The organism is Aminobacter sp. DSM 101952, assembly GCF_001424795.1.
Taxonomy (GTDB): domain Bacteria; phylum Pseudomonadota; class Alphaproteobacteria; order Rhizobiales; family Rhizobiaceae; genus Aminobacter; species Aminobacter aganoensis.
In genome coordinates this window covers 1-54,491 of the sequence record NZ_LMCL01000007.1, presented here as the reverse complement: position 1 = coordinate 54,491, position 54,491 = coordinate 1, and the positions used below count along the sequence as shown (strand labels likewise).

General features: G+C 65.9%; 58 protein-coding genes and 1 tRNA gene (1 of these 59 running past the window's edge). 23 read left to right on the top strand and 36 right to left on the bottom strand.

The window, feature by feature from the left end:
• Positions 1-156, bottom strand: the beginning of a protein-coding gene (gene trxA / locus ASC75_RS08155; RefSeq protein WP_055972886.1) for a thioredoxin. The gene continues 813 nt to the left of window position 1, outside the view; only the first 156 of its 969 coding nucleotides appear in the window; it begins with the start codon at positions 154-156; its stop codon lies beyond the left edge, outside the window.
• Between the two features lie 70 nt (positions 157-226).
• Positions 227-739 (bottom strand): prolyl-tRNA synthetase associated domain-containing protein, encoded by a 513-nt coding sequence (locus ASC75_RS08150; RefSeq protein ID WP_055972884.1) that lies wholly within the window; start codon positions 737-739, stop codon positions 227-229.
• Between the two features lie 212 nt (positions 740-951).
• Here ASC75_RS08150 and ASC75_RS08145 point away from each other — a divergent pair.
• Positions 952-1,026 (top strand) — tRNA-Gly (locus tag ASC75_RS08145).
• Positions 1,027-1,216: 190 nt separating this feature from the next.
• Here ASC75_RS08145 and ASC75_RS08140 read toward each other — a convergent pair.
• The 8 genes from ASC75_RS08140 to ASC75_RS08105 all read right to left on the bottom strand — a co-directional run bounded on the left by ASC75_RS08140 (position 1,217) and on the right by ASC75_RS08105 (position 9,536).
• Positions 1,217-1,993 (bottom strand): SDR family oxidoreductase, encoded by a 777-nt coding sequence (locus tag ASC75_RS08140; RefSeq protein ID WP_055972881.1) that lies wholly within the window; start codon positions 1,991-1,993, stop codon positions 1,217-1,219.
• Positions 1,994-2,082: 89 nt separating this feature from the next.
• A complete protein-coding gene (locus ASC75_RS08135) occupies positions 2,083-3,360 on the bottom strand; it encodes an L-fuconate dehydratase (RefSeq protein ID WP_055972878.1) in 1,278 nt (425 codons plus the stop codon).
• A gap of 20 nt (positions 3,361-3,380) precedes the next feature.
• A complete protein-coding gene (locus ASC75_RS08130; RefSeq protein ID WP_055972875.1) occupies positions 3,381-4,235 on the bottom strand; it encodes a fumarylacetoacetate hydrolase family protein in 855 nt (284 codons plus the stop codon).
• 62 nt (positions 4,236-4,297) lie between these two features.
• The gene (locus tag ASC75_RS08125; RefSeq protein WP_055972872.1) at positions 4,298-5,245 is read right to left on the bottom strand and encodes an ABC transporter substrate-binding protein; all 948 of its coding nucleotides are present in this window, start codon (positions 5,243-5,245) and stop codon (positions 4,298-4,300) included.
• Positions 5,246-5,360: 115 nt separating this feature from the next.
• Positions 5,361-6,356, bottom strand: coding sequence for an ABC transporter permease (locus tag ASC75_RS08120; protein WP_055972868.1), 996 nt, complete (start codon positions 6,354-6,356; stop codon positions 5,361-5,363).
• Positions 6,353-7,891, bottom strand: a complete 1,539-nt coding sequence (locus ASC75_RS08115) for a sugar ABC transporter ATP-binding protein (RefSeq protein WP_055972866.1) — start codon at positions 7,889-7,891, stop codon at positions 6,353-6,355. The genes ASC75_RS08120 and ASC75_RS08115 overlap by 4 nt, the downstream gene beginning before the upstream one ends.
• Positions 7,888-8,772, bottom strand: a complete 885-nt coding sequence (locus ASC75_RS08110; protein ID WP_055972863.1) for an amidohydrolase family protein — start codon at positions 8,770-8,772, stop codon at positions 7,888-7,890. Before ASC75_RS08110 ends, ASC75_RS08115 begins: the two co-directional genes overlap by 4 nt.
• A 14-nt stretch (positions 8,773-8,786) precedes the next feature.
• Positions 8,787-9,536 carry an SDR family oxidoreductase gene (locus tag ASC75_RS08105; RefSeq protein WP_055972860.1) on the bottom strand — a complete coding sequence of 250 codons (750 nt, stop codon included), beginning with the start codon at positions 9,534-9,536 and terminating at the stop codon, positions 8,787-8,789.
• Positions 9,537-9,670: 134 nt separating this feature from the next.
• On the opposite strand from ASC75_RS08105, the gene ASC75_RS08100 reads away from it, so the two are divergent.
• A complete protein-coding gene (locus ASC75_RS08100; RefSeq protein WP_082496470.1) occupies positions 9,671-10,453 on the top strand; it encodes an IclR family transcriptional regulator in 783 nt (260 codons plus the stop codon).
• A 227-nt stretch (positions 10,454-10,680) separates the two neighbouring features.
• On the opposite strand, the gene ASC75_RS08095 is transcribed toward ASC75_RS08100, so the two are convergent.
• The 7 genes from ASC75_RS08095 to ASC75_RS08065 form a co-directional block, all read right to left on the bottom strand.
• Complete coding sequence (locus ASC75_RS08095; RefSeq protein WP_055972857.1) at positions 10,681-11,121, bottom strand: RbsD/FucU domain-containing protein; 441 nt, start codon at positions 11,119-11,121, stop codon at positions 10,681-10,683.
• A 147-nt stretch (positions 11,122-11,268) separates the two neighbouring features.
• The gene (locus ASC75_RS08090; RefSeq protein ID WP_055972854.1) at positions 11,269-12,018 is read right to left on the bottom strand and encodes an ABC transporter ATP-binding protein; all 750 of its coding nucleotides are present in this window, start codon (positions 12,016-12,018) and stop codon (positions 11,269-11,271) included.
• Positions 12,015-12,848, bottom strand: a complete 834-nt coding sequence (locus ASC75_RS08085; RefSeq protein ID WP_055972850.1) for an ABC transporter ATP-binding protein — start codon at positions 12,846-12,848, stop codon at positions 12,015-12,017. Before ASC75_RS08085 ends, ASC75_RS08090 begins: the two co-directional genes overlap by 4 nt.
• Positions 12,845-13,747 carry a nickel transporter permease gene (nikC, locus tag ASC75_RS08080; RefSeq protein WP_055973080.1) on the bottom strand — a complete coding sequence of 301 codons (903 nt, stop codon included), beginning with the start codon at positions 13,745-13,747 and terminating at the stop codon, positions 12,845-12,847. Before nikC ends, ASC75_RS08085 begins: the two co-directional genes overlap by 4 nt.
• 11 nt (positions 13,748-13,758) lie before the next feature.
• The gene (locus ASC75_RS08075; RefSeq protein WP_055973077.1) at positions 13,759-14,826 is read right to left on the bottom strand and encodes an ABC transporter permease; all 1,068 of its coding nucleotides are present in this window, start codon (positions 14,824-14,826) and stop codon (positions 13,759-13,761) included.
• 116 nt (positions 14,827-14,942) lie between these two features.
• Complete coding sequence (locus ASC75_RS08070; RefSeq protein WP_055973074.1) at positions 14,943-16,580, bottom strand: ABC transporter substrate-binding protein; 1,638 nt, start codon at positions 16,578-16,580, stop codon at positions 14,943-14,945.
• Positions 16,581-16,617: 37 nt separating this feature from the next.
• Positions 16,618-17,676: a dipeptidase gene (locus ASC75_RS08065; protein WP_055972846.1), complete on the bottom strand. Its 1,059-nt coding sequence runs from the start codon at positions 17,674-17,676 to the stop codon at positions 16,618-16,620.
• Positions 17,677-18,022: 346 nt separating this feature from the next.
• Between ASC75_RS08065 and ASC75_RS08060 the strand changes: the two genes are divergently transcribed.
• Both ASC75_RS08060 and ASC75_RS08055 read left to right on the top strand, forming a co-directional pair.
• On the top strand, positions 18,023-19,288 hold the full coding sequence (locus ASC75_RS08060) for a Glu/Leu/Phe/Val dehydrogenase (RefSeq protein ID WP_055972843.1): 1,266 nt from the start codon (positions 18,023-18,025) through the stop codon (positions 19,286-19,288).
• A gap of 199 nt (positions 19,289-19,487) precedes the next feature.
• Positions 19,488-20,129 (top strand): LysE family translocator, encoded by a 642-nt coding sequence (locus ASC75_RS08055; RefSeq protein WP_055972839.1) that lies wholly within the window; start codon positions 19,488-19,490, stop codon positions 20,127-20,129.
• On the opposite strand, the gene ASC75_RS08050 is transcribed toward ASC75_RS08055, so the two are convergent.
• Together ASC75_RS08050 and rlmN are read right to left on the bottom strand one after the other, a co-directional pair.
• Positions 20,110-20,571 carry a hypothetical protein gene (locus ASC75_RS08050; RefSeq protein ID WP_055972836.1) on the bottom strand — a complete coding sequence of 154 codons (462 nt, stop codon included), beginning with the start codon at positions 20,569-20,571 and terminating at the stop codon, positions 20,110-20,112. The genes ASC75_RS08055 and ASC75_RS08050 overlap by 20 nt on opposite strands.
• Positions 20,568-21,803 (bottom strand): 23S rRNA (adenine(2503)-C(2))-methyltransferase RlmN, encoded by a 1,236-nt coding sequence (rlmN, locus tag ASC75_RS08045; protein ID WP_055972833.1) that lies wholly within the window; start codon positions 21,801-21,803, stop codon positions 20,568-20,570. The genes ASC75_RS08050 and rlmN overlap by 4 nt, the downstream gene beginning before the upstream one ends.
• A 144-nt stretch (positions 21,804-21,947) precedes the next feature.
• Between rlmN and ASC75_RS08040 the strand changes: the two genes are divergently transcribed.
• Complete coding sequence (locus ASC75_RS08040) at positions 21,948-22,280, top strand: DUF1294 domain-containing protein (protein ID WP_055972829.1); 333 nt, start codon at positions 21,948-21,950, stop codon at positions 22,278-22,280.
• Between the two features lie 65 nt (positions 22,281-22,345).
• Here ASC75_RS08040 and ASC75_RS08035 read toward each other — a convergent pair whose 3' ends face one another.
• The 3 genes from ASC75_RS08035 to ASC75_RS08025 all read right to left on the bottom strand — a co-directional run bounded on the left by ASC75_RS08035 (position 22,346) and on the right by ASC75_RS08025 (position 23,825).
• Positions 22,346-22,849 (bottom strand): invasion associated locus B family protein, encoded by a 504-nt coding sequence (locus tag ASC75_RS08035; RefSeq protein ID WP_055972826.1) that lies wholly within the window; start codon positions 22,847-22,849, stop codon positions 22,346-22,348.
• 240 nt (positions 22,850-23,089) lie between these two features.
• Entirely contained in the window at positions 23,090-23,452 is a 363-nt protein-coding gene (locus tag ASC75_RS08030) for a YkvA family protein (protein WP_055972823.1), read from the bottom strand.
• Between the two features lie 76 nt (positions 23,453-23,528).
• A complete protein-coding gene (locus tag ASC75_RS08025) occupies positions 23,529-23,825 on the bottom strand; it encodes a 4a-hydroxytetrahydrobiopterin dehydratase (RefSeq protein WP_055972820.1) in 297 nt (98 codons plus the stop codon).
• 50 nt (positions 23,826-23,875) lie between these two features.
• Here ASC75_RS08025 and ASC75_RS25355 point away from each other — a divergent pair, with 50 nt between their 5' ends.
• On the top strand, positions 23,876-24,394 hold the full coding sequence (locus ASC75_RS25355) for a low molecular weight protein-tyrosine-phosphatase (RefSeq protein WP_082496469.1): 519 nt from the start codon (positions 23,876-23,878) through the stop codon (positions 24,392-24,394).
• Here the strand turns inward: ASC75_RS25355 and thpR are convergent.
• Positions 24,298-24,894 (bottom strand): RNA 2',3'-cyclic phosphodiesterase, encoded by a 597-nt coding sequence (gene thpR / locus ASC75_RS08015; protein WP_055972815.1) that lies wholly within the window; start codon positions 24,892-24,894, stop codon positions 24,298-24,300. The genes ASC75_RS25355 and thpR overlap by 97 nt on opposite strands.
• Before the next feature lie 139 nt (positions 24,895-25,033).
• Entirely contained in the window at positions 25,034-25,654 is a 621-nt protein-coding gene (locus ASC75_RS08010; RefSeq protein ID WP_055972813.1) for an arylesterase, read from the bottom strand.
• A 65-nt stretch (positions 25,655-25,719) separates the two neighbouring features.
• On the opposite strand from ASC75_RS08010, the gene ASC75_RS08005 reads away from it, so the two are divergent.
• From ASC75_RS08005 to ASC75_RS07990, 4 genes are all read left to right on the top strand, one after another.
• Positions 25,720-26,427: an ABC transporter ATP-binding protein gene (locus ASC75_RS08005; RefSeq protein ID WP_055972811.1), complete on the top strand. Its 708-nt coding sequence runs from the start codon at positions 25,720-25,722 to the stop codon at positions 26,425-26,427.
• A 6-nt stretch (positions 26,428-26,433) separates the two neighbouring features.
• The gene (locus tag ASC75_RS08000; RefSeq protein ID WP_055972808.1) at positions 26,434-28,977 is read left to right on the top strand and encodes an ABC transporter permease; all 2,544 of its coding nucleotides are present in this window, start codon (positions 26,434-26,436) and stop codon (positions 28,975-28,977) included.
• Positions 28,978-29,171: 194 nt separating this feature from the next.
• A complete protein-coding gene (locus ASC75_RS07995; protein WP_055973072.1) occupies positions 29,172-29,951 on the top strand; it encodes a Bax inhibitor-1/YccA family protein in 780 nt (259 codons plus the stop codon).
• A 109-nt stretch (positions 29,952-30,060) separates the two neighbouring features.
• A complete protein-coding gene (locus ASC75_RS07990) occupies positions 30,061-30,636 on the top strand; it encodes a GNAT family N-acetyltransferase (protein ID WP_156381156.1) in 576 nt (191 codons plus the stop codon).
• Between the two features lies 1 nt (position 30,637).
• On the opposite strand, the gene ASC75_RS07985 is transcribed toward ASC75_RS07990, so the two are convergent.
• The gene (locus ASC75_RS07985) at positions 30,638-31,276 is read right to left on the bottom strand and encodes a protein-L-isoaspartate(D-aspartate) O-methyltransferase (protein ID WP_055972803.1); all 639 of its coding nucleotides are present in this window, start codon (positions 31,274-31,276) and stop codon (positions 30,638-30,640) included.
• Positions 31,277-31,864: 588 nt separating this feature from the next.
• On the opposite strand from ASC75_RS07985, the gene ASC75_RS07980 reads away from it, so the two are divergent.
• From ASC75_RS07980 to ASC75_RS07960, 5 genes are all read left to right on the top strand, one after another.
• The gene (locus ASC75_RS07980; RefSeq protein ID WP_055972800.1) at positions 31,865-33,379 is read left to right on the top strand and encodes an aldehyde dehydrogenase family protein; all 1,515 of its coding nucleotides are present in this window, start codon (positions 31,865-31,867) and stop codon (positions 33,377-33,379) included.
• A gap of 134 nt (positions 33,380-33,513) precedes the next feature.
• Positions 33,514-34,560: a proline racemase family protein gene (locus ASC75_RS07975; protein WP_055972797.1), complete on the top strand. Its 1,047-nt coding sequence runs from the start codon at positions 33,514-33,516 to the stop codon at positions 34,558-34,560.
• 95 nt (positions 34,561-34,655) lie between these two features.
• On the top strand, positions 34,656-35,036 hold the full coding sequence (locus tag ASC75_RS07970) for a hypothetical protein (RefSeq protein WP_055972794.1): 381 nt from the start codon (positions 34,656-34,658) through the stop codon (positions 35,034-35,036).
• Positions 35,037-35,127: 91 nt separating this feature from the next.
• Complete coding sequence (locus ASC75_RS07965) at positions 35,128-35,658, top strand: copper chaperone PCu(A)C (protein ID WP_055972791.1); 531 nt, start codon at positions 35,128-35,130, stop codon at positions 35,656-35,658.
• A gap of 5 nt (positions 35,659-35,663) precedes the next feature.
• On the top strand, positions 35,664-37,304 hold the full coding sequence (locus ASC75_RS07960; protein WP_055972788.1) for a CopD family protein: 1,641 nt from the start codon (positions 35,664-35,666) through the stop codon (positions 37,302-37,304).
• 47 nt (positions 37,305-37,351) lie between these two features.
• Here ASC75_RS07960 and ASC75_RS07955 read toward each other — a convergent pair whose 3' ends face one another.
• Positions 37,352-39,463, bottom strand: a complete 2,112-nt coding sequence (locus ASC75_RS07955; RefSeq protein ID WP_055972784.1) for an EAL domain-containing protein — start codon at positions 39,461-39,463, stop codon at positions 37,352-37,354.
• A 249-nt stretch (positions 39,464-39,712) separates the two neighbouring features.
• Here ASC75_RS07955 and ASC75_RS07950 point away from each other — a divergent pair, with 249 nt between their 5' ends.
• A complete protein-coding gene (locus ASC75_RS07950) occupies positions 39,713-40,261 on the top strand; it encodes a DUF308 domain-containing protein (RefSeq protein ID WP_055972780.1) in 549 nt (182 codons plus the stop codon).
• A 5-nt stretch (positions 40,262-40,266) separates the two neighbouring features.
• Here ASC75_RS07950 and ASC75_RS07945 read toward each other — a convergent pair whose 3' ends face one another.
• From ASC75_RS07945 to ASC75_RS07930, 4 genes are all read right to left on the bottom strand, one after another.
• The gene (locus ASC75_RS07945; RefSeq protein WP_055972778.1) at positions 40,267-41,292 is read right to left on the bottom strand and encodes a histone deacetylase family protein; all 1,026 of its coding nucleotides are present in this window, start codon (positions 41,290-41,292) and stop codon (positions 40,267-40,269) included.
• Complete coding sequence (locus ASC75_RS07940; protein ID WP_055972776.1) at positions 41,289-41,810, bottom strand: GNAT family N-acetyltransferase; 522 nt, start codon at positions 41,808-41,810, stop codon at positions 41,289-41,291. Before ASC75_RS07940 ends, ASC75_RS07945 begins: the two co-directional genes overlap by 4 nt.
• Before the next feature lie 106 nt (positions 41,811-41,916).
• The gene (locus tag ASC75_RS07935) at positions 41,917-42,300 is read right to left on the bottom strand and encodes a DUF2794 domain-containing protein (RefSeq protein WP_055972773.1); all 384 of its coding nucleotides are present in this window, start codon (positions 42,298-42,300) and stop codon (positions 41,917-41,919) included.
• 409 nt (positions 42,301-42,709) lie between these two features.
• A complete protein-coding gene (locus tag ASC75_RS07930) occupies positions 42,710-43,465 on the bottom strand; it encodes a thioredoxin family protein (protein WP_055972770.1) in 756 nt (251 codons plus the stop codon).
• 204 nt (positions 43,466-43,669) lie between these two features.
• On the opposite strand from ASC75_RS07930, the gene ASC75_RS07925 reads away from it, so the two are divergent.
• Positions 43,670-44,374: a ceramidase domain-containing protein gene (locus tag ASC75_RS07925; RefSeq protein WP_055972767.1), complete on the top strand. Its 705-nt coding sequence runs from the start codon at positions 43,670-43,672 to the stop codon at positions 44,372-44,374.
• A gap of 27 nt (positions 44,375-44,401) precedes the next feature.
• Here ASC75_RS07925 and zapE read toward each other — a convergent pair whose 3' ends face one another.
• A complete protein-coding gene (gene zapE, locus ASC75_RS07920) occupies positions 44,402-45,583 on the bottom strand; it encodes a cell division protein ZapE (protein WP_055972766.1) in 1,182 nt (393 codons plus the stop codon).
• 129 nt (positions 45,584-45,712) lie between these two features.
• A complete protein-coding gene (locus tag ASC75_RS07915; protein WP_055972763.1) occupies positions 45,713-46,258 on the bottom strand; it encodes a protease inhibitor Inh/omp19 family protein in 546 nt (181 codons plus the stop codon).
• Between the two features lie 221 nt (positions 46,259-46,479).
• On the opposite strand from ASC75_RS07915, the gene dapF reads away from it, so the two are divergent.
• The 6 genes from dapF (at position 46,480) to ASC75_RS07885 (ending at position 52,038) form a co-directional block, all read left to right on the top strand.
• Positions 46,480-47,364 (top strand): diaminopimelate epimerase, encoded by an 885-nt coding sequence (dapF, locus tag ASC75_RS07910; RefSeq protein WP_055972759.1) that lies wholly within the window; start codon positions 46,480-46,482, stop codon positions 47,362-47,364.
• Positions 47,364-48,647, top strand: a complete 1,284-nt coding sequence (gene mtaB / locus ASC75_RS07905; protein WP_055972756.1) for a tRNA (N(6)-L-threonylcarbamoyladenosine(37)-C(2))-methylthiotransferase MtaB — start codon at positions 47,364-47,366, stop codon at positions 48,645-48,647. The genes dapF and mtaB overlap by 1 nt, the downstream gene beginning before the upstream one ends.
• A 13-nt stretch (positions 48,648-48,660) precedes the next feature.
• On the top strand, positions 48,661-50,415 hold the full coding sequence (gene ftsY, locus ASC75_RS07900; RefSeq protein WP_055972754.1) for a signal recognition particle-docking protein FtsY: 1,755 nt from the start codon (positions 48,661-48,663) through the stop codon (positions 50,413-50,415).
• A gap of 3 nt (positions 50,416-50,418) precedes the next feature.
• Positions 50,419-51,072, top strand: a complete 654-nt coding sequence (locus tag ASC75_RS07895; protein ID WP_055972752.1) for a septation protein A — start codon at positions 50,419-50,421, stop codon at positions 51,070-51,072.
• A gap of 10 nt (positions 51,073-51,082) precedes the next feature.
• Positions 51,083-51,697 (top strand): pyridoxamine 5'-phosphate oxidase family protein, encoded by a 615-nt coding sequence (locus ASC75_RS07890; protein ID WP_055972749.1) that lies wholly within the window; start codon positions 51,083-51,085, stop codon positions 51,695-51,697.
• A 173-nt stretch (positions 51,698-51,870) separates the two neighbouring features.
• On the top strand, positions 51,871-52,038 hold the full coding sequence (locus ASC75_RS07885) for a hypothetical protein (protein ID WP_108609643.1): 168 nt from the start codon (positions 51,871-51,873) through the stop codon (positions 52,036-52,038).
• A gap of 54 nt (positions 52,039-52,092) precedes the next feature.
• Here ASC75_RS07885 and ASC75_RS07880 read toward each other — a convergent pair whose 3' ends face one another.
• From ASC75_RS07880 to ccmA, 4 genes are all read right to left on the bottom strand, one after another.
• Positions 52,093-52,671, bottom strand: a complete 579-nt coding sequence (locus ASC75_RS07880) for a DsbE family thiol:disulfide interchange protein (RefSeq protein ID WP_055972743.1) — start codon at positions 52,669-52,671, stop codon at positions 52,093-52,095.
• The gene (ccmD, locus tag ASC75_RS07875) at positions 52,668-52,838 is read right to left on the bottom strand and encodes a heme exporter protein CcmD (RefSeq protein ID WP_055972740.1); all 171 of its coding nucleotides are present in this window, start codon (positions 52,836-52,838) and stop codon (positions 52,668-52,670) included. The genes ASC75_RS07880 and ccmD overlap by 4 nt, the downstream gene beginning before the upstream one ends.
• 127 nt (positions 52,839-52,965) lie before the next feature.
• Positions 52,966-53,631, bottom strand: coding sequence for a heme exporter protein CcmB (ccmB, locus tag ASC75_RS07870; protein ID WP_055972738.1), 666 nt, complete (start codon positions 53,629-53,631; stop codon positions 52,966-52,968).
• A gap of 60 nt (positions 53,632-53,691) precedes the next feature.
• The gene (gene ccmA / locus ASC75_RS07865; protein ID WP_055972735.1) at positions 53,692-54,303 is read right to left on the bottom strand and encodes a heme ABC exporter ATP-binding protein CcmA; all 612 of its coding nucleotides are present in this window, start codon (positions 54,301-54,303) and stop codon (positions 53,692-53,694) included.
• Positions 54,304-54,491: the final 188 nt, after the last annotated feature.

Here is a 54,491-nt window from a genome sequence, read left to right as displayed (position 1 = left end):
CGATTCCTGGATGACGTCGGCGCTGAAGGCCGCGGTGGTGGTGTCCTTGATGAGATCGGCCGCCGGCGCGGCATCGCCGGCAGGCGCGCCGCCAAACTGCACATTCGCGGCATACTGGCTGCTCATGCCGCCGAAGGGGTTGTTCTCGTTGCTCATACTGGCTCTTCCGGTGTGTATTCAGGGCCCGCCGGCCATCGGCCGCGGCTGTCAGCCCACCATGTGGCGATCAGCCGGTGACTTTCAAGATAACAGGATCGTGGCCGGTTGCCTTGACGAATTGCAACAGGTCGGCGGCCGCGATCGAGGTCGTCGCCTCGTTGGTCAGCGGGTGGGCGTTGATGACGGCGTTTTCCATCAGCGTGCTGTCGAGCACCAGCCTGACCCTGCCCGAGGTGTCGTTGATCAGCCCGAAGACCGTCACCGCGCCCGGCGCGACGCCGAGCAGCTCCATCAGCGCTTCCGGCTTGCCGAAGGAGACGCGGCTCGCCGCGCCGATCAGGTGATGGATCTGCTTGAGGTCGACATCGGCGTCCTCGTCGACGGTCACGAGGAAGAAGCTGTCCTTCTTGTCCTTGAGGAACAGGTTCTTGGTGTGGCCGCCGGGAATGGTTCCGCGCAGCGCCTGCGAATCGGCGACGGTGTAGAGCGGCGGGTGCTCGTGCGTCTGGACGGCGATGCCGAGGCCGTCGAGGAAGGCGAGCAGCTCGGCCTTGGTCCTGGGATTCGGTGCGCCGATCATGGCCGCCTTCGTCAAAATTGTTCGATTTCAGGGTTTATGGGCAAAGCCCGGCGCCAAGACAAGCCCGGCCGGCACATCAGAAGGCTCCGTTTGCACGGAAATCCGGGGTTTGCCAGGGTGTGGACGAAGAGCCGAAAAAAGATCGCGCTTCCCTGTTGCATTCGCCGCGAGCTTCGGCCATATAGGCGCCGTTGCGGCGACGAGCCGCGCGAGCGGGTGTAGCTCAGGGGTAGAGCACAACCTTGCCAAGGTTGGGGTCGAGCGTTCGAATCGCTTCACCCGCTCCAATATATCCCACGAAAAAGGCCGCGGCTTACCGCGGCCTTCGTCGTTTCTGGCGGGCTGAAGCGGCAGCCGACCACAGATGCGATGGCGTCGAGCCTCAACGCAATGTCGGCGCGCGAAGCTTGCAGGCGAAGGCGCTGCCAAGTGATCCGGCCCCGAATCGCCCGAAGATGGCCGAGCCGGGTGCAAAACTCAGTCCAGGGCGCGGTCGAGGTGGGTGTAGCCGCCGTCGACGAACAGCCATTGGCCGGTGGTGTGGCTGGCCTTGTCGGAGAGCAGGAAGATGACCGTGTCGGCGATCTCCTCCGACGTCGTCATGCGCTGGCCGAGCGGGATGCGGCGGGTGATTTCTTCCAGGCGCGCTTCGGGATCGTCGAAGGTCTTCAGCCATTTTTCGTAGAGCGGCGTCATCACCTCGGCGGGGATGACCGCGTTGACGCGGACGCCGTCGCCGCGCAGGGCGGCAGCCCATTCGCGGGTCAGCGACAGCTGCGCGCCCTTGGCGGCGGTGTAGCCGCTGGTGTTGCCCTGGCCGGTGAGGGCGGTCTTGGACGAGACGTTGACGATCGAACCGCGCGCCGTCTTCAGCCACGGCAGGCAGTGATGGGCGGTCGTGTAATAGTGGATCAGGTTGCGCTCCAGCGATTCGCGGAAGGCGTCGGGGCCGGCATCGAGGCCAATGCCGTCATTGATGCCGGCATTGTTGACCAGCCCGTCGATGCGGCCGAACGCCTCCGCCACGGTCTTCACCGCAGCTGCGATCTCGGGGTCGTGCATCAGCTCGAGCTGGATGAATTTCGAGCGCGGCGAGGCGGCCTTGAGCTTCGCCGCGAAGTCGTCGGCCAGAGGGCTGCGTCCGAAGACGACGGGGACGGCGCCCTCCGCCGCGAGGCCGAGCGTGACCGCGCCGCCGATGCCGGCGCCGCCGCCTGTGACGATGACCACCTTGTCTTTCAGGCCGAGGTCCATTGTCGTCTCCGTCGAAGCATGGTCCCGAAAGTCGCAGACTTTTGGGGCAAGGTCATTGGCCGGGAACAAACTGCCGGAGCAAGTAGTCCCTAGCCGCGGAACTGGAAGTCCTCGAGCGTCGCCGGCTTCATCTCAATGGAGAAACCGGGCGCGCTCGGGGGCATGTAGGCGGCATTGCGGACCACGCAGGGTTCCTTGAAGTGCTCGTGCAGGTGGTCGACATATTCGACGACGCGGCCCTCGCGGGTGCCGGCGATGCAGACATAGTCGATCATCGACAGGTGCTGGACATATTCGCACAGGCCGACGCCGCCGGCATGCGGGCAGACGAGCAGGTCATACTTCGCCGCCATCAGGAGCACGGCGAGGATCTCGTTGACGCCGCCGAGGCGGCAGGAATCGATCTGCACCACGTCGATGGCGCCGCGCATGATGAACTGCTTGAACATGATGCGGTTCTGGCACATCTCGCCGGTGGCGACCTGAACGGGAGCCACGCCCTCGCGGATCTTGCGGTGGCCCTCGACGTCGTCGGGATTGGTCGGCTCCTCGATGAACCACGGCTTGGCGAAGGCGAGGTCGCGCACCCAGTCGATGGCCTGGTCGACCTCCCAGACCTGGTTGGCGTCGATCATCAGCTGGCGGTCGGGGCCGAGCACGTCGCGGGCGATGCGCAGGCGGCGGATGTCGTCGGCCTTGTCGCGGCCGACCTTGAGCTTGACGTGGTTGAAGCCGGCATCGACCGCTTCCTGGCAGAGCCGGCGCAGCTTCTCGTCGCCATAGCCGAGCCAGCCGGCCGAAGTGGTGTAGCAGGGGTAGCCCTCGCGCTCGAGCGTGGCGATGCGCTCGGCCTTGCCGGGCGCCTTGTCGCGCAGCATGGCAAGCGCTTCGTCGGGCGTGATGCAGTCGGTGATGTAGCGGAAGTCGATGCAGCGCACGAGCTCTTCCGGCGACATGTCGGCGACGAGCTTCCACACTGGCTTGCCCGACATCTTGGCCCAGATGTCCCAGACGGCGTTGACGACGGCACCCGTGGCGAGGTGGATGGCGCCCTTGTCGGGCCCGATCCAGCGCAGCTGGCTGTCGGAGGTGACATGGCGCCAGAAGGCGCCCATGTCTGATGTGACCTTGTCCATGTCCAGGCCGACGACGAGGTGGCGCATCGCCTCGACCGCCGCGCAGCAGATCTCGTTGCCGCGGCCGATGGTGAAGGTCAGGCCGTGACCCTCGATGCCGGGTGCGTCGGTTTTCAGGATGACGTAGGCCGCCGAATAATCGGGGTCCGGGTTCATCGCGTCGGAACCGTCGAGATGCTGCGAGGTCGGGAAGCGCAGGTCGAGCACCCGCATGTCGATGATGCTGGTCATGGTCGGGGGTCCCTAAGGTTTCAGGCGGCGACGGCGCGCTGCTTCTGGGTGCCGAGGCCCTCGATGCCGAGGGTCATCGTCTGGCCGGGCTTGAGATAGACGGGTGGCTTCTGGCCGAGGCCGACTCCGGGCGGGGTGCCGGTCGAGATGACGTCGCCGGACTGAAGGCTCATGAAGCGGCTGAGATAGGCAACGACCTGCCGGACCGAGAAGATCATGGTCGTGGTCGAGCCGTCCTGGTAGCGCCTGCCGTCGACATCCAGCCACATCTTGAGGTTCTGCGGGTCGGCGATCTCGTCGGATGTGACCATCCATGGACCGGTCGGGCCGAAGGTGTCGCAGCCCTTACCCTTGTCCCAGGTGCCGCCGCGCTCGATCTGGTATTCGCGCTCGGAAACGTCGTTGATGACGCAGTAGCCGGCGACGTGGTCCATGGCGTCGGCCTCGTCGATGTAGCGTCCGGGCTTGCCGATGACGACGCCGAGTTCGACCTCCCAGTCGGTCTTGAGAGAGCCGCGCGGGATCTCGACGTCGTCGTCGGGACCGACGATGGCCGAGGTCCACTTGTTGAAGACGATGGGTTCGGCAGGGATGGCAGCACCCGTCTCGGCGGCATGATCGGCATAGTTGAGGCCGATGCAAATGAACTTGCCGATGCGGCCGACGCAGGCACCGAGGCGCAGGTCCTGCTGCGGGGTGCCAGCAACCAGCGGCAGGGTCTCGGGGTCGATGCCGCGCAGGCGGGCGAGGCCTTCGGGAGCCAGCACGTCGCCGGCGATGTCGTCGACGATGCCGGACAGGTCGCGGACGCGGCCGGAGGCGTCGAGCAGGCCGGGCTTTTCATTGCCCATGGGGCCGTAACGGAGCAGTTTCATTAGGTGTCACCTTGCCTGGAAAGAAGCCGGAGGCGGCGGGCCGCCTCCGGGGATGATCGTGATCAGTCGTACAGCACGGCTGCGATGTCGGGCTGATCGATGTTGGTCTTGTCGTAGTAGTAGAAGCCGGTGTCGATGTTCTTCTCGACCGCTTCGCCCTTGGCTGCCTTGACCGCTGCCTCGACCGTCTTGTAGCCGATGCCGACCGGGTTCTGGGTGATGGCGCCGGCCATCTGGCCGTCGCGGATCGCCTGCTTCTGCTGGGCACCCGAATCGTAGCCGATGATCACCAACTGGCGGCCGAGTTCCTTGGCGCCGTTGACGACGCCGATGGCCGAGCCTTCGTTGGCGCCGAACATGCCCTTGAGATCGGGGTTGGCCTGCAGGATCGCCTTGGTGATTTCGGTCGACTTGAGGTGATCGCCCTCGCCATATTCGATGGCGACGATCTCGACCTTCGGATGGGCCTCCTTCATGCGGTTGACGAAGCCGTCGCGGCGATCGATGCCGGTGCGGCTGGTCTGGTCGTGCACGACCAACGCCACCTTGCCTTCGTCGCCAATCAGTTCGGCCATCTTGTCGGCGGCAAGGGCTGCGGCGGCGATGTTGTTGGTCGAGGCGGTGGCGACCGGGATGTCGCCTTCGACGCCGGAGTCGAAGGCGACGACCGGGATTTTGGCGTCCTTGGCCTGCTGCAGCAGCGGCAGCGCCGCCTGGCTGTCGAGGGCGGCGAAGCCGATCGCCGCCGGCTTCTTGGCGAGGGCCGCGGCCAGCATGTCGATCTGGCGGTCGACCTGGGTTTCCGAATCCGGGCCTTCGAAGGTGACTTCGACGCCGAGGTCGGCGGCGGCCTTGTCGGCGCCCGCCTTCACGGCCTGCCAGAACTGATGCTGGAAGCCCTTGGAGATCAGCGGGATGTACATCTTGTCCTGGGCCAGTGCGAAGCTCGAGCCGTAACCCAGGATCGCTGCGGCGCTGATGGCGCCGAGCACGGTGCGTCTAGTGAACATGGTTCCTCCTGATGTTCATTTTCCGATCCGAATTTGCATTCCGAATTTTTCCTGGAGCGTGTTCGCTCTCTTCTTGGTGTTGGCGCAGCAACGGGCTGCGCGAAGCAGGCCTTCCTCAAAGCCTGCGGCGCCGCAGAATGTCGGTGTAGACGGCGAGAATGATGATCGAGCCGGTGACCACGGTCTGCCATTCCTGGGCGACCGAAAGGATGCGCAGGCCATTGGCGAGCACGGAGATGATGAGCGCGCCGATGAGCGTGCCGATGATGGTGCCGCGGCCGCCGGAGAGCGAGGTGCCGCCGATGACCACCGCGGCGATGGCGTCGAGCTCGTACCCCTGGCCGAGCGCGGGCTGGGCCGAATTGAGCCGCGAGGAGATCAGTAGCCCGGCGATGCCGCAGATCGAGCCGGCAAGCGCGTAGACGGCGATCTTCCAGCGGTCGGTGTTGACACCGGACAGCCGGACCGCCTCCTCGTTGGAGCCGAGCGCGAAGGTGAAGCGGCCGAGAATGGTGCGCTCGAGGATGAAGCTGGTGGCGATCGCGACCAGGAACAGGATCAGCACGCCATTGGGGATCGGCAGAGCTGGGAAGACGGAACCGATCAGCGAGCCTTGCGAGATCTGGGTGAAGCCCGGCGTGCCGTTGAAATAGATAGGCCGGGTGCCGGAGATGACCAGCGACAGGCCCTTGAGGATCAGCATCATGCCGAGCGTGGCGATGAAGGGCGGAATCTTGAGCTTGGCGACGAAGGTGCCCGACAGCGTGCCGCTGGCGGCACCGGCGAGGATGGCGGCCAGCACGCCGAGGCCGAGCGGCATGCCCCAGAAGGTCAGCACCACGCCGGCGATGACCGCGCAGAAGGTCATCAGCGTGCCGACCGACAGGTCGATGCCGCCGGTGATGATGACAAGCGTCGCCGCGATCGCCAGCACGCCATTGACCGACGTCGCCTGCAGGATGGCGATGATGTTGGAGGTCTGCATGAAATTGGGCGAGGCGAGGCTGAACACCAGGATCAGCGCGATCAGGCTGGCGAAGGCGAGGAGCCTGTGGGCGCCGGAGAATTTCGAACCCATCGAGACAATTCCGGTGGATGCGGTCGCACTCATTTGGCATCTCCCTTAGCCGGCTGGTTGTTCTGGTTGGCGCCTTCGCCGCGCAGGGTGGCGAGGTGCATGATCTCTTCCTGGCTGGCGCCGCCAGGCAAGATGCCGGTCAGGCGGCCCTCGCACATGACGGCGATGCGGTGGCTGAGCCGCAGCACTTCGGGCAGTTCGGACGAGATGACGATGATGGCGCGGCCCTGCCGGGCGAGCGCGTTCAACAGCTTGTAGATCTCGTTCTTGGCTCCGACATCGATGCCGCGTGTCGGCTCGTCGAAGATCAGCACCTCGCAGTCGCGCAGCAGCCACTTGGCGATGACGATCTTCTGCTGGTTGCCGCCGGAGAGCAGGCGCACTTCCTGGCGGTCGGACGGGGTCTTGATCGCCAGCTGGTCGATGTAGCGGCTTGCTGCATCGTGCATGGCGGCTTCCCGGAGCAGGCCGCCGGGGCCGGCGAAGCGGCGCAGGCTCGCCAGCACGACGTTGTTGCGCACGTCCATGCCGGTGGCGAGGCCGAAATGCTTGCGGTCCTCGGAGAGGTAGCCGATGCCGGCGCGCACCGCGTCCTGCGGCATGCGAATATCGACCTTCCTGCCGTGCATGAAGATGTCGCCGCTGTCGCGGCGGTCGGCGCCGAAGATGGCGCGGGCGACCTCGGTGCGGCCGGCACCCATCAGGCCGGCGAAGCCGAGGATCTCGCCCTTGCGTACGGAAAAGCCGACGTTGCGAATGGCCGCGCCGCGGTTGAGGTTCTTGACCTCCAGCACGACGTCCGAATTGGCATGGTCGGGCAAGTCGGGGCGCTCCTCTGTGAGCGCGCGCCCGACCATCATCGAGATGATCTTTTCGACCGGCGTGTCGGCAGCAGGCACGGTGCCGATATATTCGCCGTCGCGCATGACCGTGACGCGGTCGGCGATGCGCTTCAACTCGTCCATCTTGTGCGAGATGTAGACGATGCCGACGCCCTCGGCCTTGAGGCGGGCGATGATGGCGAAAAGCTCGTTGATCTCGGCGTCGTTGAGGGCGGCGGTCGGCTCGTCCATGATCAGCACGCGCGACCGGTAGGACAGCGCCTTGGCGATCTCGACCATCTGCTGGCGAGCGATGGTCAACCCGTCGACCAGCGTACGCGGATCGAGCTTCAGGTGCATGCTGGCGAAGATTTCCGCCGCATCGGCATTGAGCCTGGCTTCGTCGAGCAGCAGGCCCGCGGCCTTGCGCGGCTCGCGGCCAATGAACATGTTCTGTGCCGCCGTCAGGTGCGGCATCAGGTTGAGTTCCTGATGGATGATGCCGATGCCGAGGTCCTGGGCCTGGCGCGGCGAGTTGATCTCGACCGGCTTGCCGTCGAGCAGGATCTCGCCGCCGTCGCGGCGGTAGATGCCGGCGAGGATCTTCATCATCGTCGACTTGCCGGCGCCGTTCTCGCCCATCAGGGCATGAACCTCGCCGGCGCGCAGGTCGAGCTGGGCGTTGTGCAGCGCGCGCACGCCGGGGAACGATTTCTCGATGTCCTTCATCGCAACGAGGGCGGTCATGCGCGGCCTCCGTCGATGCCATAGAAGCGTGCCGCGGTGCCGCCGAGGATCGCTGCGCGCTGCGACTGGCCGAAATGGTCGAGCAGGCGGGCGGTGACCTCGTCCCAGAAGGCAAAGGGGGCGGCCAAGGTGAGCACCGGCCAATCCGAGCCCCAGATCAGGCGATCCGGTCCGAACCAGGTGAGCAGGCTGTCGACGGTCGGACGCAGGGCTTGCGCCGCCGCCTTCGGCGTCGCGCGGCGGTCGGCAGGCAGCTCGGTGAGCAGGCCGGAGAGCTTGCAGCACAGATGCGGGTGGCCGGAGAGCTCGGCCATGCCGAACTTCCACATGGCATGGCGCGGGTCGTCGGCCGGCGCGGCGAAGGCAGGCTTGGCGGCATGGTCGATGACGACGGGCAGGTCGGGGTGTTTCTCGACGAAGCGGCGCAGCGCTTGAAGGTGCTGCGGCATGACCAGCGCGTCGAAGCGCAGGCCGAGCCGCTTCAGCGCGGCGATGGCTCCGGCGTCCGGGCGGGTGGCGATCCAGTCGATGTCGTCGAGATCCTGCAGCATCGGCCGGACGCCCTTGAACAGCGGGTTTTTCGCGAGCAGTTCCAGCGACTGAACGCTTTCCGGCGAAGACAGATCGACCCAGCCGACGACGCCGGCGACGGCACTGTCGCTATGGCCCTGGTCGAGCAGGAACAGCGTCTCGGCTTCGGTGGGCGCGGCCTGGACGAGGACGCGCCTGACGATGCCGGCGGCTTCCGCCAGCGGGCGCATCTCGGCTGCGCCGAAATCGCGGTAGATCGGCTGGAGATGGGCGGCGTCAGGCGTCAGCCAGCCATAGTCGCCACGCCGGAGCGCCCAGTAGTGGCAGTGGCCGTCGATCCTTTCGATCATGGCCGCGGCCCCGCCTAGATGGTGACGCCGCCGTCGACCAGGACAGCCTGGCCGGTGACGAAGCGCGACTCGTCGGACAACAGGTAGACGACGAGTGGGGCGATGTCGTCGACGGTGGCGAGCCGGCCGATGGGCTGGCGGGCGATGAAATCCTTCTCGGCCTGCACGGGATCGGCAGCAGCGGCGATGCGGCCGCGCAGCGACGGCGTGTCGACCGTACCGGGGCACAGCGCGTTGCAGCGGACACCGCGGCGGACATAGTCGGCGGCCATGCCCTTGGTGAAGCCGATGACGGCCGCCTTGGTGGCGCCGTAGAGCAGGCGGTTGGGGAAGCCTTTGATCGACGAAGCCATCGAGGCCATGTTGAGGATCGACACGCCGCCGGTCTTTTCGGCGCGCTGGAGCATGCCGGGCAGGAACGCCCTGGTGGTGCGGTACATGCTCTTGACGTTGAGGTCGAAGCTGAAATCCCAGTCTTCGTCGCTGCAGTCCATGATGGTGCCGTTGTGGACGAAGCCGGCGCAGTTGAAGAGGCCGTCGAGCGGCGCCTGGCCTGCGCCGAAGGCGGCGACCGCCTTGGCGTCGCGGACGTCGAGACGATGGGTCTCGATGTTCTCGTGCTCGCCCGAAAGCGCCTTGAGCGCCTCGTCATTGATGTCGGTGGCGATGACGTGCGCGCCTTCCCTGACGCAGGCCAGCACGCTGGCGCGGCCGATGCCCTGGGCAGCGGCGGAAATGAAAATGCGTTTCCCGCGTAGTCGCATAACCGTCGCTCCTCCCAGCAAACTGCTTGCGCTTCTGTCTATATACGAACATACTATTCATAAATGAACCAACCTTGCAATGGGGAATTGTGAGGAGGGAATTGTGAGGCGGTCGACCGGGAGGATTTCGCGTCATGCCAAAAGGGCCGGCAAAGACCGCCAACAGCACAGACAAGGACGAGCGCTACCGCGCGCCCGCGCTCGACAAGGGACTCGATATCCTGGAACTGCTGTCGGAGCAGCCGGGCGGACTGACCCGGGCGGAGATCGTCAAGGCGATGGGGCGCGGCCCGAGCGAGGTCTACCGGATGCTCGAACGGCTGGTAGCGCGCGATTTCGTCAGCCGCTCGCCCGAGGGCGACCGCTACGCGCTGACGATGAAGCTGTTCATCCTTGCCCACCGGCACCCGCCGGTGCGCCGCCTGGTGGCGCGGGCGCAGCTGCTGATGGACGCGTTCTCGATCGCCGCCGGGCAGTCCTGCCACCTGGTGGCGCCGGATCGTGACGCGGCGCTGGTGGTGGCGCATGCCAGCCCGCCCGGAAACTGGGAGTTCGGCATCCGCATCGGCGCGCATATCGATCTCCTGACCACCAGCTCGGGCCATATCCTGCTTGCCTTCCAGGACGAGCATTCGCAAGCCGAGGCCGCGGCGCGCTGGGACGGCACCGACATGGCGGGGGCGCGGGAGAAGCTGGAACCGGTGCTGACCGCCTATCGCGACACCGGCCACCGCGTCGGCCCGAGCCAGCAGATGCGCGCCATCGACGACATCTCGGTGCCGATCCTGTCGCCCGACGGGTTTGCCATTGCCGTTTTGACCTGCCCCTACATCCAGAGGCTGGACGACAAGCAGGCCGACATCGACCAGACGCTGATCCTGCTCAAGGACGTCGCTGCGAAGCTGTCGCTGTCTTAGGCACGCTCCAACTGTATGTCGGGGAGGTCAGTGCCGCCCCTCACCCTTACCCTCTCCCCGTGCTTACGGGGAGAGGGGGGCGTCGGCGTTGAGGCTTCGTCCTTCTCCCCGTCATTACGAGGAGAAGGTGCCGGCAGGCGGATGAGGGGCGGCTGTGTCCTTGCAGGAAAAATACCGCTCCCTCGACAAGCTTCGGAGTGGGATGGGAGCAGCCTAGTCGAAGGGCTTCAAGCCCCCGGCGGCACCACGCCCTTGCGGACGGCGAAGTCGGCGTAGAAGCGGCGTTCCTGGGTCTGGATGACGGCGTAGGCCTGCTTGGCGCGTTCGTAGAAGGCGAAGCGCTCGATCCCGACCATTTTGGTTCCCGTACCTTCGATCAGCTTGCCGACCTCGCGCTGGACGTCGGGGATCTCGTCGGGCTTGCCGACCACCTCCATGCGGCCGAAGGCATCGTCGACGAAGGTGTCGACCGGCATCACCGACAGCACCGCCTTCATGACGCTGACGATGTCGCCGTCGATGCGCAGCGGCCGGCCGAAGACGGTCTGCCGCGCCATCGCATCGGCCGGGAAGTTGGCGTCGGCAATGATCAGGTCGTCGCCGTGTCCCATGGCGCGGAGCACGTAGAGCACGTCGGGGCCGAGCAGCGGGTCGATGCCGAGGAGCATTTTTGTCACCTGAGATGCGGGTTGCGGATGAGGGCAGCTGCCCGTTCGCTCCAGAATTGCAAGCGGTCCGCTTCGAAGCAAGGCGTCCGTCAGTGCATTTCAGCGGCTCTTCGGAGTGTGCAACGGCTTCCGCACTCCCGGACTGCCCTAAGCGTCGCGGACGAAACCTTCGGAGGCAACCAGAAGGTTGCGGGTGTAGTCCTGCGCCACGTTGCGGGTGGCGAGGTCGCCGGCCTCCAGCCGCTCGACCTCCTCGCCGCCCTGCATCACCATCAGCCGCTCGCACATGTGGGTGATGACGCCGAGGTCGTGGCTGACCATGACGAAGGTCAGCTTGCGGTCGCGGCGGACCTGTTCGAGCAGGTTGAGCACTTCGGCCTGCACCGAGGCATCGAGCGCCGAGGTCGGCTCGTCGAGCAAGAGGATCGAGGGCTCGAGGATCAGCGCGCGGGCGATCGCCACGCGCTGGCGCTGGCCGCCCGAAAGCTGGTGCGAATAGCGGAAGCGGAAGCCGGAGCCGAGGCCGACCTCGTCGAGCGCGCGCTGGATGCGTTTTTCGGTGTCGGCAAAGCCATGGATGTCGAGCGGCTCCAGCAACAGCCGGTCGACGGTCTGGCGCGGGTGCAGCGAGCCGTAGGGGTCCTGGAACACCATCTGGACCTGGCGGTAGAATTCCTTGTCGCGGCTCTTGCCAAGGCGCTGGCCGGAAACGTCGATGGTCCCGCCGGAGACGGGCGCGAGGCCGGCGACGGCGCGCAGCAGCGTCGATTTTCCTGAACCGGATTCGCCGACGAGGCCAAAGGACTCACCTTGCGCGACCGTGAGGCTGACGTCCTTGAGCGCGATGAAGTCGTCGTAGACGACGCGCAGTTTGTCGATCGAGAGAGCAGGGGTCACAGCAGCCACTCCGGCTGGCGGTCGAGCACGGGCAGCGGGTGCCGGTCAGCGCCGATCTTGGGCATGCAGTTGAGCAGGCCTTGCGTGTAGGGGTGTTTTGCCTGCGACAGTTCGGAGGCCTTGAGCTCCTCGATGACCTTGCCGGCATACATGACGATGACTCGGTCGCAGAAGGTCGAGACAAGGCGCAGGTCGTGCGAGATGAAGACCAGTCCCATGCCGCGGTCGATGACGAGACGATCGAGAATGCGCAGGATGTCGAGCTGGACGGTCACATCAAGCGCCGAGGTCGGCTCGTCGGCGATCAGCAGTTCCGGCCCGGCGATCAGCATCATCGCGATCATGGCGCGCTGGCCCATGCCGCCGGAGACCTCATGCGGGTAAAGGTCGTAGACGCGCTTGGGGTCACGGATCTGGACGGCGGCCAGCATGTCGAGCGCGCGTTCGCGCGCCTCCGCCTTGCCGACCTTCTCATGCGTGCGCAGGGTCTCGACGATCTGGCGGCCGATGGTCATGACCGGATCGAGCGAATATTTGGGATCCTGCAGGATCATGGCGATGCGGTTGCCGCGCAGCGCCCGGCGTTCGGCCGGCGAGGCCTTCAAGAGGTCGATGCCGCTGAATTCGAGCCGCCTCGCCTTGATCTCCGCCTGCTGCGGCGTCAGCCCCATGATGGCGCGGCCGGTCTGAGACTTGCCCGAACCGCTCTCGCCGACGATGCCGAGCCTCTCCTGCCCGAGCGCGAAGGAAACGCCGCGCACCGCTTCGACCACGCCGGTGCGGGTGGGGAAGGAGACGCGGAGGTCTTCGACATGCAATAGCGTGTTCATTGGCCACCGCTGCGCGTGTCGAGCGCGTCGCGCAGGCCGTCGCCGAGCAGGTTGAAGCCGAGGCTGACGATGAGGATGGCAGCACCGGGTGCGGCTGCCACCCACCACTGGTCGAGGATGAAGCGGCGGCCCGAGGCGATCATCGCGCCCCATTCGGGCAGCGGCGGCTGAGCGCCGAGGCCGAGGAAGCCGAGGCCGGCGGCGGTGAGAATGATGCCGGCCATGTCGAGCGTCACGCGCACGATCAGCGAGGAGATGCAGAGCGGCATGATGTGGCGCAGCACGATGCGCATCGGCGACGCGCCCATCAGCTTGACCGCCGAGATGTAGTCGGAGTTGCGCACCGTCAGCGTTTCGGCACGGGCGATGCGGGCATAGGGCGGCCACGATGTCAGGGCGATGGCGATGATGGCGTTTTCGATGCCGGGCCCCAGTGCCGCGACGAAGGCCAGCGCCAGCACCAGCTTGGGGAAGGCGAGGAAGATGTCGGTAATACGCATCAGCACCGCATCGATCCAGCCGCCGGCATAGCCCGCGGCGGTGCCGACCAGCAGGCCGATGGGGGCGGCGATGATCGCCACCAGCACGATGACCTGCAAGGTCAGGCGCGAGCCGTAGATCAGGCGCGAGAGGATGTCGCGGCCCTGGTCGTCGGTGCCGAGCCAATAGGTGGAACTGGGCGGCAGCAGGCGGGCGTTCCTGAGGTCGCCGACATAGGGCGAATGGGGCGCGAGCAGGGGGGCTGCAGCGGCGACGAACAGCAGCAGCAGGATGATGCCGAGGCCGATGACGGCGAGCCTGTTGGCGGTGAAGCGGCGCCAGGTCACGTAGGCGCGGCCGAGCCGGGCCTGGGTGCGCGACTGCGGGCGGTCGGTGAGAAGCCATTCGCGGCGAGTCATTGTCGTGTCGCTCATCGGATCCGCGTCCTTGGGTCGAGCATGCGGTAGAGCAGGTCGGACAACAGGTTGATGCCGATGAAGACCGAACCGATGATGATGGTGCCGCCGAGCACCGCGTTCATGTCGGCGTTCTGCAGCGAATTGGTGATGTAGAGGCCGAGCCCCGGCCAGGCGAAGACCGTCTCGGTCAGCACCGAGCCTTCGAGCAGGCCGGCGTAGGACAGCGCGATCACGGTGACCAGCGGCACGGCGGCGTTGCGCAGCGCGTGGCCCCAGATGATGCGGGTTTCCGACAGGCCCTTGGCACGCGCCGCGACGATGTATTCCTGGCTCAATTCGTTGAGCATGAAGGAGCGCGTCATGCGGCTGATGTAGGCGAGCGAGAAATAGCCGAGCAGCGAGGCCGGCAGGATGATGTGGGCGAAGATGTCCTTGAAGGCGGCCCAGTCGCGATTGAGGATCGCGTCGAGCAGGAAGAAACCGGTGATCGGCGTGAAGGTGTATTCGAACACCACGTCGATGCGGCCCGGGCCGGCGGTCCAGCCGAGGCGGGCGTAGAACACCAGGAGCGCCAAAAGGCCGAGCCAGAAGATCGGCACCGAATAGCCGATCAGGCCGATGATGCGGACGATCTGGTCGGCGAGGCTGCCGCGCTTGACGGCGGCGAGCACGCCGAGCGGGATGCCGAAGGCGGCGCCGATGACGGTGCCGACGGTGGCGAGTTCCATCGTTGCCGGGAAGACGCGGCGGATGTCGGCCATGACCGGATTGGTGGTCAGCACCGAAGTGCCAAAATCGCCCGACAGGACGCCTTTCACATAGAGATAGAACTGCTGGTAGTAGGGCAGGTTGAAGCCCATCTCGATGCGCGTGCGCTCGACGACATGGGCCGGGGCGCGGTCGCCGACGATGGCCAGCACCGGGTCGATGGGCACGATGCGGCCGATGAAGAAGGTGACGGCCAGAAGGCCGAGATAGGTGGTGCCCACGATCACCACGAAACTGGCGACCGCCTTGAGAATGGCGGAGGCGCGCTTGTTTGCGCGCCTCGCCGGTGCCTGGGTTTCCATGCTGCTCAATGGACTGATCCTTTCGTGCATGACCCCGAAAACCGGAACCGATTTTCGGGGGATCATGCACAGACTTACTTGTTACAGCGTCCTTCGCGTCCAAGGACGCGCGGCGCTGCAGGGGATCAGTCCTTGGTCACGGGAGCGACGAAGTTCGAATCGAAGTTCGGCCCGAGCTTGTAGTTCTTGACGTTGCCGCGCAGGCCGGCAACCTCGGTCTGCTGGAAGATCAGCACGAACGGGCTGGTATCCAGTGCGGCCTGCTGCAGTTCCTTGTACATCGCCGCGCGCTTGTCGTTGACGCGCTCCAGCAGGGCAGCCTTGGTCTTCTCGGTCAGTTCCGGAACGTCCCAGGCATTGCGCCAGGCCAGCGTCTTCACCGTGCCGTCGTCGGCATTGTTGGGGTTGGATGTGAAGGTCTCGGCGTTGGAGTTCGGATCCCAGTAGTCCATGCCCCACTGGCCGATATACATGTCGTGGTTGCGGGCGCGGTACTTGGTCAGCGTCTGCTTGCCGTCGCCGGGAATGATCTCGACCTTGACGCCGGCCTGGCCGACGGTCTGCTGGAAGGATTCGGCGATGCCGGTGACCGGCTGGGTGTTGCGCACGTCCATGGTGACGGAGAAGCCGTCCTTCAGGCCCGCCTTCTCCAGCAGTTCCTTGGCCTTGGCGACGTCGAAGGTGAACGGATTGGAGTCGAGCGCGCCGAGCACGCCCTTGGCCTGGTAGGTCTGGCGGATCTCGCCGATGCCCTTGATCAGCGTGGCGCCGATGGCGTCGTAGTCGACCAGGTATTTCAGCGCCTGGCGCACTTCGGGCTTGGCCAGGTTCGGGTTCTTCTGGTTGAGGCTGATGTAATAGACCGTGCCCTTGGGCGCGCTGGTGGTGGCGAGCTCGGCGTTCTTCGAGACGGCTTCAAGGTCGCCCGGTTCGAGATTGCGGGCGACGTCGATGTCGCCGGCTTCGAGCATCAGGCGCTGGGTCGCGCTTTCCTTGACGTGGCGATAGATGACGCGGGCAAGTGCGGGCTTGTCACCATAGTAGTTGTCGTTGCGCTCGAGCACGAGGATCTCGTTGGCGCGCCAGTCGCGGATCTTGAACGGTCCGGAGCCGGCATAGCCGGTCTTGAGCCAGCCATTGCCGAAGTCGTTGTCGAACTTGTAGTCGTCGGTCGGCGTGACCGGGGCGACATGCTCGAGCACCAGCTTGCTGTCCATGACGGCGCCGACCGTGGCGGTGAGGCAGTTGAGCACGAAGGACGGCGCGTAGGACTTGTCGACGGTGAAGACGAAGGTGGTGTCATCGGCGGCCTTGGCCTTCTCGGTGACGTTGTCCTTGGTCAGGCCGAACTGGGTGAGGATGAAGGCCGGGCTCTTGTCGAGCTTGACGACGCGCTCGAACGACCAGGCGACGTCCTTGGCGGTGATCGGGTTGCCCGAGGCGAACTTGAGGCCCGGCTTGAGCTTGAAGGTGTAGGTCAGGCCGTCGTCGGAGACGGTCCAGCTTTCGGCGACGCCCGGGCGTACCTTGGTGGTGTCGTCGATGTCGAGGCGCACCAGCATGTCATAGGCGTTGCCGAGGAATTCGGCCGGGCTGAGCTCGAAGGATTCTGCCGGGTCGAGGGTGATGGTGTCGTCGATGGCCCAGGCCTGGACCAGCGTGTCGGCCGGCGTCACCGCAAGCGCGGGTGCCGCGACAACCATCGCCGACAGCGCGGCGCCTGCAAGCAGAAGACGGAATTGTCCGTTGATTTTACCAAGCATCATTTTTCAGTTCCCCAAGTTGACGAATTATTTGTTGTTAGGCTGCCGTTTCGTGCCAGGCCGAGCGCAAGACCCTCAACCAGTTGTCGCGGCAGATTTTCGCCAGATCGGCGTCACCATATCCAGCGTTCCGGAGGGCCGCAACGAGCTTCTGGAGGCCGGCGGCGTCGCCGATCTCGGCCGGGATGGTGGCGCCGTCGAAGTCGGACCCGAGTGCGATGCCGTCGATGCCGACATGCTCGACCATGTAGTCGATGTGACGGACCATGTCCGAGAGCGGGGTGTCGGCGCGCTTGGCGCCATCCTCGCGCAGCATGGTGACGGCGAAGTTCAGCCCGACGAGGCCGTTGCTTTCCCGGACGGCAGCAAGCTGCTTGTCTGTCAGGTTGCGGCTGATCGGGGTGAGGGCATGGGCGTTGGAATGGCTGACGATCAGCGGCTTGTCGGACAGCCGGGCGACGTCCCAGAAACCCTTTTCGGTGATGTGCGCGAGGTCGATGGCGATGCCGATGCGGTTGCACTCGCGGATCAATCTTTTGCCGGCTTCGGTCAGGCCCGGACCGGTGTCTGGGCTCGACGGGAAGGCGAAGGGCACGCCGTGGCCGAAGATGGTGTTGCGGCTCCATACCGGGCCGAGCGAGCGCAGGCCGGCGGCGTAGAAGACGTCGAGCGCGGCGAGATCGGCGTCGATCGGCTCGCAGCCTTCCATGTGAAGGACGGCGGCAAACTTGCCTTGCGCCCGCGCCGCATCGATGTCGGCGCCGTTGCGGCAGATCTTCCAGCCGCCGGCGCGCTCGATCCGGAAGGCGATCGACGCCATGTCGAGGGCGATGTCGAGCGACGGCGCGCGTTCGAGCGGGGCGGAGAGCGGAATGGCATAGTGGCCGCTGTCGTCGCGGTCGTCGTCGCCAATGTCGCCGGAGGTGATGTAGATGGCGCAGAGGCCGCCGGCGAGGCCGCCCTTGCGGGCGCGTGGCATGTCGATATGACCCTGCCCGGTGCCTTCGACGAATTCGGCCACCGGGTCCGCGCCCTTGGCGGCGTTGGTCCACAACCGGAACAGCACATCGTTGTGACCGTCGAAAACTGCCTGCATCACGCACTCCTGTCAGGCAGGCAGTTGAAGGACGCACGGCAGGCCAAGTCAATCTGCCGACGGCAAGCCGTTTGGCGCCCATGCCGCAGTTCCGCTTCGTAAGGTGCCGCCAGGACCAAAAGGAAGTTCGCGCTGGACCATTCGACGCAGGCTTATGTTTTTCAGCGCTAAAACGAGGCAATTTGCCGCCATATCAGGCACAGGCGAAGTCCTGGCGTGACCTTGCGGCAGGTCTGCGACCTTGTTCGGCATTGAAATCTGATCAAAATTTGGGCAGTCGGGCTGCCAGCGGCTATCCGCCGCTCTTCGCACTGCAAATCCATTCATCACGACAGGAAATCTACATATGTCAGAAGGCAGTCTTCTCGATCATGCTCTCGTGCGCCTCGACGAGGCGGCAAAACACCTGACCGTCGACGCCGACGTGATCGAGAAACTGAAATTTGCCCGCGAGACCACCAAAGCCCGTCTGATGATCCGCATGGACGACGGCTCGCGCAAATCCTTCCTGGCATGGCGCTGCCGCTACGACGACACGCGCGGGCCGACCAAGGGCGGCATCCGCTTCCATCCCGAATCGACGGCCGACGAAGTCGAGATGCTGGCCTTCTGGATGACGTTCAAATGCGCCGTGATGAACCTGCCCTATGGCGGCGGCAAGGGTGCCGTCCAGGTCGATCCGCGCAAGCTGTCCAAGGCCGAGCTGGAGCGCCTGTCGCGCGCCTACATCCAGGCCTTCGCCAGCATCATCGGGCCTGACCGCGACATTCCCGCCCCCGATGTCTACACCAACTCGATGATCATGGGCTGGATGGCCGATGAGTATTCGCAGATCGTCGGCCAGGCGTCGCCGGCCGTCATCACCGGCAAGCCGCTGGCGCTGGGCGGTTCGCTCGGCCGCGGCGACGCCACAGCACGCGGCGGCTTCTACCTTGTCCGCCATCTCGCCGACGAACTTGGCCTGAAGGGCAATCTGCGCGTCGCGATCCAGGGATTTGGCAATGCCGGCCAGCATATCGCCCGCCTGCTTGCCTCCGATGGCCACACGATCGTTGCCGTGTCCGACTCGGAAGGTGCGGTCCAGTCCGCCAAGGGCCTCGACCTCGGCCGCCTGCTGGCCGCCAAGGACAGCGGCCGCTCGGTCACCTCGACCGCCGGAGAGGGCGGCTATGAGCTGCTCGACGGCAATGCGCTGGTGGGTGTCGAATGCGATATCCTGGTGCCGTCGGCGCTGGAGAATATGATCCGCATCGACAACGCCCACAGCGTCAAGGCCCGCATCGTGCTCGAACTGGCCAACGGCCCGGTCACGTCGGAAGCCGACGAAGTGCTGGAGAAGAAGGGCATCGTCGTTCTGCCCGACATCCTGGCCAATGCCGGTGGCGTCACCGTTTCCTATTTCGAGTGGGTGCAGAACCGGCAGGGCTATTACTGGCCGATCGAAGAGATCCATGAGCGCCTGCGCATCATCATGGAGCGCGAGGGCCGCGCCATCTGGGATGTCGCCAAGGCCAAGGACGTCTCGGTGCGCACGGCGGCCTATGTCCATGCGCTGGCTCGCCTCGCCGAGGCGATCGAGGCGCACGGCACGCAGAACTACTTCGCGAGCTGATCCAACCCGCAACGCCGCCGGATCGAACGGTCCGGCGGCGTTGCCATGGCCTGGTGCGTCCCTTGTGCATCCATCCGGATGCAGCGACGCCTGGCCCGCCATTTTCGGGTTGAAGCGCCAAGTCGGCGGGCGTAGGTCTCTGGGTGAAATCCCGACCTATCTTCACCACGCCTCCAATGCAAAACCCGGCAGCGCGACCATGTCCTTCATTCCCGATTGGGCGACCATCCTCCAGTTTGCGATCGCCACCTTCATCATCGCGATCACGCCCGGCCCCGACATGACGCTGTTCGTCGGTCGCGCCCTGTCTGAAGGCCGCAAGGCGGGTTTTGCCTGCATGGCCGGCGCAATGACCGGGATCGTCATCCACACCACGCTGGTGGCGCTCGGTCTGTCGGCGCTGATCGTCGCCTCGCCTCAGGCCTTCATGGTGCTCAAGATCGCGGGCGCCGGCTACCTGGTCTGGCTCGCGTTCCAGGCGGTGACCAAGGGTTCGGCGTTCTCGCCCGACACCGCCAAGCGCGCGCCGCGCTCGGTGTTCCAGAACTGGGCGACCGGTCTCGGCATCAACCTGCTCAACCCGAAGATCATCCTGTTCTTCATGACCTTCCTGCCGCAGTTCGTGTCGGTCCACGACACCAATGCGCCGGGCAAGCTGTTCTTCCTCGGCGCCATGTTCATCGTGCTGTCGCTGCCGGTGACGGCGCCGATGGTGATCGCCGCCGACAAGTTCGCCGGCCTGCTGAAGAAGAGCCCGAAGGTGACGCGGATCGTCGACTACCTGTTTGCGGGCGTGTTTTCGGCCTTCGCGCTGAAGATCCTCACGGCGCAGGCGAAGTAGGCCGCAGCGCACCGGCGAAACGGCCGGTGACGAACCAGTAGGCGATGCCGCCGACCAGGCCGCTGCCGATGATCGACACCGGCAGCAGGGGATCGCGGTAGGCGAAGCCCTGGTCGCCGCTCTGGTAGGCGAAGCCGAGAAACACCAAGGCGACGAAGCCGCCCGACAGCGCGTAGAACAGCCAGTCGCGCTTGCCGAGCAATTCGGCGAGCAGCATGACGACGAGCGCCGGCACGAAGGCAAAATAGGCGACGAACAGCGCGGTGAAGGGGATGGTGAAGACCATCGACCCAGTTGCCACGTCCGGCGGCATGTCGGCGGCCATGAGGCCGGCCGCGCCAAGGAAGACCAGGTTGAGGAAAGCGCCGGCGGCGAGCGACGCCGCGAGATAGCCCAGCACCATGTGGGCGAACTTGCCGAGATAGAGCAGGAAGCGGCTCACGCCTCGCCGTGTCCGGCGATCATCATCGCTTCCAGCGCCAGGCGCTCGGTCTTCTTCATGCGTTCGGATTCCGACTTGAGCTGGCCGCAGGCGGCGAGGATGTCACGGCCGCGGGGTGTGCGGATCGGCGAGGCATAACCGGCATTGTTGATGTAGTCGGCGAACTTCTCGATCGTCTCCCAGTCCGAGCACTGGTAGTTGGTGCCGGGCCAGGGGTTGAACGGGATCAGGTTGATCTTTGCCGGCACGCCCCTGAGCAGCTTGACCAGCGCCTTGGCGTCCTCGAGGCTGTCGTTGACGTCCTTCAGCATCACGTATTCGAAGGTGATGCGGCGCGCATTCGACAGGCCGGGATAGGCGCGGCAGGCGTCGATCAGGTCCTTAAGCGGGTACTTCTTGTTGATCGGGACCAAAAGGTCGCGCAGATCGTCATTGGTGGCGTGCAGCGAGATCGCCAGCATGACGCCGATCTCTTCGCCGGTGCGGAAGATTTCTGGCACGACGCCCGAGGTCGACAGTGTGATGCGGCGCCTGGACAGTGCCAGGCCGTCGCCGTCGGAGGCGATCAGCAGCGCCTTCTTCACCGCCTCGAAATTGTAGAGCGGCTCGCCCATGCCCATCATGACGATGTTGGAGATCTTGCGGCCTTCGGCCGGCACGATGGCGCCGGCGGGCGTGTCGCGCTCGGGGAAATCGCCCAGCCGGTCGCGCGCCGTCATCAGCTGCGCCAGGATCTCTTCCGCCGTCAGGTTGCGCACCAGCTTCTGCGTGCCGGTGTGGCAGAACGAGCAGGTCAGCGTGCAGCCGACCTGGGACGAGATGCACAGCGTGCCGCGGCCTTCCTCGGGAATGTAGACGGTCTCGATCTCGACGGGGCGGCCGGCGCCGCGCGGCGGAAAGCGGAACAGCCACTTGCGCGTGCCGTCCGAGGAAATCTGCTCCTCGACGATCTCGGGCCGCGCGATGGTGAAGTGCTTGGCAAGCTCGGCGCGAAGATCCTTGGAGATGTTGAACATGTCGGCGAAGTCGGAGACGCCGCGGACATAGAGCCAGTGCCAGAGCTGCTGGACGCGCATCTTGGCCTGGCGTTCGGGGACGATGCCCGAGGAGACCAGCGCTTCGGCGAGTTCCTCGCGGGAGAGGCCGATCAGCTCGCCCTTGACGGGCGCGGCCGCGCGGGCGCGCAACGCATCGCGGGTGGCATCGGTGGTGAGGTCGAGCGAAAGGGTCATTCGGGCTCAGCTAGGTTGATATAGCGGCAAATGTAGGATTTTGCCGCGACATATCACAGGTCTGGCGCTGCGTCACGTTTTGGCGGCCATGCATTTGTGCCGCAGCTTTGCAGTCTGTTAGGCAATGGCTGCGATGCTGGCTCGATGAGCAACATCCTTCACATCGTCCTGGTGGTGCTCGCCGTCAATGTTGCGGCGTTCGTTGCCTTCTGGCGCGACAAGCGCCTGGCCCGGTCCGGAGCGCGCCGAATTCCCGAGAAAACCCTGCTCTGGCTCGCCTTCGCCGGCGGCAGCCTGGGTGCGCTTTCGGCCCAGCATCTGTTCCGGCACAAGACGCGCAAGGAGCCGTTCCGGTCGCGCCTGTATGGCATCGTCCTGCTCCAGGCGGTCGCCCTCACCGCGCTGGTCATCTGGCTGATCGCGCCGCAATGGGTATCGGGCCTGCTCAACGTCGTGGGCGGCCGGGCGGTTTCGTAGATTTTCGCAACAAAAAACCGGGCGATGTGATCGCCCGGCTTTTTCGGAAATGCACTCAAAAAGGCTTACTTGCAGGTGGCGATCGAGCTGAGCGCCGCCGAAATGCCCTTGAGCGAGAAGACGTAGTTGGTCGGGTTGCCGCGGCCCGACTTGGCCGACACCTTCATGTCGGCGCCGCCGCGCATGGCCGCGATCAGTGCCGGCTCCTCGGCGGCATTCTCGACCCAGGCAGACTTGCCCTTGGTGAACATCGAGAACGACTTGTCGCCGATGGTGACCGAGACCTTGGAGTTTGCCTGGAAATCGTAGCCGGCAATGAATTGCGGTTCGAAGGAAACTTTCTGGCCCGGGCGCTGGCTGACGAAGAAGAACATGTCGCCGTGGTTGAGCGTCGGCGGCTGCTTGTCGGTGGGCACGGTCAGGACGTAGCAGACCTTGCCGTTCTGCGCCTGGTAGCTGTAGGTGCCCCAGGCGTTGTGCTGGCCGATCTTGGTCGCCGACTGGGCGAGTGCCGGCATCGCCGACGCTGCAAGCACCAGACCAGAAATTGTAGCTATCAAACCGCGCATCGTTTTTCCTGTAGTTCATATGGAGCGGGGGCAGGCCGACTGCGCGCCCGCCCGTTGGCTTCATTTTGATTTAATCTGGGTTACCAAAGGGTGAATGGCCTTGCAGAAAGACATTTGCCGCCCTGGAACCCCGCCGTTCGGCCTGTCATGCACAGGCATCGTGTCCCTGTCGCGGTTGAAAACCACGAAAACGGCAAGAGTTTGACTTTTGATGTCAGGCTGAAACAAGGCAGCCGCGCGTCAGGGCTCGCGCGACAGGGTTTCCTTGGCGGCAAGCCGGTGGGCCGGCGTCATGTGGGCGCGCACAGCGGTGATGGCGGCCGTCAGCACGGCGATGTCGTCGGTGAAGCCGAGGCCGAGAATGACGTCGGGAATGGTGTCTGCCGGCAGGATGAAATAGCCCAGGGCGGCTAGAAGTATGCCCTTGGCGCGCAGCGGGGTGTTGTTGTCCATGGCGCAATAATAGGCCGCCACCACTTCCTCCATGAAGGGGACGTGGCGGGCGGCGGTCCTGGCTTTGCGCCAGAATTTATCGCGCACCTCGCTCTCGCTCGCCGGCGCATCGCCGCCGCGGAAGCCGTCAAAGCCGGGGATTTTCACCATCCAGACAGTCTCCTTTGCCCGAATTCCTTTGCCGGAAATGTGGGAAGGAGCGAGCCCCGCTGCAAGATGCCGTCCCTCAGGAACCGAAATAGGCGTTCATTCGCTTCGCCAGCTTCAAGTCGAGTTCGGTCAGCCCGCCGGCGTCATGCGTGTTCAGCTTCACGTCGACGGTCTTGTAGACGTTCGACCAGTCGGGATGATGGTCCAGCTTCTCCGCCGCCAGGGCGACGCGGGTCATGAAGGCGAAGGCCTCGCTGAAGTTCTTGAAGACGAAACTGCGCGTCATCGACAAGCCGTCGGCGGCCAGGGTCCAGCCGCCGAGCTCGGCAATGGCTTGCGCTGCTGCGGCAGGTTCAAGTTTCTCTCTGGCCATTTCATGCTCCCGTGCTATCGAGTTCTTTCCTCCAGCATAGCGCGGGAACGATGGTCGAGAAGCCGGTAAAATCCATCCTCTTTGTCTGTCTTGGCAATATCTGCCGTTCGCCGCTGGCAGAAGGCGTGTTTCGCGCCGTTCTTGCCGAGCGCGGACTGGATGGCGAATTCACAATCGACTCCGCAGGCACCGGCGGCTGGCATGCCGGATCGGCACCGGACCCGCGCTCCATCGCCGTGGCGGCGCTGCACGGCATCGACATCGCGCCCCAGCAGGCCCGCAAGGTCGTGCCTGCCGATTTCGAGCGTTTCGACCTGATCCTCGGCATGGACCGCTCCAATGTCGACGACCTCATGGCGCTTGCGCCGCAGCAGGCGCGCGAGCGCGTCGAGCTTTTCCTCGGCCATGCCACCGGCCGGCCGCAGGAGGTGCCCGATCCCTATTATGGTGGCGAAGACGGCTTCCTGGCCGTCTACCGCATGATTCGCGAGGCTTCTGAAGCGCTTGCCGACCGGATCAGCGAACCGGCGTCGGTGCCATTGAGCGGCCAGGCTTCCTCGACGATGTAGGGGCCGCCGCCGACCGAATCGCGCGACGACATCAGCACGAAGCGGCTGACGCGGAAGGGCAGGGTGGCGAAGTTGCCGCGCGCCGAGAGGTAATGCGCGACGTCGAGCGGGCTGGTGTTGCGCAGCCGCGCCAGCGTGACATGCGGCGTGAACTTGCGCGGATCGGAGGGGACGCCGAGCCGCTTGCAGATGCGCTCGATCTCGGCCTGCAGCGTGTTGAGCTCGGGCGAGGGCGTGACGCCGGCCCAGACCGCGTGCGGCTTCTTCTGGCCGAAGGCGCCGACACCCGTCAGGGTGAGCGGGAAGCCCGGCTTGTCGACACGGTCGAGAGCCTCGACGATCTCGTCGGCGACGTGGCCTTCGACATCGCCGATGAAGCGCAAGGTGAGATGATAGTTTTCGACGTCGATCCACCGGGCGCCCGACAGGCCGCCCCTGAGCAGGGACAGCGACAAGGCGGCATCACGCGGAATTTCGAGGGCGGTGAAAAGTCGCGGCATGGCCAGGCTCCCTTCCTCGAATCGCAATCCGTAACGTCAGCGAATCATCGATCGCAGCGCCGGGCAAGAGGTTTGTTCCGCAGTGCCCGGTTGGACAACGCCGCCGGGGCCAAAGTGTTGCAACGTTGCAAGGCGCGGTTCATTTGCCGGCAATGGCCTTCTCCACCGTCGGCAGGGCGTTCTCGACCATGCGGTCGATGCCCTGGGCATTGGGGTGCATGCCGTCCTCGAGCAGCAGCTTCGGATCGCCGGCGACACCGTCGAGGAAGAAAGGGTAGAGCGTGGCGCCGTATTTTTCGGCGAGCCTGGGATAGATCGTGCCGAACTGCTCGCCATAGGAATGGCCGAGATTGGGCGCCGCAATCATGCCGGCAAGCAGCACCGGAATGCTGCGCTCCTTGAGCCGGGCCAGCATCTTGTCGAGGTTCTGTTCGACCAGCGCTGGATCGATGCCGCGCAGCATGTCGTTGGCGCCGAGCTCGAGGATGACCAGTTGGGTCCCGTCGGGGATCGACCAGTCGAGGCGCGACAGGCCGCCGCTGGTCGTGTCGCCCGAGACACCGGCATTAGCGATCACCACATCGTGACCGCGGGCGCGTAGCGCGGCCTCCAGTTTTTCGGGAAAACCCTCGCCGGGCCCGAGCCCGAAGCCGGCCATCAGGCTGTCGCCGAAGCCGACGATGCGGAAAGGCTCGGCCCAGCCGGGGGCTGCGGCCGCAAGCACCAGGAAGGCTGCGGCAAAGAGTTGTTTGAAAGCCATAAAGTCAGACCCGATATGACGAAGACGATCCCCGCCCTTCAATTTCCATATAGGACGAATTTGCCGTGACAGAAGCCGTCATCGAACTGAGGGATGTATCGCTGACGCTGGGCCAGGGGGCTTCCTCGGTGCATGTGCTGAAGGGCGTGAGCCTCGATGTCGCGGCGGGCGAGGCGACCGGCATCGTCGGCCCCTCGGGTTCCGGCAAGTCGACGTTGCTGATGGTACTGGCGGGCCTGGAACGGGTCGACGGCGGCACGGTGAAGATTGCCGGCGAACTGCTCAACGGCCGCAGCGAGGACCAGATCGCCGCTTTCCGCGGCCGCAACATCGGCATCGTGTTCCAGTCCTTCCACCTGATCCCCAACATGACGGCGCTGGAAAACGTTGCCGTGCCGCTGGAGCTTGCCGGCAAGCGCGATGCCTTTGCGATTGCCGAGCGCGAACTCGCCGCCGTCGGTCTCGCCGACCGCGTCACGCATTATCCGGGCGAGCTTTCGGGCGGCGAACAGCAGCGCGTGGCGATCGCGCGGGCGCTGGCGCCGGAGCCGCGCATCCTGATCGCCGACGAGCCGACCGGCAATCTCGACCAGGCGACCGGCCGCCAGATCGCCGATCTGCTGTTTGCCAAGGCTGCCGAACGGGCGATGACGCTGGTGCTGGTGACGCACGATCCGGCACTTGCGGCGCGCTGCGACCGGCAGGTGGCGATGCGCTCGGGGCGCATCGAGGTGCCTGCCGTCGCGGACATTGCCGAAAAAGTGCGGGCGTAGGCGCCGATGCTGAAGGACTTGCCACTCGCCTTCCGCTTTGCCGCGCGCGAGATGCGCGGCGGCCTGCGCGGCTTCATGATCTTCCTGACCTGCATCGCGCTTGGCGTCGCTGCCATCGGCGGGGTCAATTCGGTCGCGCGCGCGATCACCGCGGGCGTCGCCAGCGAAGGCCAGGCGCTGCTTGGAGGCGACATCCGCTTCCAGCTGATCCAGCGCGAGGCGACGGACACCGAAAAGACCTTCCTCGAAGGCCTCGGCACCGTCTCCCACAATGCCGGCATGCGCTCGATGGCGCGGCTGGAGGACGGTTCCGACCAGTCGCTGGTCGAGGCAAAGGCGGTCGACGATGCCTATCCGCTCTATGGGACGCTGGTCACCGAGCCGGCGCTGGCGCGCGATGAACTGTTTGCCGAGCGGTCGGGCGCCTATGGAGCCGCCGCGCCGGACCTTTTGTTCGAACGGCTCAATCTCAAGCTCGGCGACAGGATCAGGCTCGGCGGCTCGACCTTCGAGCTGAGGGCTAAGCTGGTCAATGAACCGGATGCGGTTTCCGACGGTTTCGGATTTGCCCCGCGCCTGCTGGTGTCGATGGAGGGCCTGAGCGCTTCCGGCCTGGTCCAGCCGGGCAGCCTGGTCGAACACGCCTACAAGATCCGCATGCCGGTCGGCACCAGCGAGGCCGAGGTGACCGCCGTCCGCGAACGGGCGAACGCGGAGCTGCCCGAGGCCGGCTGGAGCATCCGCACCCGCAGCAATGCGGCGCCGGCGCTCTCGGCCAACATCGAGCGCTTCACACAGTTCCTGACGCTGGTCGGGCTGACCTCGCTGGTGGTAGGCGGCGTCGGCGTGGCCAATGCCGTGCGCGCCTATCTCGACGGCAAGCGCGGCGTCATCGCCACCTTCAAGAGCCTCGGCGCCTCCGGCGGCTTCGTTCTGTCGGTTTATCTCATCCAGATCCTGCTGATCGCCGGCTTCGGCATCGCCGTCGGTCTGGTTCTCGGCGCGCTGATGCCGTTTGCGGCGAGCGCAGCACTGCAGTCGGTCATCCCGGTGCCGGCGGAAGCCGGCGTCTATCCCGCCGCATTGGGCATGGCCGCGCTGTTCGGCGTGCTGGTGACGCTGGCCTTTGCCATCCTGCCGCTGGGCCGCGCCCGCGACGTACCGGCAACGGCGCTATTCCGCGAGATGGGCTTCGAGGGCCGCGGCCTGCCACGGCTGGTCTACATCGGCACCGCGGTTGGCATCGCGGCGGCGCTGGCATTGCTTGCGATCTGGTTCGCCGGCGATCGCCGCATCGCCACCATCTTCGTCGGCGCGACGGTGTTTTCATTCCTGGTGCTGCGCGTGGTGGCGGTCGCGGTGCAATGGCTGGCGCGCAAGAGCCCGCGCGTGCGCTCGACGGCGCTCCGGCTCGCCGTCGGTAACATCCACCGGCCCGGCGCGCTGACGCCGTCGGTGGTGCTGTCGCTCGGCCTCGGGCTGACGCTGCTGGTGACGCTGGCGCTGATCGACGGCAATCTGCGCCGCCAGATCGCCGGCAGCCTGCCGGAGCGAGCGCCGAACTTCTTCTTCGTCGACATCCAGCCGGGCGAGGTCGACGATTTCGCCAAGCTGGTCGAGGCCGAAGCGCCCGGCGGCAAGCTGGTGCGGGTGCCGATGCTGCGCGGCCGGGTGATGGCGCTGAACGGCACCGACGTGCAGAAGCTCAACGTGCCGCCGGAGGGCGCCTGGGTGTTGCGCGGCGACCGCGGCCTGACCTACGCCAAGAACATCCCGGAAAATTCGACGCTGTCGCAAGGCACGTGGTGGCCGGCGGACTATTCGGGCGAGCCGCTGGTGTCGTTTTCGGCGCAGGAGGCCGGCGAACTCGGCCTCAAGCTCGGCGACATGGTGACGGTCAACGTGCTGGGCCGCAACGTGACGGCGAAGATCGCCAATTTCCGCGAGGTGCAGTGGGAATCGATGGGCATCAACTTCGTCATGGTGTTTTCGCCCAACACGTTCGCCGGCGCGCCGCACAGCTGGCTGGCCACGCTGACCGAAGACAAGGCGGCGCCTGCCGACGAGGCCAGGATCCTGAACGCGGTGACGCGCAGCTATCCGGCGATCACCACGGTTCGCGTCAAGGATGCGCTCGACGTCGTCAACCGGCTCGTCGCCCAGCTTGGCACCGCGATCCGCGCGGCCGCCGGCGTGGCGTTGATCGCTTCGGTGCTGGTGCTGGCGGGGGCGCTCGCGGCGGGCAATCGCGCCCGGGTCCACGATGCGGTGATCCTGAAGACGCTGGGGGCGACGCGGCGGACGCTGATCTCGGCCTTTTCGCTGGAGTACATGCTGATCGGGCTTGCCACCGCGGTCTTCGCGCTCGCCGCAGGCGGCGTCGCGGCCTGGTTCGTCGTGGCCCGAATCATGACCTTGCCGTCGTCCTTCCTGCCCGAGGTGGCGATCGCCACTATCGTCTTCGCCCTGGTGCTGACGGTCGGCTTCGGTCTCATCGGCACCTGGCGCGTGCTCGGCCACAAGGCGGCGCCGGTGTTGCGCAGCGAGTAGGGAAATGCCGCCGAGGGCTGGACTTCAACGACATTTGTATGAGAAATGTGCCCTCACAGCGGGTTTCAGGCCGTAACGGGCCTTGTTCTGGCCTGAAAGAATCATCATATTTCGGCGGAGGCATGCTGGAGCCCCGCCAGCGGCGCCTGGGTTTCGGCCTGACACCCGACGGGGCAGAAGCAACAGAGGAAACCATGTCCGACTTCAGAAATTACCAGACGCGCACGGCGACGGCAGGCAGCCGCGTCGACGCGTCGATCGACGAGGGCCTGCGCGCCTATATGCTGAAGGTTTACAACCTGATGGCGCTCGGCCTCGCAATCACCGGCCTGGCCGCGTTCGGCACGATGATGCTGGCGACCACCAATGACCCCGCCACTGCCGTCGCCACGATGGGCAACGGCAAGATGCTGACCAGCCTCGGCGTCGCGCTCTATGGTTCGCCGCTGAAGTGGGTCGTCATGCTGGCTCCGCTCGGCATGGTGTTCTTCCTGAGCGCCCGCATCCAGTCGATGAGCACCTCGGGCGCGCAGACCGCGTTCTGGGTCTTCGCCGGCCTGATGGGCCTGTCGCTGTCGTCGATCTTCCTGGTCTACACCAGCGCCAGCATCGTGCAGACCTTCTTCGTGACCGCTGCCGCCTTCGGCGCGCTGTCGCTGTTCGGCTACACGACCAAGCGTGACCTGACCGCCATGGGCTCGTTCCTGATCATGGGCGTGTTCGGCATCCTGATCGCGATGGTGGTCAACATCTTCCTGCAGTCGTCGGCCCTGCAGTTCGCCATCTCGGCGATCGGCGTGCTGGTGTTCTCGGGCCTGACTGCCTACGACACGCAGAAGATCAAGGAAATGTATTTCGACGGCGACGACGTGCTCGTCTCCGGCCGCAAGGCGATCATGGGCGCGCTCACGCTCTATCTCGACTTCATCAACCTGTTCTCGTTCCTGCTGTCGTTCCTGGGCAACCGCGAATAACGCACCGGGACCTGGACCATCAGACTTTCGAAGGGCGGCCCAACGGCCGCCCTTTTCATTTGGGCCAAGCTTTGCTCTAATGGAGGCAGCAGAATGGATTGCCTAAATTATGAGCATTTCGATACGACACACGCTGCCTGAAGACCTCGACCGGATCACCGGGATCTATGCCGACGCAGTGCTCAACGGCACCGCAAGCTACGAGCTGGAGGTGCCGACGCGCGCGGAAATGGGCGTGCGCTACGATGCGCTGATGGAGGGTGGCTACCCCTATCTCGTCGCCGAACGCGACGGCGTCGTCCTGGGCTACGCCTATGCCGGCCCGTTCCGGGCGCGGCCGGCCTATCGGTTCATCGTCGAGGATTCGATCTATATCGCGCCCGAGGCCAAGGGCGCGGGTCTCGGCAAGGCTTTGATGCAGGCGCTGATCGACGAGTGCACGGTGCTCGGCTTCCGCCAGATCATCGCCGTGATCGGCGACGGCCATGCCGACAGCGCCTCCGTCAGGCTACATGAAAGGCTCGGCTTCCACCATACCGGCCGGATGGAGGGCTCGGGCTACAAGCATGGCCGCTGGCTCGACACCGTATTCATGCAATTGGCGATGAATGGCGGCGCCACGCTTCCGCCCGATGCCAATTCGATGCCGGAGCGCCGCTTCGTGGCGAAGGGCGGCAAGGGCTAGGTCAACCCGGCCCCTCGATCAGCGGCACGAAACGCACGTCGACCAATGGGCGCTGGGTGTAGTCGCTGTCGCTGGTGCGCACGATTTTCATCAGCGTCTGGTCACCGAGCGGCCCGAGCGGCAGGACCAGCCGGCCGCCGACTGCCAGCTGCTCTTTCCAGGCCGGCGGCACCTTGCGGGTGCCGGCCGCCGACAGAATGGCATCGAACGGCGCTTGCCCGGCGCACCCTGCCGTGCCGTCGCCCGAGACGACTTCGACATTCGCATAGCCGAGGCGCTGCAGCCGCGTCGTTGCCTGTGCGGCCAACGTGGCCAGGCGCTCGATGGTGACGACGTGCCCGGCGATTTCGGCCATTACCGCCGCCGCGTAACCCGAGCCGGCGCCGATCTCCAGAACCTTGCTTGCTCCCGTCAGTCCCGCCGCCTCTGCCATCAGCGCGACGATGTAGGGCTGGGAGATGGTCTGGCCGTGGGCGATGGGCAGCGCCGTGTCGTCGTAGGCGTAGTCGCGCAGCGCCTCGGGCACGAATTCTTCGCGCGGCACAGCCGACAGCGCCTCGAGCACCGCCAGATCGCGTATGCCGCGCCGGGCGATCTGGTATTCGACCATTCTGAGGCGCGCTGCGCGGTAGTCGATCATGGCCTGCCTGCCGTTGCCAATTAACCGGCATGTGGGCGCGAAGTTCCCGGTCTCGCGGAGTTGCCGCAACGTCCGCTTGGTGTTGCGGCGCGACGGGTCATGTTGCATTGCACAAAACGCAAAGCTCCTATGCAATATCAACACTTTAAAACCAGGCACAGCGGAGCTAGATATCGGTCATCGAATTTGTCGGGCCTACCTCCTCCCAGGTTTCCGACGAATAGGTCAGCGCCTACCTCCTCCCAGACGCTGGCCACCAATACGACACCCGCCGGACCTCCTCCCCCGGCGGGTGTTGTTTTTTCAGCCTCCCCCCCCCCCACACACATCGACAGTTTCCGTGGCGCGCCACTTGGGCCGACCTGCGCTTTCCAGCGGTTTGTGGACCACACCGTGCCAATTCGCCGTCCAGAGCCTCTGGCGCTGCGACTGGTGTGGCGTTCCGGTGCCCGATCAGGCTATAGGCAGTGCCAAGCGTCTCCCGGCCAGGCCTGCGGAGATACGAAACGACGAAGCCCCGGCCGGCGACAAGCAAAAACAGACACGCAGATGGCCGCGGGTGGTGAGGAACGAGGAAAGGTAATCAGCATGAACGTGACCAGCGAAACCGCTGCCCTTCTCGAACGCCTGGGCGTTGCCAAGGCCGATTACAGCGGCGGCGACCTGATCGTGCGCAGCCCGGTGACCGGCGAACAGATCGGCGCGCTGACGTCGATCTCGCCTGCCGAAGCCGGCAAGGCCATCGAACGCGCCGACGCTGCCTTCAAGACCTGGCGCAACGTGCCGGCGCCGAAGCGCGGCGAACTCGTGCGCCTGCTCGGCGAGGAACTGCGCGCCGCCAAGACCGACCTCGGCCGGCTGGTGTCGATCGAAGTCGGCAAGATCCCGTCGGAAGGCCTGGGCGAAGTCCAGGAAATGATCGACATCTGCGACTTCGCCGTCGGATTGTCGCGCCAGCTCTATGGCCTGACCATCGCCACCGAACGCGCCGGCCATCGCATGATGGAGACCTGGCACCCGCTCGGCGTCGTCGGCGTCATTTCCGCTTTCAACTTCCCGGTCGCGGTGTGGTCGTGGAATGCGGCGCTTGCCTTCGTCTGCGGCAACTCGGTGGTGTGGAAGCCTTCGGAAAAGACGCCGTTGACCGCGCTCGCCTGCGAAGCGATCTTCAAGCGCGCCGCGGCCCGCTTCGGCGCTGACGCGCCCGAGGGCCTGTCGCAGGTGCTGATCGGCGACCGCGCCGTCGGCGAAGTGCTCGTCGACCACCCCAAGGTGCCGCTGGTTTCGGCGACCGGTTCGACCCGCATGGGCCGCGACGTCGGCCCGCGCCTGGCCAAGCGTTTTGCCCGCGCCATCCTCGAACTCGGCGGCAACAATGCCGGCATCGTCTGCCCGACCGCCAATCTCGACATGGCGCTGCGGGCGATTGCCTTCGGTGCCATGGGCACCGCCGGCCAGCGCTGCACCACCATGCGCCGCCTTTTCGTGCATGACAGCGTCTATGACGCGCTCGTGCCGCGCCTGAAGAAGGCCTATGAGAGCGTTTCGGTGGGCAGTCCGCTCGAGACCTCGGCGCTCGTCGGTCCGTTGATCGACAAGGGTGCCTTCGACGGCATGCAGAAGGCGCTGAAGGAAGCCGCCGGACATGGCGGCAAGGTCATCGGCGGCGTTCGCGTCGACCAGGGCCATGACGGCGCCTACTACGTCAAGCCGGCGCTGGTGGAGATGCCGGGCCAGGTCGGTCCCGTGCTGGAAGAGACCTTCGCGCCGATCCTCTACGTCATGAAGTATTCCGACTTCGACGCCGTGCTCGACGCCCACAACGCAGTCGGCGCCGGCCTGTCGTCGTCGATCTTCACGCTCGACCTGCAGGAGGCCGAGCGCTTCCTGTCGGTCGAGGGGTCGGACTGCGGCATCGCCAACGTCAATATCGGCACTTCGGGCGCCGAGATCGGCGGCGCGTTCGGCGGCGAGAAGGAGACCGGCGGCGGTCGCGAGAGCGGCTCTGACGCCTGGCGCGCCTATATGCGCCGCGCCACCAACACGGTGAACTACTCCAAGGCGCTGCCGCTGGCACAGGGCGTGTCGTTCGACATCGACTGAGAGCCACTAGGCCTGTCAGAAACCGGAGCGCCGCCCGCGAAAGCAGGCGGCGCTTTTTCTTTGCGCCGGTCATCAAGCTTGACGGCGTGGCGGCGAAGCGGCTCAGATCGTGGCGCAAGCAAAGCGGAGCGGACATGGTCGAACTCAGCACAAGCGGCAGCGGCCGCTTCGACGGCACCATCGAGACGGTCGAGATGCATACCGGCGGCGAGCCGGTGCGCATCGTCACCGCGGGCTACCCGCCGATCCCCGGCGCGACGATCCTGGACAAGCGCCGCCATGCCTGCGAAAAGCTCGACCACCTGCGCAGGCTGATCGTGTTCGAGCCGCGCGGGCATTACGACATGTATGGCGTGATCCCGGTCGAGCCGGACCTGCCCAATGCCGACATGGCGGTGCTGTTCGTGCACAATGAGGGCTATTCGACGATGTGCGGCCACGCCACCATCGCGCTCGGCCGCTATGCGGTCGACCATGGCATCGTCGCGCCGCAGGTGCCGGTGACCGAGGTAAGGCTGCAATGCCCGTGCGGGCTGGTGACGGTCCGGGTCGAGGTCGAAAGGACAGCGGATGGTTTTGCCACGGGTGCCGCGTCCTTCGAGAGCGTGCCATCCTTTGCCTTCGCGCTCGACCAGGCCATCGAGGTGCCGGGACTGGGCAGGGTGACGTTCGATCTCGGCTATGGCGGCGCCTTCTATGCGCTGGTCGAGGCCGCTTCGCTGGGGCTCGATCTCAAGACGACGCCGCTCGACCGGCTTGTCGATGCCGCCGACCGCATCACCAAGGCGGTGGCGAAAGGCCTGCCGCTCGAGCATCCCGACGATCCCGATCTCGCCTTTCTCTATGGCACCATCCTGACCGATGGCGGCAATGGGGCGTTGGATCCGACGCGCAATCTCTGCGTCTTCGCCGAGCGCGAGGTCGACCGCAGCCCGACGGGTTCCGGCGTGTCGGCGCGTGTCGCGGTCGCCATGGCACGGGGCGAACTCGCCGTCGGCGACCAGCGCCGCTTCGAGAGCGTCACCGGCGCCATCTTTTCCGGCAAGGCGGTGCGGGCCGACAAGGCCGGACGGTTCGACGCCGTTCGCGTCGAGGTCGCTGGGCGCGCGTTCTATTCGGGACGCTCGAGCTTCTCGATCGAAGCGGGCGACGAGCTGGGCCGCGGCTTCCTGCTGCGATAGTGCGCCAGGTCAAAGAATATGTCGCAGTTTTCGGCAATTCTCCGGGCCTGCCGATGATGCTATCAATTCGGCATCGAAGCTGAGGATCGGGCCGCTTGGTCGTGTTTCGCCGCCAGGGATGGGGATTCGGGGTCGCGCTTGCCGCGGCGCTGATGCTCGTCATGCAGACGGCAACCGCGGCGCTGGCGATCGGGCAAGGCACGCCGCCGCTCGACATCTTCGGCAACCCGCTCTGCATCACCTCGGCTACCGACCACACCGCACCCGCCAAGAGCGACCATCCGAGCCTGCCGGAATGCTGCACACTCGGCTGCAACATGTTCTCGGTCGGATCGGCCATGCCGTCCGAAGGCGTGGCCCTGCCGGTCACGCTGCCGTTCCACTTGGCCAGCGGCCTCGTTCCGGCGCGGCTCGATCCGCCGACTGCCGCCAAGCACGATCCCGGCAGTCCGCGCGCGCCGCCGCCGGCCGCCTGAGATTGCCGCGACGACCGCGGCTCGATGAATTTCACCTCAGACCCATCACGCGCCACGACAGCTGGCGCAGCCATTCCATATCGGAGTTCCCATGACCAATTCCGCTCGCGCCCTCGTGCGCCCGTTGTTCCGCAGCTTCGAGGAACGCCTCGGCATCGTCGCCTTTGCAGCGATGCTGCTGTTTGCCTCGACCCATGGGCTGCTCGCCCACGGCTTCAAGGCCGGCGATATCGAGATCGGCCACCCCTGGTCGCGCGCCACGCCGGCCGGTGCCAAGGTTGCCGCGGGTTATCTCACCGTCAAGAACAACGGTGCTGAAGCCGACCGGCTCGTCTCAATCCAGTCGGATGTTTCCGAGAAGGCCGAAATCCACGAAATGGCAGTCGACGCCAAGGGCGTGATGACCATGCGCCAGGTGACCGGCGGCGTGGAGATCCCGGCCGGCGGCGAAGTCGCGCTCAAGCCGGGCGCCTATCACATCATGTTCATGGGCCTGAAGGCGCCGGTGAAGGAGGGTGACAAATTCTCCGGCACGCTGACCTTCGAAAAGGCCGGCACGGTGACGGTCGAGTTCCAGGCCGACAAGATGGGCGGCCAGAGCCAAGACCACTCCGGTCACTGAACGCCATGGGCGCGCGCTTTCCTTCCCTTGTCCGGGGCGGCATTGCCGGCGACGGCGCGCGCCTTGAAACCTTGCTGGCCCGTATCCTGCTCGCCGGCATGATCTTTTTCGGCGGCACGCTGGTTGCCGCTGCCCATGCCTCGCTGCTGCGTGCCGTGCCGGCAGAGGGCACGGTGGTGCAACTGTTGCCGCCGCAGGCGACGTTGACCTTCAGCGAGCCTGTGACGGCGCTGGTCATCGAGCTTTTGCGGCCGGATGGCAGTTCAGCCCGGCTCGTCGGAAATGTTTCGGGTGCCAGCCTGACTGTTGCCTTGCCGGCCAATGATGCCGTCAACGGCACCTACCTGCTGTCGTGGCGGGTGGTTTCGGACGACGGCCATCCGGTCGGCGGTTTCTCGCGCTTTTCGGTCGGCAGCCCCAGCGCCACGCCGCCGCAACCGCCGGAGCTGAACGACCCGACTTTGCGGGCCGCCCTGTGGGCGGCGAAATTCACGCTCTATCTCGGCCTTTTCCTCGGCGCCGGCGGGGCATTCGCCCTGGCCTGGCTCGCGCCCGGGAATCGCCACGGCATGGTTGCCGTTACCGCCTTCACGGCTCTCGGTCTCGTTGCCGCCCCGATCTCGTTCGGCCTGCAGGGGCTCGATGCGCTCGGCGCGCCGCTCGGGCTGTTCGGCCAGCCGGTGACCTGGCAGGCGGCGGCCGCGACCAGCTACGCGTACACCGCGGCGGTCGCCTTCATGGCGCTGGCGTTCGCGCTGCTGGCGCTGGCGAGCGAGGGCGCGTTGGCACGCGGGCTGGCGCTCGCCGCGCTCGCCGGTACGGGTGCAGCACTCGCCGCAAGCGGGCATGCCAGTGCGGCCGCGCCGCAGTGGCTGACGCGGCCGATGGTCTTCATCCATGGCGCGGGCATTGCCTTCTGGGCCGGCGCCCTCGTGCCGCTCTGTCTCGCCAGCCGCCGCCATGCGCCCGAAGCCGGCGCGGCCTTGGGCCGTTTCTCCACCGCGATCCCTTATGTGGTCGCTGCGCTGATTGCCGCCGGCGTGGTGCTCGCCGTCGTCCAGGTCGAGGACGTCCGGGCCCTGTGGCAGACGGCCTACGGCAGGCTGCTGCTGGTCAAGCTGGCTCTGGTCGTGCCGCTGCTGCTGCTAGCCGCCGCCAACCGCTGGAAGCTCACCAAGCCGTCGATGACCGGGCAGCCGCAGGCGCAGCGCCTGATGTCGCGCAACATCATCGTCGAGACGCTGATCATGGCGGCGATCCTTGCCGTGGTAGCCGGCTTCCGCTTCACGCCGCCGCCGCGCGTGCTGGCGATCGAAGCGGCCGAGCCGGCGACGTTTCATGTTCACACGCCAGAGGCGATGGCCGATTTCAGTCTCACGCCGGGACGAGCCGGCGTGGTCAGTGCCTCGATGGTGATCATGACGGGCGATTTCGGTCCGCTCGACGCGCGCAGCGTGACGCTGCGCATGGATCATGCGGAAGCCGCGGCACCGATCAGTGCCGGCGCGTACAAGCCGGGCGACGGCACCTGGCGTGTCGACGGGCTGGAGGTGCCGGTAGCCGGGACATGGACGGCGTCGATCGACGTCGAGATTTCAGAGACGCAACGCGTGACGCTGACCAGCGAGATTACCATCCGCCCATAGAATCGAGGCGGACGGGGCCAACTGGCCGATCGGCGCTCGGCCTGCCGTCAGGCGACGCCCGACTGGCGGCTGAGCGCCAGGCCGGTGGCCTCGATGCGGCGTACGCCTGGCGTCGACGGTCTCGGCGCCTCGGCCGGGCGGCTTTCGCGGCCGACGAGGCTGGCGATCTCCGACAGCGGCTGGGGCCGGCCGAACAGGAAACCCTGCATCTCGGCGCAGCCCTCGGCGCGCAGGAATTCGAAGTTCTCCTGTTTCTCGACGCCCTCGGCGAGCACCGGGATGCGAAGGTCGTTGGCAAGCAGGATGGTCGCCCGGACGATCGCTGCTGACGCGCTGTCATTGGCCACGTCCTCGACGAAGGAACGGTCGATCTTGACCCTGTCGAAGGGGAAAATCTGCAGCGTCGACAGCGACGAGTAGCCGATGCCGTAATCGTCCATGGCGATGGTGACGCCCAGTGCCTTGAGCTGGCGCACGACATGCAAGGCGCGCTCGCGGTCCTCGATGATGCTGGCCTCGGTGATTTCCAGTTCCAGCCGCGAGGCAGCGAGACCGGTCGCCAGCAGGGTCTCGTGGACGATCCTGGGCAGGTCGGCCTGGGTGAGCTGGGCGGCAGCGATGTTGACGGCGATCTTGTAGGGCCTTCGCCACGTCGCCACTTCGGCGCAGGCCGTTTTCAACACCCATTCGCCGATCGGGATGATCAGCCCGTTCTCCTCGGCGATCGGGATGAATTCCTCGGGGGCGACAAGGCCGCGTTCGCGGTGATGCCAGCGCAACAGCGCCTCGAAAGCGGTCACCTCGCCGCTCTTCATGTCGTGCTGGGGCTGGTAGTAGAGCTCGAACTCGTCGCGATCCAGCGCATGGCGCAACTCGATGGCGAGCGCGCTGCGCTCGCGCCGGCCCTCGTCCATCGACCGGTCATAATAGCAGATCTTGTCGGTCAGCGCGCGCTTGGCGCGATACATGGCAAGGTCGGCGGCACCGATCAGGTCGTCGGCGTCGCCGGCGTGATCGGGATAGAGGCTGACGCCGACGCTGGCGCCGACGGACAACGTCTTGGCCTTGTTGTGGATCGGGTCGAGGACGCTGTCGACAAGCCGGCGCACGAAGCTGTCGACCTCTTGCCGGGAGGCGACGTCCTGCTTGACGGCGACGAACTCGTCGCCGCCGACGCGCGCCACCAGTTCGCCCGGGCCCGTCAGCGCCTTGAGCCGGTTGGCGAGGGTCTGCAGCAGCAGATCGCCCGCATTGTGGCCGTGGACGTCGTTGATTTCCTTGAAGCGGTCGAGATCGACGACGATGACCGCAGCTTCCTTGCCGGCGGCGGCGCTGCGCTCCAGCATTGCGGGCAGGTTGTCGGACAGGAAGGCGCGATTGGGCAGGCCAGTCAGCGGGTCGTGTTGCGCGGCATGGCGGAAGCTGGCGACCAGTTCGCGCTGCGACCTGGCATCCATCGCATAAAGCGTCAGGCCGGCGATGATCGCCATGGTGGCCAGAACCAGAACGGCCAGGAACTCGCTCGAAAACACCTTTGTCGGCACCGGCACCGAGGGATCGGGCACCAATGTTGCCGCGCCCATGCCGGTGAAGTGCATGGCGCAGATGGCGAGCACGAGCGCAACCACCGCCATCGGCTTGGCGAAGCGGACGCGCTGGCGCGCCGCCAGGTGCATCGCCAGGGCACCGAAGGCGACGGCAAACAGGATCGAGGCCTCGACCAGGCTGGCGTCCCACTCGATCCGGCCGGCGAACTCGTAGCCGCTCATGCCGGTGTAGTGCATGGCGATGATGCCGATGCCGATCACCGCACCTCCGGTTTCGACCGGCATGCCGTTGGGCGGCGTTGCCGCGAGATGCAGGCCGGCTGCGGTGAAGGCGATGGCGATGAGCAGCGAGGCGATCGTCAGGAGAGGGTTGAACGCCGCCTCGAAAGGCAGCTGGAAGCCGAGCATGGCGACGAAATGGGTGGTCCAGATGGCCGAGCCGCAGGCGACACCCGACAGCATGATCCAGGCAAAGCGGGCTTCTGTGGAAAGGCGAGCGGCACGGTCGAAAAGCCGCATAGTCATGGCCGCGCCGGCGACGCAGACGATCGCGGCAATGACGACGAATGAATAGTCATGCTCGTAAGCAAGACATGAAATGACTTTGAACATCGCACGCCCCAATGTCGGCCAGGACTTCCTAGCTAACCCCGGTACGAGTGTTCACAGCAAAGATGAAAGAATTTCCTAATGTAACAGTGCTTTCGCCACAGGGCGATAACTTCGGTGGCGAGGAACCGGGTTGCGCCGGTGCGATTTTCCAGCCGGCGCGGCTACCGGCCTGGCGCCAGCAATCGCCCCGGTTGCGAATCCGGAGCCTATCTCGCACAAATGGTTGTCGCAGTTCAGAGGGAGCAAGACATGGCCGAGAAGACCAAGCGTTTCGAAGCGACGCTGACGGCGTTGCGGGCCATCCTGATCGTTGCCGTGGCGCTGGTCGCGTTGTTCTATCCGGCGCAGGCGGTGAAGCTCCTGGTGATGGTCGGCGGCGGCCTGTTGCTCGTCGATGGCGTGCTCGGGCTGGCGACGATCGATCATGCGGCGCCGCGGACCACTGGCCACTGGCTGGCATTGGCGCGCAACGTCCTGTCGATCGCCGCCGGCGTGATCGTGATCGCCAGCGGTATCCTGGCCAGCGTCTTCACGCTCTCCTTCCTCGCAAGCCTGGTCGGCGTTCTTGCGCTGGTCGTCGGGTTGATCGAGATGGCGTCGAGTTTCCTCGACAGCGAACGGCAGACGCGGCTGTGGCCGACATTGGTGGGCGGCGCGGTCTATGCCGCCTTCGGCCTGGCGCTGATGTTCGTGCCGCTGACCAGTGCGGCGACGCTGATGCGGATCGCCACCCTCCTGATGCTGCTCTACGCGTTGCTTCTGCTCTATCGCGCATGGCGCATCCGCGCCGGAGCCTGATCCGCTCAGCGCACGGCGGAGAAGCCGGTGAGGAAGGCGGTCAGGTTGTCGCCGAGCGCGTCGCAGAGATAGCCGCCCTCCTGGACGATGACGGTGGGCAGGGCGAGGCGGGCGATCGCGTCGCCGATGCGCGAGAATCCCGCCGTGGTGACCGACAGCCCGCCGAACGGGTCGCCTTCGAAGGCGTCGAGCCCGAGCGCGACGACCAGCGCGTCGGGCGCGAAGGCCTGGATGCGGCGGCCGGCGCGGTCCAGCGCCTCGAGAAACTCGGCGTCGCCCGACTTGCGCGGCAAAGGCAGGTTGAGATTGTAGCCGAGGCCAGCGGATTCGCCGCGTTCGTCGGCATGGCCCCAGAAGAATGGGTAGAAGCGGGACGGGTCGGCATGCAGCGACACGGTCAGCACGTCGGACCTTGCATAGAAGATGCCTTGCGTGCCGTTGCCGTGGTGCAGGTCGACATCGAGGATGGCGACGCGCGTTGCGGTCGTCCGCAGCCGCTGGGCGGCGATGGCCGAATTGTTGAAGAAGCAGAAGCCGCCTGCGACCTCGGCAAAGGCATGGTGGCCGGGCGGACGGCAGAGCGCATAGGCGGCCGGTTCGCCGGACATTACCGCATCGGCGGCAGCGACAGCGCTCCAGGCGCTCCAGCAGGCGCTGTCGAAGGTTTCCGCCGAGATCGGGCAGGCGGTGTCGGCCATGTGATAGCCGGCCTGGCCGGCAGCGCCCGCCGGGTAGCTGCCGTTGCGGGCAAAGGGATGGATGTTGGGGATCACCTCGGCCGAGGCACCTTCCATGCGCTGCCAGCGCTCGAAGATGTGGGCCAGGAACTCGATGTATTCGGGCGTGTGGACGGCGGCGATCGGGCTGAGACCGACATTGGCCGGGCGGTGGATCGCCGAGCCTGCGGCGCGGGCGCCCGAAAGCAGGCGCTCGACGCGCTCGGGCCGTTCGGGATTGGGCTTCTGCATCCCCATCGACAGGAAGGCCTTGGGGTCGTGGCGTTTCTGCTCGTCGGCGTAGAAGGTCTTCATGCGCGCTCCCCGATGGCTTCGCACAGCGCGGCAAAGGTCCTGCCGCCTGCAATGTAGGATCGCTGGTCGTGGGTCCAGGAAAAGCCCAGCCCGGTATAGAAGGGATGGGCGCGCTCGTTGTGCTCGTCCACCGCGAGCCTCATGTAGACGCCGCCTTTTTCCCGCGACAGCCTTGCGACGTGGCGCAGCAGCAACTCGCCGATGCCGAGGCTGCGGAAGTGCTGGTCGACATATAGATCCTGCACGAATACGCCGGGCCGCCCGTACCAGGTGGAGAAGATCGGGAAGAACAGGCACATGCCGACGAATTCTTGGTCGGCTTCGGCAATCACCGCTTCGAAGGCCGGATTGTCGCCGAAGCCGAACTGCCGGAGATCCGCCTCGGTGCAAGCCACGCCGTCGGCTTCGCCGATATGCTCGGCAAGCCCGACGATCGCATTCATGAGAAGCGGGGCATCGTCGGCCGTTGCCGGGCGAATGGAAACGGCGGACGCCTTGGCCCTGGTCGCATTGTTCATTGGGTCGAAATCCCGAGGACAGGCTGGATTGATAGCATCGGGTGATTTGTGGCGCGCACAATTCGGTCCCTGGCCGGAAGGATCGGGCCGTCATGATCCGACAGCGTCACGCCTCGACGAGCTTGAGCCGCTTGTCGAACACGCCGAGCACGCGGGCCAGCTCGTGGCCGCGCTTGAGGATGAGGCCGCCGGCGGCAACGACGGAGAAGGCGCCCTGCTTGCGGGCCAGACCCGGGTCCTTGACGATCTGGAACAACGGGGTTTCGCTGGTGCGGCGGAACACCGAGAAGACGGCGCGATCGCTGAGATGGTCGATTGCGTAGTCGCGCCATTCATTGGCAGCGACCATGCGTCCGTAGAGCCTGAGGATCTGGTCGAGTTCCCGTCGCTCGAAAGCCACCGGAAGATCCTGCCGCTCCCGGCGGGCCTCATGAAGCGGGATCACTGCGGATGTCTCGCCATCCTCCGCTCCAGCACCGCGATCCGTCATGAATCGTTCCTTTGCAGAATACGACTACGGCTAAAGAATCGCCCATTCGCGCCCGAATTGCAAGCCGCGGCGGCGAATCAAACCATATGGCGAAGGGGAGTGGACAAGCTTGCCGCAACGGTAACGTTTGCGAGACAGTCTGTTGGAATTGGTGATGACTCGCCACATTCCTGCCGTTTTTTATCCGCGCTGGCGCCCCAATGTCCGACGACTTTACCCCCGTTGCCTGAGACGGTTCGGTCCGGCACTGGCTCGTAAACCCCAAGCCCCCCGCCCACGGGCCCGAGTCGGATCGAACCAACCTCGGTTCTTACTGGAACCAGGTGCGACGATCCCAAAATCTGAAGCCGACGTCTGGCAACAAGCTGGCGTCGGCTTTTTTGCATGACGGTTTCGCCCCGGGGCGGGGTTATTCGTCCGGCCTGCGCACCACGGCCGCGCCAAGGATCGGGCCGGGCAGGCCATCCTTGCCGACCGCCTGCAGCAGCACGGCGCAGCCGCCCTTCTTTTCCACTTCGCTCCTGGGCAGTTCGTAGCGCTGTGTCTTGCCGTGCCACATGCCTGCGGTGTGCAGGTCGGTGACGGCGTTCCAGTAGGTGACCCTGCGGCCCTTGTTCTCGCCCTTCTGGAGGTCGACTTCCTCCGGCGCCTTGTAGTGGACGACCACGACATGCGCGGCACCGGTCGCGCCCTGGGCGGCGCCGACATCGATGGTGTAGGTGTCGGCCTTTTCGGTGACCGTTATGTCGACATTCATGGCCTGGCCGGTCTTGGCGAGGTTGTCGAGCGCGCCGGTCACGTCTTCGCGCTTGGCGCCACTGACGTGGGTGCGGCCATTGATGACGGCCTGCGGCGTGTAGACGGAGCGAGAACCGAAGGCGCGCATATAGGCGTACTGGCGCTCGGTGTTGTCCTTGCTGGCCAATTGGTCCTGCCAGCCGAGATAGTCCCAATAGGTGACGTGATAGGCGAGCGCTACCGTGTCATCCTTGGCGGCGTATTCGGCAAAGAGTTCGTCGGCTGGCGGACAGGAGTTGCAGCCCTGGCTGGTGAAAAGCTCGATCACGCCAAGCGGTCGATCCTTTACCTGGGAATGGGCCGAACCGGCAAATCCGGTGAGGGCCAGCGCCACGGCTGCCAGCCGAAAATATGTGCGAAACTCCATGACCAATCCGGATCCTCAGCCGACGTCACCGGCTTTTCTTATGGTTGGCGAAATATGTGGCAGATGCGCCATTCAACGGGAAGTCACGTTGCGGTGAAATTTTGCCGGGCATGCATTTCCGCTGCGTCACCTACGACATGCGCAATTTCCTGTCGAAAAATGCTTCGACGAGGGTAGGATCGGGGACCGGCGGGGGAAGCATCGATGCTGGAACAGCTAAGCCAACATGTCGACCTTTACTGCGAGCGGCTGAGTCCCGGCCTCTGGGCCGAACCGCTCAATGCGGTCAGCAACCTCGCCTTCTTCGCCGCCGGCCTGTGGGGTGTCTGCGAGGCGCGGCGGCGCAAGGCCGGCGTCTTCGCCGAGGTGCTGGGCTGGTGGGTGGTGGCGATCGGCATCGGCTCGACGCTGTTCCATACCTTCGCCACCGAAGCCACCAAATGGGCCGACATCCTGCCCATTGCCGGATTCACGCTTGCCTATACGCTGTTCAACCTCAGGCGTTTTGCCGGCATGGCGTGGCCGAAGGCGCTTGTCATCTTTTTCGGCTTCTACATCGCGGTCGGCCTGCTGACCTACATGGTGCCCGACTGGCTGCGCGAAGCTTCGAACGGCACCACCGGCTACCTGCCGCCATTCCTGGCGCTGATCTTCTTCGGTTGCGTGGTCATCGCCAAGGGCAGTGCCGCCGGCTGGTACAATCTGGCCGCCGCGGCGATCTTCCTGGGCTCGGTCACCTGCCGGGTGCTCGATCCCCTGGTCTGCGACGCCATGCCGATCGGTACGCATTTCATGTGGCATGTGCTCAACGGGCTGATGCTCGGCGTGCTGATGGCTGCAACGACGCGCCATGCAAAGCCGCGGACAGAGTCTCGTGCGATGTCGGGAGCCGTGGGCGCCTGGCAGTGAGCGGGAGCAGTGAGGCAGCCTTGCCGGTCAGGCAGAGGCTGCCGGCTGTGCGTGCCGTTCGGCCCAGCGGTCGAGCCATTCGCTGCCCTGCATCTCGATCAGGCGCGACGAGGTGCGGTCGAACTCGAAGGCCTCATGGCCGCGCTTGCCGGCATAGAGCTTGTCGGGCGTGGCGGCAGCGCTGAGCACCAGCCGTACATTCTGGTCGTAGAGCGTGTCGATCAAGAGGATGAAGCGCTTGGCCTCGTTGCGGTTGGCTTCGGCCATGACCGGCACGTGGTCGACGAAGATCGTCTGGTAGTGCGCAGCAATGGCAAGATAGTCGCGTGCCGCCAGCGGCTTGTCGCAGAGGTCGGCGAAGCTGAAGCGCGCGCAACCGCCGACCGCAGCCGGCACCTGGACCTTGCGGCCCTTGACGGCGACGGTCGCAGGCTGGGCCGGAGCGCCATGGGTCACCGCCGCCCACGCCTTGTCCATCGCCTTGTCCGCGGCTTCGCCGAGCGGGCTGAGATAGACCGGAACACGGTCGAGCTGTTCCAGCCGGTAGTCGGTGTCGGCATCGAGATTGAGCACCGCGGCGTTCTGCTCGAGCATGGCGATGAAGGGCAGGAACAGCTGGCGGTTCAGGCCGTCGCGGTAAAGGTCCTTCGGCGCCACGTTGGAGGTGGCGACCAGCACCACGCCGAGCCCGAACAGCGCTGCAAAGAGCCGCGACAGGATCATCGCGTCGGCAATGTCGGTGACCGAAAACTCGTCGAAGCACAGCACCCAGGCCTCTTCGGCCAGCGCTGCGGCGACAGGGGGTATCGGATCGTCGTCGCGCGAGGTGCCGTTCTTGCGCGCCGCCCGCTGCTTCTGGATGCGGTCGTGCACGTCGGCCATGAAGTCGTTGAAATGGACGCGGCGCTTGTGCTTGACCGGCACCAGCTCGAAGAACATGTCCATCAGCATGGTCTTGCCGCGGCCGACGCCGCCATAGACGTAGAGGCCCTTCACGGGCTCGCGCTGGGGCTTGCGCTTGGCGAACAGCCAGCCAAGCGCGCTCGACTTGCGCGCCAGGCGCTTGTCGGAAATCTCATCGATCAGCTTGTCGAGGGCAGCGACGATGGACAGCTGCGCCGGGTCGCGGCGGACGTTGCCGAGCTCGACGAGATGGTCGTAGCGCTGCCTGACGGTCACATGGGTCTGCAGGCCGTCACGCAGGTGCATGGTTCACTCGGGTACGAATTCGAAAGTCTGCTTGCAGCGCCAGGCGTCCGTTGGACGCGCAAGGACGCTGCAGCATTTCAACTATGCATGATCCTGTCCGAAAATCGATTTCGATTTTCGGGTCATGCATCAGCGGTTGAGCGAGATCGGCAGGCCGTTGGAGGTCTGGCCGTCGAAGCGGCCGGCGCCCGACGAATAGAGCCGTGCCAGCGGCGAGCCGCCTTCATCATAAAGCGTCAGCTGCTTGCCGGCGACGTTCCACGACTTGACGCCGTCGACCGGTGCCGGGCAGCGCAGCGGGCCGGCCCGGAAGCCCTGGCCGAACTTGGTCTGCGGCGTCGCCACCTTGCAGCTCTGGCCGGAAACCGAAGCGCTCCACACACCAGCGACGCTGGCCGCGGTGAGGTCGGGCGCGTTGGCGGCAGCAGCGCCACCGTCGGCGGGCAGTGCCGCGACCTGGGTCTGCTGCTGGGGTGCCGCCGGGAACTGCGAGGCGCTGGCGGCACCGGGCGCCGCGGGCGGCGGCAGCTGGCCGCTGGTCACCGTGCCGGCAGGAGCCGCGGGCAGCGGCGCGGGCTGGGTGTCCATCGAGGAAAGGCGCGTACTGGTGCAGCCGGCCGCCGTCATCAGCGCTACCAGCGATGCGGCCAGCAGGCCGGTTTTCGAAAAAGCCATTGCAGTCCCTCCGTCGGGGCAGTTCTGGGGGCGCCCCCGCGCGATCGATAGCTCGCCTCTAAAGCGGCGAAGTTGGCAGAATTTCAACCCGATATGGTTAAAATAGGGTTTGCGTATGAACATGTTGCAAAATTGTCTCAAGAGGCCGGCGTGCCGCGAGACTGGTAATTGCACGATGTTTCCGCCATATAGGCGCCGAACAGCCACGAGAAATGTCTGCCATGGCCAGTGAGGCCCCTTTCGCCAAGATGAACGGGCTCGGCAACGAGATCATCGTCGCCGACATGCGCGGCCGCGCCGACCGTGTCACGCCTGCCGCGGCGATTGCGCTCGCCGCCGATCCGGCGACCAGGTTCGACCAGATCATGGCGATCCACGATCCGCGCACGCCGGGTACGGTCAATTACATCGAGATCATCAATTCCGACGGCACCCATGCCCAGGCCTGCGGCAACGGCACGCGCTGCGTGGTGCAGGCACTGTCAGCCGAGACCGGGCAGAAGGTGTTCACCTTCGAGACGGTTGCCGGCATCCTCAATGCCGAGGAGCACGAGGACGGCACCATCTCCGTCGACATGGGCGTCCCACGCTTCGGCTGGCAGGACATCCCGCTGGCGGAAGAATTCCGCGATACCCGCGCGATCGAGCTGCAGATCGGGCCGATCGACGCGCCGGTGCTGCACTCACCCTCGGTCGCCTCGATGGGCAACCCGCACGCCATCTTCTGGGTCGATGACGACGTCTGGTCCTACGACCTCGATCGCTTCGGGCCGCTGCTGGAAAACCATCCGATCTTTCCCGAGCGCGCCAACATCTCGATCGCCCAGGTGACTTCGCGCGAAACGCTCAACCTGCGCACCTGGGAGCGCGGCGCCGGCCTGACGCTGGCCTGCGGCTCGGCCACCTGTGCGGCCGCCGTCTCCGCCGCCCGCACCGGCCGTACCGGCCGGACGGTCACGGTGACGGTGCCGAGCGGCGGGACGCTGAAGATCGACTGGCGCGCCGACGACCACGTGGTCATGACCGGCCCGGCCGAGTGGGAATTCTCCGGCAGCTTCGATCCGGCCACCGGCGGCTGGACCCGCGACCGGCAGGACGTCGCCTGATGGCGGTCGATGTCGTCACTTTCGGCTGCCGCCTCAACACCTATGAATCGGAGGTGATGAAGCGCGAGGCCAAGGCCGCCGGGCTGGAAGAACTCAAGGGCGGCGCTGTCATATTCAACACCTGCGCGGTGACCAGTGAAGCGGTGCGCCAGGCCAAGCAGTCGATCCGCAAGGCGCGGCGCGAAAACCCGGACGCGCGCATCATCGTGACCGGTTGTGCGGCGCAGACCGATCCGGCCGCCTTTGCCGACATGGCAGAGGTCGACCTCGTGCTCGGCAACGAAGAGAAGCTCAAGGCGCACAATTACCGGGCGCTGCCGGATTTCGGCGTCAACGATTTCGAGAAGGCCCGCGTCAACGACATCTTTTCCGTGCGCGAGACGGCGGGCCACATGGTGGACGCCATCGAGGGCCGGGCGCGTGCCTTCGTCCAGGTGCAGAACGGCTGCGACCACCGCTGCACCTTCTGCATCATCCCCTATGGCCGGGGCAATTCGCGTTCGGTGCCGATGGGGGCGGTGGTCGAGCAGATCAAGCGGCTCGCCGGCAACGGCTATGCCGAGGTGGTGCTGTCGGGCGTCGACATGACCAGCTACGGCGCCGACCTGCCGGGCGCGCCGCGTCTGGGCAAGCTGGTCCGGACGATCCTGCGCCAGGTGCCGGATGTTCAGCGCCTGCGGCTTTCCTCCATCGACTCCATCGAGGCCGACGAAGACCTGCTCGAAGCCGTCGCCACCGAGAGCCGGCTGATGCCGCACCTGCACCTGTCGCTGCAGTCGGGCGACGACATGATCCTGAAGCGCATGAAGCGACGGCATCTGCGCGACCAGTCGATCCAGTTCTGCGCCGATGTGCGCAAGCTCCGCCCCGACATAGTCTTCGGCGCGGACATCATCGCCGGCTTCCCGACCGAGACCGACGAGATGTTCGAAAACTCGATCCACATCGTCGAGGAGTGCGGGCTGACCCATCTCCACGTCTTCCCGTTCAGCCCGCGCGAGGGCACGCCCGCCGCGCGCATGCCCCAGGTGCGCCGCGACATCGTCAAGCAGCGCGCCGCCCGCCTGCGCGCCGCCGGCGACGTCGCCTACACGCGACATCTCGAAAGCCTCAAGGACTCGCACCAGAAGGTGCTTGTCGAGCGCGAGGGGCTCGGGCGGACGGAAGGTTTCACGCTCGTTGCCCTCGACCGGGGCGTGGCGGGCGAAATCATCGAGGTCGACATCGCCGGGCACGACGGCGAGCGGCTGACAGCGGCACCGGCCGCCGCGCGCGCGGCCTGACGAAAGCGACCGCATGGCATTCGGGTTCATCAAGAAAGTCTTCTCCTTCGGCAAGAAGGAGACCGTCGAGCAGCCGGCCGAGGACGAGGTCCTGCCGCCACTGAATTTCGACGCGCTGGAAGCGTTGAAGCCGACGGAAGAGGTGGCGGCCGAGACTCCCTCCCCCTTGAGGGGAGGGTCGATCGACGAAGTCGATCGGGGTGGGGTCGTCGCCGAGTTGGAGGTGACCCCCTCTGGTCCTGCGGACCATCTCCTCCTCAAGGGGGGAGAGGACGCCGCGCCTGAGGAGCCGAAGCCCGAACCCGCACCGGAAACGCCGCCGGCGCCGCCTGTGGTGCCCGAGCCGAAGCCGGCCGAGCAGCCCGTGCCGGTCGAACCCGCGCCGCAGCCGGCGCCGCCGGAAGAGCCAAAGCCCGCTCCGGAACCGGAAGTTCCCGCCGTCGAGCCGGAAAAGCCTGCCGAGCAGCCCGCGCCTGCGCCGAGCCCGGTCGAGCCGGAGCCTGCGCCGGCAGAGGTCCCGTTGCCGCCGGCGGAGCCATCCACGCCCGAACTGCCCGAGGAGGTTCCTGCCCAGCCGACGCCTTCGACGCCCGAGCTGCCGAGGCCGGGTGGGGTTGCCGAATCGTCGGACGCGACGCCGAGCATTGTGGAGATGACGCCGAGCGCGGGGGAGCCGACCCCCTCTGGTCCTTCGGGCCATCTCCCCCTCAAGGGGGGAGAGGAGGTTGCGCCGGCTCCTGTCGAACCGTCGGCCGCTGTAGCGGAGCCAAAAACGTCCGCCGGCAAGGTCACGGTCCAGAAGAAGGTCGAGCAGAAGGCCGAGGTCGTGGAAGTGGCCGCGCCTGCGCCGCGCCAGAGCTGGTTCCAGCGCCTGCGCCAGGGCCTGTCGCGGTCGTCGAAGGAGCTGTCGGGCAACATCGCCGGCATCTTCACCAAGCGGAAGCTTGACGAAGACACGCTGCAGGATCTCGAAGACGTGCTGATCCGTGCCGATCTCGGTGTCGAGACGGCACTTCGCGTCACCGACGCGCTGGCATCGAGCCGCTACGGCAAGGACGTCTCCGACCATGAAGTCCGCTCGATCATGGCGGTCGAGGTCGAGAAGGTGCTGAAGCCGGTGGCGCTGCCGCTGGAGCTCGACCTCACGCACAAGCCGCATGTCATCCTGGTCGTCGGCGTCAACGGCACCGGCAAGACCACCACCATCGGCAAGCTCGCCGCCAAGCTGACCGAGCCCGGCCTGTCGGTGATGCTCGCCGCCGGCGACACGTTCCGTGCCGCTGCCATCGAACAGCTCAAGATCTGGGGCGAGCGGACGAAGTCGCCCGTCATCGCCACCAAGCTCGGCGCCGACGCTGCCGGCCTTGCCTACGATGCCTTCGAGCAGGCCAGGGAAGCGGGATCCGACGTGCTGATCATCGACACCGCCGGACGCCTGCAGAACAAGGCCGAACTGATGGCCGAACTCGAGAAGATCGTGCGCGTGCTCGGCAAGCTCGATCCCGAGGCGCCGCACACGGTGCTGCAGACGGTCGACGCGACCACCGGCCAGAACGCGCTCAACCAGGTCGAAATCTTCCGCAACATCGCGGGCGTCAACGGCCTGGTGATGACAAAGCTCGACGGTACGGCGCGCGGCGGTATTTTGGTCGCAATCGCCGCCAAACATAAGCTGCCGGTCTATTTCATCGGCGTCGGCGAACAGGTCGACGACCTCGAACCCTTCTCGGCAAGCGATTTCGCCAAGGCGATCGCAGGAGTCGCCTGACCTATGAATGCACCGATCCTCGAAAGCGATCCTTCGGACCCGAAAACCAAGAAGGAAGAGATCAGCCCGCTGCTGAAGCTGGCGCTGGAACTGGGGCCGCTTGTCGTGTTCTTCTTCGCCAATGCGCGCGGCGAATGGCTGGCGACGCAGTTTCCGACGCTGGCCGAGCTCGGCGGGCCGATCTTCATCGCCACCGGCCTGTTCATGGCGGCAACCGCGATTGCGCTGATCGCCTCGTGGCTGTTGACCCGCTCGCTGCCGATCATGCCGCTGGTGTCGGGCGTCGTCGTCTTCGTCTTCGGCGCGCTGACGCTCTACCTGCAGGACGACGTTTTCATCAAGATGAAGCCGACCATCGTCAACACGCTGTTCGGCGCGATCCTGCTGGGGGGCCTGTTGTTCGGCAAGTCGCTGCTCGGCTATGTCTTTGCCTCCGCCTTCCGGCTCGACGCCGAAGGCTGGCGCAAGCTGACCTTCCGCTGGGGGCTGTTCTTCCTGTTCCTCGCCGTGGTCAACGAGGTGGTCTGGCGCTCGTTCTCGACCGACACCTGGGTGGCGTTCAAGGTGTGGGGCATCATGCCCATCACGCTTCTGTTCACCTTCAGCCAGATGCCGCTGATCATGCGCCATTCGCTGGAAGAGCATTCGCAGAAATAGGAGAGCCGCCGTGGAGTTCATCACCGACCGCGAGGCGCTGTGCCAGCATTACCGCGCGCCCGGCGACGGCGCGGTGAAGAAGGAACTCCGCCTTCTCGACCGTCATGCAACGAGTTTCCTGGCGCGCAGCCCGTTCGTGCTGATCGGCTCGTCCGACGGCAAGGGCAACGCCGACGTCACGCCCAAGGGCGACAGGCCGGGCTTTGTCGCCGTGCTCGACGACGCCACCATCGCCATTCCCGACCGGCCGGGCAACAACCGGCTCGACACGCTGGAAAACGTCGTCGCCAACCCGGCCGTGGGCCTGCTGTTCCTGATCCCGGGCATGAACGAGACGCTGCGCATCAATGGCGATGCACGGATCACCGCCGACATCGGGCTGCGCGAGCAGCTCGCCGCCGAAGGCAAGCCGCCGGTCACCGTCATGGTCGTCGCCATCAAGGCGGTGTACATGCACTGCGCCAAGGCGTTCATGCGTTCCGAGCTGTGGCTGCCCGGAACATGGCCCGATCGCACCAGCCTGCCGACGCTCGGGCAGATCCTGCACGACCAGCTGGCGCTTGCCGACAATGCCGAGGCGCTCGACCGCTCGCTCGACGAATCCTACCGCAAGAGCATGTGGTAGCGGCCATCGGCCAAGCCATGCCGGCGCGTTGAGGCTTCGTTAACTCGATATGCGCCAGTCGCAATGCTGCGTTGCAGCATCTTATTTTGCGGCGCAGCAGTTCCTATGTCATCGTCGAATTGATCAGGGAGGTCAAATCGCGCCGCACCAGCGGCATGACGAAAGGAACGACGATGTTTTTCGACAGCCTTCTGACCCGTGCCCGCGAAAGCGCTTCCAAGCGCAAGCAGTACAAGCGCCTCGTCGCCGAGATCGACGGCTTTTCCGGCCGCGACCTGGCCGACATGCGCGCCGACCGCAGCGAGATGCTGTACCAGGCCTTCAAGCAGGTCTACGGCTAAGCGGGCGACGAGGTCGCCGTCGGACATGGCGGGCAGCCTGGCCCGCGCCACGGCTCATTGGGAAGCCGCGGCGGCCTTCTCGATCTCGGGCATCAGCGTGGCCGCGACCGTTTCGGGCGACATCGGGCCGACATGCTTGAACGCGATCTTGCCGTCCTTGCCGACGAGGAAGGTTTCCGGAATGCCGTACACGCCCCAGTCGATCGCGGCGCGGCCGTTGGGGTCGACGCCAACCGCCTTATAGGGATTGCCGAGGTCGCCGAGGAAGCGGCGGGCGTTTTCCGGCTTGTCCTTGTAATTCAGCCCGACGATGGTCAGCCGCTCGTCCTTGGACAGGCCGACGATCACCGGATGTTCTTCGCGGCAGGGCGCGCACCATGACGCCCAGACGTTGACCAACGTCACCTTGCCGATGAATTCGGCCGAGTCGAGACCGGGAAGCGAAATGCCTTCGAGCGGCGGCAGCACGGTCTTGGGCGCGGCCTGGCCGATCAGCGCCGAGGGCACGACCGACAGGTCGCGGCCGGACAGCAACTGCATCAGGAAAACGACCGCGAGCGCCAGGAAGAGCAGCAGCGGCAGCAGCACGAACAGCTTGCGCGGGCGGGCCGGCTTTTCGGTTTCCATGGTCATGCCGCGGCCCCGCTGCGGTCGGAGCGGCGGCGATGGCCTGCCGCCTCGAGTTCCGCCAGTTCGCGCTTGCGGGCGCGCTGGTCGGCGAGAATCCAGACGATCAGCCCGGCGATCGCCAGCGCCGAGACGCCATAAGCGGCGGCGACATAAAGGGCATGCGCGCTCATCGGGCAGCCATCCGCTGGCAGAACTTCATCATGTCGACGCTTGTGACCATGCCCTTCACTTAGCCGCGGCTGTGGCGCCGTGCAATTGGACGCCGCGCCGCACCGGGGGCAGTTGAAGCGATCGTGATCAGTCGGTGCCCGAGCGCAGAGCTATGGCCGCGGCCAGCGGGCCGATGACGGCGAGGAACATGGTCAGTGCGCAAAGGATGAGAAACGGCGGCATGAACGGGTCGGGGTCGTTGACCGCGCCGTAGCTGGCGGTGACGCCGAAGATCAGCACGGGAATGACCAGCGGCAGCACCAGCACCGAGATCAGCAGGCCGCCGCGCGGCAGGGCGACGGTGACGGCGGCACCTGCGGCGCCGACGAAGACGATGGCCGGCGTGCCGACGAGAAGGGTGAGGGCTGCGGCACCGATGCCGAGCGGCGGCATGTTCACGAACAGCCCCAGCAGCGGGGCGGCGATGACCAGCGGCAGCACGCTGGCGCTCCAATGCGCCAGGCATTTGACGAACACGGTCAGCGCCAGCATGTGGCGGTCGGAATTCAGCACCAGGAGATCGAGCGACCCATCCTCGCGGTCGGCCTGGAACAGCCTGTCGAGGCCGAGCAGGCTGGCCAGCAGCGCGCCGATCCACAGGATGGCCGGGCCGATGCGGGCGAGCAGGTTGAGGTCGGGGCCGACGCCGAAGGGGATGGTGACGATGACGGCGAGGAAGAACAGCACGCCGGTCAGCGCCCCGCCGCCGGAGCGGATACCCATCCTGAGGTCGCGAAGGTAGAGGGCTAGCATGGGTGCCCTCCGGCGAATTCCAGGAGGCCAGAGAGGGGCAACATGGAGCGCAAGCGTGGGTCAGCCATGCGTCCGCCCCATCTCCAGCGTCGTCGCTCCGCCCAGCCCGAGCGGCAGGTGGGTGGCGGCGGCGACGATGCCGCCGGCGGCGCAATGGGCCTTCATCAGTTCGGTGAAGCGCGCTTCCGAGGCCTTGTCGAGGCCGGCGGTGGGTTCGTCGAGAAGCCAGACCGGGCGGTGGCTGATCAGCAGTTTGGCGATCGCGGCACGGCGCTTCTGGCCGGTCGAGAGGTAGCCGAAGGGCAGGTGGCCGAGGCCGCCGAGGTCGACCTGTTCGAGCGCATCGGCGATGGAGAGCCTGCCGTCGCCGGAAAACCGGCGCCAGAAGGCGAGGTTCTCGTCGACGGTGAGGGCCGCCTTCATGGCGTTCTGGTGACCCAGATAGTGGCAGGCGGAGGCAACCGTCGGGAAATCCTCACCGCCGCCCTCGATGGCGATTCGCCCGTGGAGATGCGGCAGCAGGCCGGCGATGACGCGCAGCAGGGTCGACTTGCCGGAGCCGTTGGGACCGGTGACGACCAGGCTCTGGCCGTCCTCGAGCGCAAAGCCGATGCCGGCGAAGACTGCTTCGCCGCCGCGCTCTCCGCTGAGATTTTCGGCGATCAGCCGCATTCTTCCCCCGTCGCCGAAGCCGTGTCCCCGCTGCCTTGCGTCACGGCAAAATAGGCGAATCTCCGTCTAGAACTATTCCAATTAATTCTCTATATGCCAGTCGACGATGCCAGCGGTCGGCATGGTAAAGAGAATATGCGCCGAACCAGCGCACGCGCCGCCTTGAACGGCTCGGGTTGCTTGGGAGC

Coding starts and splice junctions, on each gene's coding strand:
- mtaB (WP_055972756.1), top strand. CDS start 47,364: ATGGCGGTCGATGTCGTCACTTTCGGCTGCCGCCTCAACACCTATGAA.
- ASC75_RS07975 (WP_055972797.1), top strand. CDS start 33,514: ATGGTCGAACTCAGCACAAGCGGCAGCGGCCGCTTCGACGGCACCATC.
- ASC75_RS07935 (WP_055972773.1), bottom strand. CDS start 42,300: ATGACGGATCGCGGTGCTGGAGCGGAGGATGGCGAGACATCCGCAGTG.
- dapF (WP_055972759.1), top strand. CDS start 46,480: ATGGCCAGTGAGGCCCCTTTCGCCAAGATGAACGGGCTCGGCAACGAG.
- ASC75_RS08120 (WP_055972868.1), bottom strand. CDS start 6,356: ATGAGTGCGACCGCATCCACCGGAATTGTCTCGATGGGTTCGAAATTC.
- ccmB (WP_055972738.1), bottom strand. CDS start 53,631: ATGCTAGCCCTCTACCTTCGCGACCTCAGGATGGGTATCCGCTCCGGC.
- ASC75_RS08085 (WP_055972850.1), bottom strand. CDS start 12,848: ATGAACACGCTATTGCATGTCGAAGACCTCCGCGTCTCCTTCCCCACC.
- ASC75_RS08035 (WP_055972826.1), bottom strand. CDS start 22,849: ATGCGCGGTTTGATAGCTACAATTTCTGGTCTGGTGCTTGCAGCGTCG.
- ASC75_RS08065 (WP_055972846.1), bottom strand. CDS start 17,676: ATGCAGGCAGTTTTCGACGGTCACAACGATGTGCTGTTCCGGTTGTGG.
- rlmN (WP_055972833.1), bottom strand. CDS start 21,803: ATGACCCTTTCGCTCGACCTCACCACCGATGCCACCCGCGATGCGTTG.
- ASC75_RS08030 (WP_055972823.1), bottom strand. CDS start 23,452: ATGGTGAAAATCCCCGGCTTTGACGGCTTCCGCGGCGGCGATGCGCCG.
- ASC75_RS07895 (WP_055972752.1), top strand. CDS start 50,419: ATGAATGCACCGATCCTCGAAAGCGATCCTTCGGACCCGAAAACCAAG.
- ASC75_RS08070 (WP_055973074.1), bottom strand. CDS start 16,580: ATGCTTGGTAAAATCAACGGACAATTCCGTCTTCTGCTTGCAGGCGCC.
- ASC75_RS07990 (WP_156381156.1), top strand. CDS start 30,061: ATGAGCATTTCGATACGACACACGCTGCCTGAAGACCTCGACCGGATC.
- ASC75_RS07980 (WP_055972800.1), top strand. CDS start 31,865: ATGAACGTGACCAGCGAAACCGCTGCCCTTCTCGAACGCCTGGGCGTT.
- ASC75_RS08040 (WP_055972829.1), top strand. CDS start 21,948: ATGAGCAACATCCTTCACATCGTCCTGGTGGTGCTCGCCGTCAATGTT.
- ccmD (WP_055972740.1), bottom strand. CDS start 52,838: ATGAGCGCGCATGCCCTTTATGTCGCCGCCGCTTATGGCGTCTCGGCG.
- ASC75_RS07945 (WP_055972778.1), bottom strand. CDS start 41,292: ATGAAGACCTTCTACGCCGACGAGCAGAAACGCCACGACCCCAAGGCC.
- ASC75_RS07885 (WP_108609643.1), top strand. CDS start 51,871: ATGTTTTTCGACAGCCTTCTGACCCGTGCCCGCGAAAGCGCTTCCAAG.
- ASC75_RS08105 (WP_055972860.1), bottom strand. CDS start 9,536: ATGCGACTACGCGGGAAACGCATTTTCATTTCCGCCGCTGCCCAGGGC.
- nikC (WP_055973080.1), bottom strand. CDS start 13,747: ATGACTCGCCGCGAATGGCTTCTCACCGACCGCCCGCAGTCGCGCACC.
- ASC75_RS07925 (WP_055972767.1), top strand. CDS start 43,670: ATGCTGGAACAGCTAAGCCAACATGTCGACCTTTACTGCGAGCGGCTG.
- ASC75_RS08095 (WP_055972857.1), bottom strand. CDS start 11,121: ATGCTCCTCGGCATCGACCCGCTGCTCGGCCCCGACGTGCTCTACGTG.
- ASC75_RS08060 (WP_055972843.1), top strand. CDS start 18,023: ATGTCAGAAGGCAGTCTTCTCGATCATGCTCTCGTGCGCCTCGACGAG.
- ASC75_RS07955 (WP_055972784.1), bottom strand. CDS start 39,463: ATGTTCAAAGTCATTTCATGTCTTGCTTACGAGCATGACTATTCATTC.
- ASC75_RS25355 (WP_082496469.1), top strand. CDS start 23,876: ATGGTCGAGAAGCCGGTAAAATCCATCCTCTTTGTCTGTCTTGGCAAT.
- ASC75_RS07985 (WP_055972803.1), bottom strand. CDS start 31,276: ATGATCGACTACCGCGCAGCGCGCCTCAGAATGGTCGAATACCAGATC.
- ASC75_RS07880 (WP_055972743.1), bottom strand. CDS start 52,671: ATGACCATGGAAACCGAAAAGCCGGCCCGCCCGCGCAAGCTGTTCGTG.
- ASC75_RS08125 (WP_055972872.1), bottom strand. CDS start 5,245: ATGTTCACTAGACGCACCGTGCTCGGCGCCATCAGCGCCGCAGCGATC.
- ftsY (WP_055972754.1), top strand. CDS start 48,661: ATGGCATTCGGGTTCATCAAGAAAGTCTTCTCCTTCGGCAAGAAGGAG.
- ASC75_RS07960 (WP_055972788.1), top strand. CDS start 35,664: ATGGGCGCGCGCTTTCCTTCCCTTGTCCGGGGCGGCATTGCCGGCGAC.
- ASC75_RS08130 (WP_055972875.1), bottom strand. CDS start 4,235: ATGAAACTGCTCCGTTACGGCCCCATGGGCAATGAAAAGCCCGGCCTG.
- ASC75_RS07940 (WP_055972776.1), bottom strand. CDS start 41,810: ATGAACAATGCGACCAGGGCCAAGGCGTCCGCCGTTTCCATTCGCCCG.
- thpR (WP_055972815.1), bottom strand. CDS start 24,894: ATGCCGCGACTTTTCACCGCCCTCGAAATTCCGCGTGATGCCGCCTTG.
- ASC75_RS07965 (WP_055972791.1), top strand. CDS start 35,128: ATGACCAATTCCGCTCGCGCCCTCGTGCGCCCGTTGTTCCGCAGCTTC.
- zapE (WP_055972766.1), bottom strand. CDS start 45,583: ATGCACCTGCGTGACGGCCTGCAGACCCATGTGACCGTCAGGCAGCGC.
- ASC75_RS08025 (WP_055972820.1), bottom strand. CDS start 23,825: ATGGCCAGAGAGAAACTTGAACCTGCCGCAGCAGCGCAAGCCATTGCC.
- ASC75_RS08135 (WP_055972878.1), bottom strand. CDS start 3,360: ATGACCAGCATCATCGACATGCGGGTGCTCGACCTGCGCTTCCCGACC.
- ASC75_RS08150 (WP_055972884.1), bottom strand. CDS start 739: ATGATCGGCGCACCGAATCCCAGGACCAAGGCCGAGCTGCTCGCCTTC.
- ASC75_RS08055 (WP_055972839.1), top strand. CDS start 19,488: ATGTCCTTCATTCCCGATTGGGCGACCATCCTCCAGTTTGCGATCGCC.
- ASC75_RS08010 (WP_055972813.1), bottom strand. CDS start 25,654: ATGGCTTTCAAACAACTCTTTGCCGCAGCCTTCCTGGTGCTTGCGGCC.
- ASC75_RS08000 (WP_055972808.1), top strand. CDS start 26,434: ATGCTGAAGGACTTGCCACTCGCCTTCCGCTTTGCCGCGCGCGAGATG.
- ASC75_RS07930 (WP_055972770.1), bottom strand. CDS start 43,465: ATGGAGTTTCGCACATATTTTCGGCTGGCAGCCGTGGCGCTGGCCCTC.
- ccmA (WP_055972735.1), bottom strand. CDS start 54,303: ATGCGGCTGATCGCCGAAAATCTCAGCGGAGAGCGCGGCGGCGAAGCA.
- ASC75_RS08140 (WP_055972881.1), bottom strand. CDS start 1,993: ATGGACCTCGGCCTGAAAGACAAGGTGGTCATCGTCACAGGCGGCGGC.
- ASC75_RS08115 (WP_055972866.1), bottom strand. CDS start 7,891: ATGACCGCCCTCGTTGCGATGAAGGACATCGAGAAATCGTTCCCCGGC.
- ASC75_RS08100 (WP_082496470.1), top strand. CDS start 9,671: ATGCCAAAAGGGCCGGCAAAGACCGCCAACAGCACAGACAAGGACGAG.
- ASC75_RS08110 (WP_055972863.1), bottom strand. CDS start 8,772: ATGATCGAAAGGATCGACGGCCACTGCCACTACTGGGCGCTCCGGCGT.
- ASC75_RS07915 (WP_055972763.1), bottom strand. CDS start 46,258: ATGGCTTTTTCGAAAACCGGCCTGCTGGCCGCATCGCTGGTAGCGCTG.
- ASC75_RS07995 (WP_055973072.1), top strand. CDS start 29,172: ATGTCCGACTTCAGAAATTACCAGACGCGCACGGCGACGGCAGGCAGC.
- ASC75_RS07950 (WP_055972780.1), top strand. CDS start 39,713: ATGGCCGAGAAGACCAAGCGTTTCGAAGCGACGCTGACGGCGTTGCGG.